General features: G+C 61.4%; 53 protein-coding genes and 1 pseudogene (1 of these 54 cut by a window edge). 16 read left to right on the forward strand and 38 right to left on the reverse strand.

Translation table 11 applies throughout. The annotated features are described in order from the left end of the window. The coding region (locus Q355_RS17005) for a transposase (RefSeq protein WP_027875880.1) at positions 1-299 on the forward strand (299 nt) is incomplete at its 5' end. Between the two features lie 44 nt (positions 300-343). Here Q355_RS17005 and Q355_RS0109315 read toward each other — a convergent pair. Together Q355_RS0109315 and Q355_RS0109320 are read right to left on the reverse strand one after the other, a co-directional pair. Further along, entirely contained in the window at positions 344-607 is a 264-nt protein-coding gene (locus Q355_RS0109315) for a thioredoxin domain-containing protein (RefSeq protein ID WP_027877557.1), read from the reverse strand. Continuing rightward, positions 607-2,133 (reverse strand): glycine--tRNA ligase, encoded by a 1,527-nt coding sequence (locus Q355_RS0109320; protein WP_027877558.1) that lies wholly within the window; start codon positions 2,131-2,133, stop codon positions 607-609. The genes Q355_RS0109315 and Q355_RS0109320 overlap by 1 nt, the downstream gene beginning before the upstream one ends. Positions 2,134-2,474: 341 nt before the next feature. Between Q355_RS0109320 and Q355_RS0109325 the strand changes: the two genes are divergently transcribed. Beyond that, positions 2,475-3,023: a Uma2 family endonuclease gene (locus Q355_RS0109325; protein ID WP_027877559.1), complete on the forward strand. Its 549-nt coding sequence runs from the start codon at positions 2,475-2,477 to the stop codon at positions 3,021-3,023. A gap of 264 nt (positions 3,024-3,287) precedes the next feature. Next, positions 3,288-5,498, forward strand: coding sequence for an ATP-dependent Clp protease ATP-binding subunit (locus Q355_RS0109330; protein WP_027877560.1), 2,211 nt, complete (start codon positions 3,288-3,290; stop codon positions 5,496-5,498). Positions 5,499-5,540: 42 nt separating this feature from the next. Here the strand turns inward: Q355_RS0109330 and Q355_RS0109335 are convergent, their stop codons facing one another. From Q355_RS0109335 to Q355_RS0109350, 4 genes are all read right to left on the reverse strand, one after another. After that, complete coding sequence (locus tag Q355_RS0109335; RefSeq protein ID WP_027877561.1) at positions 5,541-6,311, reverse strand: SDR family NAD(P)-dependent oxidoreductase; 771 nt, start codon at positions 6,309-6,311, stop codon at positions 5,541-5,543. A gap of 61 nt (positions 6,312-6,372) precedes the next feature. Continuing rightward, entirely contained in the window at positions 6,373-6,861 is a 489-nt protein-coding gene (locus Q355_RS0109340; protein ID WP_027877562.1) for a dihydrofolate reductase, read from the reverse strand. Position 6,862: 1 nt separating this feature from the next. Continuing rightward, positions 6,863-7,696, reverse strand: a complete 834-nt coding sequence (locus Q355_RS0109345) for a thymidylate synthase (protein WP_027877563.1) — start codon at positions 7,694-7,696, stop codon at positions 6,863-6,865. A gap of 13 nt (positions 7,697-7,709) precedes the next feature. Beyond that, positions 7,710-8,597 carry an FAD-dependent oxidoreductase gene (locus tag Q355_RS0109350; protein ID WP_027877564.1) on the reverse strand — a complete coding sequence of 296 codons (888 nt, stop codon included), beginning with the start codon at positions 8,595-8,597 and terminating at the stop codon, positions 7,710-7,712. A gap of 249 nt (positions 8,598-8,846) precedes the next feature. Here Q355_RS0109350 and Q355_RS0109355 point away from each other — a divergent pair, with 249 nt between their 5' ends. Beyond that, complete coding sequence (locus tag Q355_RS0109355; RefSeq protein ID WP_027877565.1) at positions 8,847-9,635, forward strand: alpha/beta fold hydrolase; 789 nt, start codon at positions 8,847-8,849, stop codon at positions 9,633-9,635. A gap of 256 nt (positions 9,636-9,891) precedes the next feature. Here Q355_RS0109355 and miaB read toward each other — a convergent pair whose 3' ends face one another. Both miaB and Q355_RS0109365 read right to left on the reverse strand, forming a co-directional pair. Further along, positions 9,892-11,214: a tRNA (N6-isopentenyl adenosine(37)-C2)-methylthiotransferase MiaB gene (gene miaB / locus Q355_RS0109360; protein WP_027877566.1), complete on the reverse strand. Its 1,323-nt coding sequence runs from the start codon at positions 11,212-11,214 to the stop codon at positions 9,892-9,894. 68 nt (positions 11,215-11,282) lie between these two features. Next, the gene (locus Q355_RS0109365; RefSeq protein ID WP_027877567.1) at positions 11,283-12,080 is read right to left on the reverse strand and encodes a phosphotransferase enzyme family protein; all 798 of its coding nucleotides are present in this window, start codon (positions 12,078-12,080) and stop codon (positions 11,283-11,285) included. A gap of 258 nt (positions 12,081-12,338) precedes the next feature. Between Q355_RS0109365 and leuC the strand changes: the two genes are divergently transcribed. The 8 genes from leuC to Q355_RS0109405 all read left to right on the forward strand — a co-directional run bounded on the left by leuC (position 12,339) and on the right by Q355_RS0109405 (position 19,254). Further along, entirely contained in the window at positions 12,339-13,760 is a 1,422-nt protein-coding gene (gene leuC / locus Q355_RS0109370; protein WP_027877568.1) for a 3-isopropylmalate dehydratase large subunit, read from the forward strand. A gap of 34 nt (positions 13,761-13,794) precedes the next feature. Beyond that, positions 13,795-14,364, forward strand: a complete 570-nt coding sequence (locus Q355_RS0109375; protein ID WP_027877569.1) for a Uma2 family endonuclease — start codon at positions 13,795-13,797, stop codon at positions 14,362-14,364. A gap of 18 nt (positions 14,365-14,382) precedes the next feature. After that, the gene (locus Q355_RS0109380) at positions 14,383-14,586 is read left to right on the forward strand and encodes a hypothetical protein (protein WP_245597543.1); all 204 of its coding nucleotides are present in this window, start codon (positions 14,383-14,385) and stop codon (positions 14,584-14,586) included. Beyond that, positions 14,587-15,192, forward strand: a complete 606-nt coding sequence (gene leuD / locus Q355_RS0109385; RefSeq protein WP_027877571.1) for a 3-isopropylmalate dehydratase small subunit — start codon at positions 14,587-14,589, stop codon at positions 15,190-15,192. Positions 15,193-15,233: 41 nt separating this feature from the next. Beyond that, positions 15,234-16,286, forward strand: coding sequence for a 3-isopropylmalate dehydrogenase (gene leuB, locus Q355_RS0109390; protein ID WP_027877572.1), 1,053 nt, complete (start codon positions 15,234-15,236; stop codon positions 16,284-16,286). 87 nt (positions 16,287-16,373) lie between these two features. Then, positions 16,374-17,123 carry an SDR family NAD(P)-dependent oxidoreductase gene (locus tag Q355_RS0109395; protein ID WP_027877573.1) on the forward strand — a complete coding sequence of 250 codons (750 nt, stop codon included), beginning with the start codon at positions 16,374-16,376 and terminating at the stop codon, positions 17,121-17,123. A 42-nt stretch (positions 17,124-17,165) separates the two neighbouring features. Then, entirely contained in the window at positions 17,166-18,827 is a 1,662-nt protein-coding gene (gene ilvD, locus Q355_RS0109400; protein WP_027877574.1) for a dihydroxy-acid dehydratase, read from the forward strand. A 4-nt stretch (positions 18,828-18,831) separates the two neighbouring features. Then, positions 18,832-19,254: a hypothetical protein gene (locus tag Q355_RS0109405; RefSeq protein ID WP_027877575.1), complete on the forward strand. Its 423-nt coding sequence runs from the start codon at positions 18,832-18,834 to the stop codon at positions 19,252-19,254. A 320-nt stretch (positions 19,255-19,574) separates the two neighbouring features. Here Q355_RS0109405 and Q355_RS0109410 read toward each other — a convergent pair whose 3' ends face one another. Beyond that, positions 19,575-20,612 (reverse strand): NAD(P)-dependent alcohol dehydrogenase, encoded by a 1,038-nt coding sequence (locus tag Q355_RS0109410; RefSeq protein WP_211247170.1) that lies wholly within the window; start codon positions 20,610-20,612, stop codon positions 19,575-19,577. 83 nt (positions 20,613-20,695) lie between these two features. Between Q355_RS0109410 and Q355_RS0109415 the strand changes: the two genes are divergently transcribed. The 3 genes from Q355_RS0109415 (at position 20,696) to Q355_RS0109425 (ending at position 23,886) form a co-directional block, all read left to right on the forward strand. Then, positions 20,696-21,379 carry a TetR/AcrR family transcriptional regulator C-terminal domain-containing protein gene (locus tag Q355_RS0109415; protein WP_036259166.1) on the forward strand — a complete coding sequence of 228 codons (684 nt, stop codon included), beginning with the start codon at positions 20,696-20,698 and terminating at the stop codon, positions 21,377-21,379. A gap of 61 nt (positions 21,380-21,440) precedes the next feature. Next, entirely contained in the window at positions 21,441-22,232 is a 792-nt protein-coding gene (locus Q355_RS0109420) for an RNA methyltransferase (RefSeq protein ID WP_027877578.1), read from the forward strand. Between the two features lie 64 nt (positions 22,233-22,296). Beyond that, entirely contained in the window at positions 22,297-23,886 is a 1,590-nt protein-coding gene (locus Q355_RS0109425) for a sensor histidine kinase (RefSeq protein ID WP_027877579.1), read from the forward strand. Positions 23,887-23,983: 97 nt separating this feature from the next. Here the strand turns inward: Q355_RS0109425 and Q355_RS0109430 are convergent, their stop codons facing one another. The 18 genes and pseudogenes from Q355_RS0109430 to Q355_RS0109515 all read right to left on the reverse strand — a co-directional run bounded on the left by Q355_RS0109430 (position 23,984) and on the right by Q355_RS0109515 (position 44,305). Continuing rightward, entirely contained in the window at positions 23,984-26,227 is a 2,244-nt protein-coding gene (locus Q355_RS0109430; RefSeq protein WP_027877580.1) for a proton-conducting transporter transmembrane domain-containing protein, read from the reverse strand. A 118-nt stretch (positions 26,228-26,345) separates the two neighbouring features. Then, a complete protein-coding gene (locus tag Q355_RS0109435; RefSeq protein ID WP_027877581.1) occupies positions 26,346-27,767 on the reverse strand; it encodes a complex I subunit 4 family protein in 1,422 nt (473 codons plus the stop codon). Further along, a complete protein-coding gene (nuoL, locus tag Q355_RS0109440) occupies positions 27,764-29,596 on the reverse strand; it encodes an NADH-quinone oxidoreductase subunit L (RefSeq protein ID WP_027877582.1) in 1,833 nt (610 codons plus the stop codon). Before nuoL ends, Q355_RS0109435 begins: the two co-directional genes overlap by 4 nt. A 3-nt stretch (positions 29,597-29,599) precedes the next feature. Then, entirely contained in the window at positions 29,600-29,890 is a 291-nt protein-coding gene (gene nuoK / locus Q355_RS0109445; protein ID WP_027877583.1) for an NADH-quinone oxidoreductase subunit NuoK, read from the reverse strand. Further along, positions 29,887-30,486: an NADH-quinone oxidoreductase subunit J family protein gene (locus Q355_RS0109450; protein ID WP_027877584.1), complete on the reverse strand. Its 600-nt coding sequence runs from the start codon at positions 30,484-30,486 to the stop codon at positions 29,887-29,889. The genes nuoK and Q355_RS0109450 overlap by 4 nt, the downstream gene beginning before the upstream one ends. 155 nt (positions 30,487-30,641) lie before the next feature. Next, positions 30,642-31,184, reverse strand: coding sequence for an NADH-quinone oxidoreductase subunit NuoI (nuoI, locus tag Q355_RS0109455; RefSeq protein WP_027877585.1), 543 nt, complete (start codon positions 31,182-31,184; stop codon positions 30,642-30,644). Between the two features lie 16 nt (positions 31,185-31,200). Continuing rightward, entirely contained in the window at positions 31,201-32,376 is a 1,176-nt protein-coding gene (gene nuoH, locus Q355_RS0109460) for an NADH-quinone oxidoreductase subunit NuoH (protein ID WP_051529371.1), read from the reverse strand. Positions 32,377-32,465: 89 nt separating this feature from the next. Continuing rightward, on the reverse strand, positions 32,466-34,832 hold the full coding sequence (locus Q355_RS0109465) for an NADH-quinone oxidoreductase subunit G (RefSeq protein WP_027877587.1): 2,367 nt from the start codon (positions 34,830-34,832) through the stop codon (positions 32,466-32,468). Positions 34,833-34,840: 8 nt separating this feature from the next. Continuing rightward, entirely contained in the window at positions 34,841-36,157 is a 1,317-nt protein-coding gene (gene nuoF / locus Q355_RS0109470; protein WP_027877588.1) for an NADH-quinone oxidoreductase subunit NuoF, read from the reverse strand. Further along, on the reverse strand, positions 36,154-36,717 hold the full coding sequence (gene nuoE, locus Q355_RS0109475; RefSeq protein ID WP_027877589.1) for an NADH-quinone oxidoreductase subunit NuoE: 564 nt from the start codon (positions 36,715-36,717) through the stop codon (positions 36,154-36,156). The genes nuoF and nuoE overlap by 4 nt, the downstream gene beginning before the upstream one ends. 72 nt (positions 36,718-36,789) lie before the next feature. Then, positions 36,790-38,037: an NADH dehydrogenase (quinone) subunit D gene (gene nuoD / locus Q355_RS0109480; RefSeq protein ID WP_051529372.1), complete on the reverse strand. Its 1,248-nt coding sequence runs from the start codon at positions 38,035-38,037 to the stop codon at positions 36,790-36,792. After that, a complete protein-coding gene (locus tag Q355_RS0109485; RefSeq protein WP_013014131.1) occupies positions 38,037-38,660 on the reverse strand; it encodes an NADH-quinone oxidoreductase subunit C in 624 nt (207 codons plus the stop codon). The genes nuoD and Q355_RS0109485 overlap by 1 nt, the downstream gene beginning before the upstream one ends. Before the next feature lie 16 nt (positions 38,661-38,676). Then, positions 38,677-39,216, reverse strand: coding sequence for a NuoB/complex I 20 kDa subunit family protein (locus Q355_RS0109490; protein ID WP_013014132.1), 540 nt, complete (start codon positions 39,214-39,216; stop codon positions 38,677-38,679). A gap of 32 nt (positions 39,217-39,248) precedes the next feature. After that, positions 39,249-39,608, reverse strand: a complete 360-nt coding sequence (locus Q355_RS0109495) for an NADH-quinone oxidoreductase subunit A (protein ID WP_027877591.1) — start codon at positions 39,606-39,608, stop codon at positions 39,249-39,251. A 264-nt stretch (positions 39,609-39,872) separates the two neighbouring features. Beyond that, a pseudogene (locus tag Q355_RS17305) lies at positions 39,873-39,978 on the reverse strand (transposase); the annotation flags it as partial. Between the two features lie 159 nt (positions 39,979-40,137). Beyond that, a complete protein-coding gene (locus Q355_RS0109505) occupies positions 40,138-42,702 on the reverse strand; it encodes a bifunctional diguanylate cyclase/phosphodiesterase (protein WP_051529373.1) in 2,565 nt (854 codons plus the stop codon). Positions 42,703-42,763: 61 nt separating this feature from the next. Then, the gene (locus Q355_RS0109510) at positions 42,764-43,903 is read right to left on the reverse strand and encodes a phenylacetate--CoA ligase family protein (protein WP_027877594.1); all 1,140 of its coding nucleotides are present in this window, start codon (positions 43,901-43,903) and stop codon (positions 42,764-42,766) included. Positions 43,904-44,002: 99 nt separating this feature from the next. Beyond that, the gene (locus Q355_RS0109515; RefSeq protein WP_027877595.1) at positions 44,003-44,305 is read right to left on the reverse strand and encodes a TFIIB-type zinc ribbon-containing protein; all 303 of its coding nucleotides are present in this window, start codon (positions 44,303-44,305) and stop codon (positions 44,003-44,005) included. 147 nt (positions 44,306-44,452) lie between these two features. On the opposite strand from Q355_RS0109515, the gene Q355_RS0109520 reads away from it, so the two are divergent. Next, positions 44,453-44,824 carry a hypothetical protein gene (locus Q355_RS0109520; protein ID WP_027877596.1) on the forward strand — a complete coding sequence of 124 codons (372 nt, stop codon included), beginning with the start codon at positions 44,453-44,455 and terminating at the stop codon, positions 44,822-44,824. A gap of 54 nt (positions 44,825-44,878) precedes the next feature. Here Q355_RS0109520 and Q355_RS0109525 read toward each other — a convergent pair whose 3' ends face one another. The 11 genes from Q355_RS0109525 to Q355_RS0109590 form a co-directional block, all read right to left on the reverse strand. Beyond that, positions 44,879-45,592 carry a PucR family transcriptional regulator gene (locus tag Q355_RS0109525; protein WP_027877597.1) on the reverse strand — a complete coding sequence of 238 codons (714 nt, stop codon included), beginning with the start codon at positions 45,590-45,592 and terminating at the stop codon, positions 44,879-44,881. A 23-nt stretch (positions 45,593-45,615) separates the two neighbouring features. After that, on the reverse strand, positions 45,616-46,854 hold the full coding sequence (locus Q355_RS0109530; protein ID WP_027877598.1) for a Zn-dependent hydrolase: 1,239 nt from the start codon (positions 46,852-46,854) through the stop codon (positions 45,616-45,618). A 102-nt stretch (positions 46,855-46,956) separates the two neighbouring features. Further along, a complete protein-coding gene (locus tag Q355_RS0109535; RefSeq protein WP_027877599.1) occupies positions 46,957-48,042 on the reverse strand; it encodes an ABC transporter substrate-binding protein in 1,086 nt (361 codons plus the stop codon). A 265-nt stretch (positions 48,043-48,307) separates the two neighbouring features. After that, positions 48,308-49,171 carry an ABC transporter permease gene (locus Q355_RS0109540; RefSeq protein ID WP_245597544.1) on the reverse strand — a complete coding sequence of 288 codons (864 nt, stop codon included), beginning with the start codon at positions 49,169-49,171 and terminating at the stop codon, positions 48,308-48,310. A gap of 98 nt (positions 49,172-49,269) precedes the next feature. After that, positions 49,270-50,190 (reverse strand): ABC transporter permease, encoded by a 921-nt coding sequence (locus Q355_RS15685; RefSeq protein ID WP_245597547.1) that lies wholly within the window; start codon positions 50,188-50,190, stop codon positions 49,270-49,272. Then, positions 50,190-51,014, reverse strand: coding sequence for an ABC transporter ATP-binding protein (locus tag Q355_RS0109550; protein WP_036259175.1), 825 nt, complete (start codon positions 51,012-51,014; stop codon positions 50,190-50,192). The genes Q355_RS15685 and Q355_RS0109550 overlap by 1 nt, the downstream gene beginning before the upstream one ends. An 8-nt stretch (positions 51,015-51,022) precedes the next feature. Beyond that, positions 51,023-51,667 (reverse strand): LysE family translocator, encoded by a 645-nt coding sequence (locus Q355_RS0109555; RefSeq protein WP_027877602.1) that lies wholly within the window; start codon positions 51,665-51,667, stop codon positions 51,023-51,025. Positions 51,668-51,877: 210 nt separating this feature from the next. After that, complete coding sequence (hydA, locus tag Q355_RS0109560) at positions 51,878-53,257, reverse strand: dihydropyrimidinase (RefSeq protein ID WP_027877603.1); 1,380 nt, start codon at positions 53,255-53,257, stop codon at positions 51,878-51,880. Between the two features lie 78 nt (positions 53,258-53,335). Beyond that, the gene (locus Q355_RS0109565; RefSeq protein WP_027877604.1) at positions 53,336-53,911 is read right to left on the reverse strand and encodes a Uma2 family endonuclease; all 576 of its coding nucleotides are present in this window, start codon (positions 53,909-53,911) and stop codon (positions 53,336-53,338) included. Between the two features lie 67 nt (positions 53,912-53,978). Then, positions 53,979-55,364 (reverse strand): NAD-dependent dihydropyrimidine dehydrogenase subunit PreA, encoded by a 1,386-nt coding sequence (gene preA, locus Q355_RS15690; RefSeq protein ID WP_036259177.1) that lies wholly within the window; start codon positions 55,362-55,364, stop codon positions 53,979-53,981. A 54-nt stretch (positions 55,365-55,418) separates the two neighbouring features. Then, positions 55,419-56,566, reverse strand: partial view of an NAD(P)-dependent oxidoreductase gene (locus Q355_RS0109590; RefSeq protein WP_036259179.1) — the 3' portion only. It continues 184 nt past the right edge of the window; the window shows 1,148 of its 1,332 coding nt (coding positions 185-1,332); the start codon falls outside the window, past its right edge; its stop codon occupies positions 55,419-55,421.

Genomic DNA, 56,566 nt, shown 5'->3' on the forward strand with positions numbered 1-56,566 from the left:
TCAGGCGAACTTTAGGCTGGACGGTGCAGGTCATGCAGCGACCCGATGCCAACTTTCGCGGTATCTGGTGGCCCGATGAAAAACCCATCCCTGATGACTTAGCCGAGGAGCTACTCAAGAAGACCCGAGGGCATCGTGGCTTTGTGGTCATCCCCAGGAGGTGGGTAGTGGAGCGCACCTTTGCCTGGCTAAGTTTCAATCGTAGGCTCAATCGGGACTACGAGTTCCTGCCCGAAACCTCAGAAACCTTTATCTACACGGCGATGATCCGACTTATGGTCAGAAGATTGGCTTCCTAGACGGTTTTAAGACAGTCTCTTAGGCACCGTTTGTGAATGGTTTACTACCCAACCGAGGCCAACCGCTCGAGCCGTTCCAGCAACGCTGCAAAGTCCTCTGCTGTTTGCAGCACCAGCACTTCATCTTCGACCGCTGCCGCAAAGCCCTGCTCACAATGCGATAGACACGTTGCAAACTCCACTTCTATCCCCTTGCCCTCCCCGCCAAAGTAGCCTATCCCCAGGCGCGATTGGAGCAGCTCGAGCCAGCCCGCAAAGTGCTTTTCGCCCTCCCGGGCCTGGCAGCCGGTACAGATAGCCAGGCGCATTAGCTTTTCAGACGCTCGAGCAGGTACTGCGGCAGTTCCTTCACCGCCACCCGCTCCTGCTGCATGGTGTCGCGGTCGCGCACCGTTACGGTGTCCTGCAGGGTGGTGCTGCCGTCCTGGCTTTTCCCGATGGTGTCGTAGTCTACCGTCACGCAGAAAGGCGTCCCCACCTCGTCGTGGCGGCGGTAGGCCTTGCCAATGTTGCCGGTGTCCTCGTAGAGCACCCGGCCAAAGCCCAGGGCCTGCAAATCGGCCTTGAGGCGGCGGGCATAGCGGGTGATCTCCTCTTTGTTTTTGGCCAGCGGAATCACCGCCACCTTGATGGGGGCCAGGTGCGGCTTTAGCTTCAGCACAATGCGTTCCTCGCCATTGTCCAGCGTCTCCCTGGTATAGGCCTCCGACAAAACCGCCAGCACCCCCCGGTCTACCCCCGCCGAGGGCTCGATTACGAAGGGCACGAACCACTCTTTGGTGTCGGGATCCTGCACCGCCAGTTTTGCGGTGGAGTCGTGGTTTTCCAGCACCCGGGCCTGGATCTTTAGCTCGGCCTGGCCCTTGGTGTGGCTGCCCAGGTCGTAGTCGGAGCGGTTGGCAATGCCCTCAATTTCCTCGAAGCCCAGGGTGGGAAAGTTGTACATCAGGTCGAAGGTGCGCTTGGAGTAGTGCGAGAGGTCTTCCTTGGGCACGTCCAGCACCCGAATCTGCTCGCGGGGGATGCCCTGGGCCTCCCACCAGGCCAGACGAGCCTCGAGCCAGCGCTGGTGCCACTCTTCATCGGTGCCGGGCTTGACGAAATACTCGATCTCCATCTGCTCGAACTCGCGCACCCGGAAGATGAAGTTGCGCGGGGTAATCTCGTTGCGGAAAGCCTTGCCAATCTGGGCCACCCCAAAGGGCAGGCGGCGGCTGGTGGCGTCTAGCACGTTCTTGAAATTAATGAAGATACCCTGGGCCGTTTCGGGGCGCAGGTAGCCGTAGGAATCTTCGTCGGCTACGGGGCCAATCTGGGTCTTGAACATCATGTTGAAAGGCCGCGGGGGTGTCCAGTCACCCGGCGCACCATCGGCAGGGTCGATCACCCGGGCGGTGTGCATGGCCAGGGCGGCCTTCTCGGGCTCGGCCAGCAGCCGCGCGACCAGGGCCGCCAGGTTGTCGCTATCGTGCAGGCCCATAGCCTGAAACAGGGCTTCCAGTACGCCTGGTTTTTGTTCTTTGAGCAGGTGATCCAGGCGGTAGCGTTTCTTGGAGATGCGGTTATCCACCAGAGGGTCAGAAAAAGTAGCCTCGTGGCCGGAGTAGAACAGCACCAGCCGATGGGTCAGGATGCTGGCATCCAGGCCTTCCATATCGTCGCGCTCGTAGACGTTGGCCCGCCACCAGGCCGCTTTGAGGTTGTTCTTGAGTTCGACCCCCAGGGGGCCATAGTCGTAGGTTCCCTGAAGACCCCCGTAGATATCCGACCCAGGGAAGATAAACCCCCGGCGCTTGCACAGGCTCACCAGTTCTTCCATCGTTTCGGCAGGCATACGTTTCCCTCCGTGTGTATTGACCCGTGCCGTACAACAAAAAGCCCCCGGCACGAATGCCTGGGGACGAAAGTTGAGGCTTCCGCGGTTCCACCCCAGTTCCTCGAGGGGCGATCCCCTTGGGTACAGAGGACTTATGCCCCTGTTCACCCGGAGTGCTCGAGGCCCTTTGAGCTGCGTTGAGGCTTGCTCCGCCGCCCTTCACCCGGTTCTTGGCTGCCTGGCTCACACCCTCCCAGGCTCGCTGGAGCGGAACGCCGGGTTACTCCTGCGGTTCAACGCTGGTTATAAGCGTAACACACAGGCCCTTTACCATCAAGGATTTTGCTATCCTGTAAGTGATGCCACGGCAGGAGCCCCCGGTAAAAATCGTCCACTCGCTTGAGGAGTTCCTCCACTTTGAGGCTGGTTCGAATGCTAAGCACGAGTACGTCCAGGGCCAAATTTTTTTGATGGCCGGTGGGACTCGCCGCCACAACCGCATCGCGGTTCGGCTGGGTAGCTTGATTGAGAACAAGGCTCAACAAACAAGCTGTCTGGTGGCAATTGCCGATACCATTGTCCAAGCCGGAGATGCCCTGTACTATCCCGACGTCATGGTCTATTGCCAACCCGAAGAGGACCTGCGCGTGGTCAAAAAGCCTTGCCTGATTGTGGAAGTCTTATCGGATCGCACAGCCGAAATAGACCGGGGTGAAAAGTGGCTCAACTACCAGACCATCCCGAGCCTGCAAATGTACGTTTTGCTCGAGCAGGACACCATCCGGGCCGAGGTGTTCCGGCGGGTGGAGGGGGGCTGGTTCTACGAGAGATTCGAGAGCGGTACATTAAAGCTGCCCTGCGTAGACCTGGAGATTGCGCTCGAGGACATCTATTCCCGTCTGGGGTAGCGCCCACAGGGGCTTTTCAGCCCTTCCTGTTCCCAACAGCGCAAGGCCGCAACAACCCGCCAGCGGGCTTGGTGCCCAAAGGTTCGATGCCCCTGAGGCATGATTTGCAGATGGGCTAATCTTTTCTTTAGACTCAGACTAAAGGTCAGCAACGCTTAGTAACGTGTGGCGCAAACACCCAGCGTAAGTCCGTCATACTGTAATATTGAGGTAGGAAGAAAGCGGCGCTATGAATGCTTGTACGACACACCAGGAGGTTCGCGCTTGAACAGGTACGACGACCGCGCCAGGTTGGTATTTCACTATGCCAGGGAGGAAGGGAGCCGACTGGGCCATAGCATGATTGGGCCCGAGCACCTGCTACTGGGCCTGATGCGCGAAGGGGGTACAGCCGCGCGCATCCTGATGGAGTATGGGGCCAGCCTCGAGGCCATGCGGCGCATGGTCGAGGAGCTGGTGGGGCGGGGTGAGGGCAGCCGCACCGGCGAGCCGCCCGCCATTACGCCCCGCGCCCGGCGGGTGATGGAGCTGGCCGGGGCCGAGGCCCGCAACATGTCCAGCCAGGTCATCGGCACCGAGCACATCTTGCTGGGCATCATCCGCGAGGGCGATGGTATCGCCTACCGCATCATGACCCACTACGCCAAGGATGTGGACACCATCCGCTGGCGGGTGCTGTCGCAGGCCGGTGAGCAAACCAAAGAGAAAACGGTCGCTACCCCATTCCTGGACGAATACGGCCGCGACCTGACCCGCGAAGCCCGCGAGGGCAAGCTCGATCCCGTTATTGGCCGGGCCGAGGAGATCAACCGGGTCATCCAGATTCTGGCCCGCCGCACCAAGAACAACCCCGTGCTGGTAGGCGACCCCGGCGTGGGCAAGACGGCAATTGTGGAAGGGCTGGCCCAGGCCATTGTGGAAGGCCGGGTGCCGCCGGTGCTGCGGGGGGCCCGCATCGTCTCGGTAGATCTGGCCGGGGTGGTGGCCGGCACCAAGTACCGGGGCGAGTTCGAGGAACGCCTGCGCCAGATTATCGAGGAGCTCAAAAACGCCAAAGTGGTGGCGTTTATTGACGAGCTGCACACCCTGATTGGGGCAGGCGGGGCCGAGGGCACCCTGGACGCCGCCAACATCCTCAAGCCCCCTTTAAGCCGGGGCGAGATTCAGGTCATCGGCGCCACCACCACCGGCGAGTACCACCGCTACATAGAAAAAGACGCCGCCCTCGAGCGCCGCTTCCAGCCGGTGATTGTGCTCGAGCCCAGCCCCGAGGAGACCCTGGAGATCCTGAAGGGCCTGCGCCCCCGCTACGAGGCCCACCACGGGGTGGTCATCCCCGACGAAATCCTGGGTCTGTCGGTCAAGATTGGGATTCGCAGCCTGCCGGGGCGCAACTTCCCCGATAAGGCCATCGACCTAATCGACGAGGCCGCCAGCCGGGTGCGCCTCAACGACTCCCTGGGTCTGCCGGTCGCGGTGGATGAAGACGGCACACCCCTGGTCGCCCGCGAGGACATCGAAAGCGTGGTGGACTCCTGGGGCGGCGTGTACGTAGACGACAAGGACGACAGCAAGCTGTTTGGCCTGGAGGAAGAGCTCAACAAGCGGGTCATCGGCCAGAAAGAAGCCGTCGAGGCCCTGGCTGCAGCCCTCCGGCGCAGCCGGGTGGGGCTGGGTGGGCGCACCCGCGTTGCGGCCAGCTTCCTGTTTGTGGGTTCCTCGGGCGTGGGCAAAACCCACCTGGCCAAGGCCTTAGCCGAGGTGCTCTTCGGCTCGGAGCGGGCGCTCATCCGCTTTGACATGAGCGAGTTCCAGGAGCCCCACTCCATCTCCAAGCTGATTGGGGCCCCGCCGGGCTATGTGGGCTACGAGCAGGGGGGCCGCCTGACCGAGGCGGTACGCCGCCAGCCTTTCAGCGTGGTGCTCCTGGACGAGATCGAGAAAGCCCACCCCGACATCTACAACACCTTCTTGCAGGTGCTCGACGAGGGCCGCCTCACCGATGGCCTGGGCCGCACGGTGGACTTCCGCCGGGTCATCTTGATCATGACCTCCAATACCGGCTTCAACGTGGGGCCAGCTATCGGCTTCACCAGCCGCGAGGTGGACACCGAGAGCCCCCTCAAGGCCATCTTTACACCGGAGTTCCTCGACCGCCTCGACGAGGTGATCCGCTTCCGCAACCTGAGCGAGTCCGAGCTGGTGCAGGTGGCGCAGATTATGCTCGAGGACATCGCCAAAGAGCTCGAGTCCCGCGAAAAAGTGGTTCGCTTCGACCCCTCGGTGGCCTCCTGGCTGGTCGGGCAGGCCCCCAAACAGGGCAGCACCCGCATCCTGCGCAATCTGATCCGCGAGAAAATCGAAGACCCCCTCTCGCTCGAGCTCCTCTCGCGCCCTGGCCGAACCCTCTTCGTCACCCTCAAAGACGGTGAAATCGCCTTCGAGGAAGAAGAGCTGAGCCTGGGCCTGGTATAAGGAAGCCCTAACCCGTACCTCCCCCATAGCGGGGAGGTTTTTTCAGCGCTTTTTGAGCCGCAGGCTTTCCCAGCTACCATCGGCCACCCAGCCCCCATCCACACTGAGGGTATGGCCGTTTACAAAAGCGCTCTGCTGCTCATCGGCCAGAAAAGCAATGGCCTGGGCAATATCATCGGGTCTGGCAAAACGCGCCATAGGAACTCGGTTTTCGATGTCGGCATCGGTATAGGCCCCGCTGCCCATGTCTTTCTCGTCCATCTCGGTTTTGACCCAGCCTGGGCAGACTGCGTTTACCCGCACCCCCCTACCGCCCCATTCCGCCGCCAGGGTACGGGTAAGGCCAATCAAGCCGTGCTTGCTGGCATTGTAGGCGACCCGATCCGCGATACCCAGAAGGCCCGCCACGCTCGCTACGTTCACAATGCTGCCCTTACCCTGCGCCAGCATAACCTTGCCAAACTCGCGGCACAGCAAAAAAGGGCCAAACAGGTTCACATCCATGACCCGCTTCCACTCGGCGCTCGAGGTGGCCTCGGCAGGTTTAATAAGGCTTATCCCGGCGTTGTTCACCAGCACATCCAGCCGCCCAAAGCGCTCCAAGACCCTGGTCACCATCTGGAGCACCTGGGCCTCGTCGGACACGTCGGCCACAGCTTGCAGCACCTCTGTTTGGGCGGGCAGGCTGGCAATGGTTTGCTGGAGGCCGTGCAGATCGTTCAAAACCAGGCTATAGCCGCGCTCGGCCAGCACCTGGGCAGTCCGCTTGCCAATGCCCTGGGCCGCCCCGGTAATCAGAGCAACTTTCGCCATAGGTTGATTATGGCACGAAGCACGAGGCCGGTAATCGCTATCGGTAGCGCACCCGACGCGCTTACCGAATGCGCTCGAGGTCCACAAAGCTGAAGGCAAAAAGGTGGCGTTCGTCGGCGGGGTGGAACTCCCGATGGGTTTCGCGCCACTCGGCCGGGTTCCACTCTGGGAAAAAAGTATCGGCATCGGGGATGGCGGTGTCCACCAGGGTCAGGTGCAGGTGGGTGGCCAGGGGCAAAAACAGGGCGTAGACCTCTCCCCCGCCAATCACCATAATCTCTTCATCCAATAGAAGCGCATCATCGAGAGAGTGGACAACTTCGACGCCTTCCGCCCCGAAGCTGGGGTCTTTAGTCAACACCACATTGCGGCGCTTGGGCAGCGGGCGACCGATGCTCTGGAAGGTTTTGCGGCCCATTAACACCGTCTTGCCCAGCGTGAGGGCCTTGAAATGCTTCAGATCGTCCGGCAGGTGCCAGGGCAGCGCCCCGGCCCGGCCAATAGCCCGGTTCTTGTCCATGGCCACTACCAGAGCAATCTTCTGGGCCATGCTAAACCGCTACCGGGGCGGAAATGCGCGGGTGGGGGTGGTAGCCCACAAGCTCGATGTCGTCGTAGGTGAAGGCGAATAAATCCCGCACGGCAGGGTTGAGCCGCACCGTGGGCAAAGGCCGGGGCTCGCGGGAAAGCTGCAAGCGGGCCTGTTCGAAGTGGTTGTGGTAGAGGTGGGCGTCGCCCAGGGTGTGAATGAACTCGCCCGGCTGCAAGCCCGTAACCTGGGCCACCATCAGGGTCAAGAGGGCGTAGGAGGCGATGTTGAAGGGCACCCCCAGAAAAATGTCGGCGCTGCGCTGGTAAAGCTGGCAGGAAAGCCGCCCCTGGGCCACATAAAACTGAAACAGGATGTGGCAGGGGGCCAGGGCCATCTTGGGCAGGTCGGCCACGTTCCAGGCACTCACCACCAGGCGGCGGGAGTCGGGGTTGCGTTTGATCTCCTCTACCACCCAGGCCAACTGGTCTATGGTCTGGCCGTCTGCGCCTTCCCAGCTTCGCCACTGCTTGCCGTATATGGGCCCCAGCTCGCCTTCTGGGTCGGCCCACTCGTCCCAGATGGTCACCCCGTTCTCGCGCAGATAGCGGATGTTGGTCTCGCCCCGCAAGAACCACAGAAGCTCGTAGACCACGCTTTTCCAGTGCACCTTCTTGGTAGTAACCAGCGGAAAGCCCTGGTCTGGTGCACGAGCGCCAGCGAGTCCTGAAAGGGATCGTCCCAGGTCGAAGCGCATCTGGTAGCCAAAAACCGAGCGGGTTCCCACCCCGGTACGGTCGGATTTGTCTACCCCGTGCTCGAGCACATGGCGCATCAGTTCGTGGTACTGCTTCATGGCGGATAGTGTATCAGGATTTGCCGCCAAGTCGTTTGAGGAGGCGCTGGGCGTACAGGGGGGCATAAAAATACGCCGCCGAGCCAAAGCCGGTGAGGGCAAAGCCGCCGGGAATCTCCTTGAGATAGTCCCTGTCCAGCCGGTAGCGCACCCCCGCCCAGGTGGAAGTAAAGGCAGGCCGGTAGCCCAGCAGCTTTTGCGCCTCGGCGAGCAGCCAGTCAATTTCATGGGACTGGGTCTGGTGGGGCCAATACCGGTCTTGATGGGGCAGGTAGCTGCCCCCCAGGCTGTGCCCGGCCACATACACCCCATACGAGCGGGCCTGCTTGAAGTGTTCCTGGGTCACGAGCACCGAGCCCGCCGTGAAGCGCCCACCCAGCCCCACCAGGTGCGCCCCGCTCGCACCACCAGCGTAGACCAGCACCTTGCTGGCTAGCCTGCGCCCATCCTCGAGCCACAGGGTATTTTCTTCAAGCCGCTTAACCTCGGCAAAAACGATGTTGAGCCCCTCGGCCAGGCGATGCAGCAGGGGGGTGGTCTCGAGCCAGCCCGCCGTTTCCAGGTAAAGCCCCTCCTCCAACCACTGGTGGGGAACCCGGCGGCCCTGTAGCTTTTCCCGCCAGACCGGCCTATCGCTTTCGGGCACAGGCCGCAAAATGCCCTGGCGCAGCGGTACAAAGGACGGATAAAAGTCCCAGATGGCGGCCAGGGCCTCCTCCGCCTCGGGCGCGACCGTTCCACGCTTGCCCCGCACCGGGTTCAACAGAGCATCCGGCACCCGGCTGGCCTCGCCCAGCGTGCGGGCCACCACCAGCACCTCTTTTCCCGATTCGCACAGCATCCGGGCGGTACACAGACCGGCGATGCCGGCCCCGACGATGATAATCTGGGCTCCCCTCACACCCTCAATTTTGACGCATGGAGCACCGCCTAGTCATCCAGGATGCCCTTGCCGTGGAACTTGATGAGCTCTAGAATGTAGTGGAAGCTATTGTCTTACTACTCATGTAAACCATCCACTCGGTTTGTGAACTTTTTTATACAGGTAGACGGTTGTATTGAATACCTTTGCAGTTTAGTCGGTAGCTGGACAGGTTGGCTTCCTCCCCGCCTCACCAGGGAGGTGAGCTGATGCGGAAAGGAGGCATCTGTGCAAACGATCACCTCCAGAGACGGTACCCTGATCGCGTTCTGGCGAGGTGGCAACGGGCCGCCACTCCTGCTGATCCACGGCGCAGCCGCGGATCATACGACTACTTGGAGATTCGTTCTACTAGAGCTCGAGCAGCGCTTCACAGTTTACGCTATGGATCGGCGTGGCCGCGGGGGCAGTGGGGATATACCCCCATATGAGCTTCAGCGTGAAGCCGAAGACATAGCCACAGTCGTTGATTCCATTGCCGAGCCCGTCAATGTAATCGGACACTCCTACGGCGGCCTCTGCGCGATTGAAGCCGCCTTGCTTACAGCAAATCTCCGCCGGCTGGTTCTCTACGAGGGGGTACCTCTCCGCGGAGCGGAGCTTTACACACCTGGCATCGTCGAGCGGCTCGAAGAATTGCTCAAGGCCGGAGACGTGGAGGGTATGTTGGTGGCCATGTATCACGATGTGGTCAAGATGCCGCCCGAGGAAATCGAGCTCTTGCGTTCCCAGCGAGACGCATGGGCTGTACGGCTAGGGAATGCGCCCACCATACCTCGTGAGATTAGGACGGAGCAGGGCTATACCTTCGAGCCCGAACGATTCAGGAGTATGCAGACGCCAACTCTTCTGATGGTAGGCAGCAACAGCCCGCACCGCGAGCTTGAGCACGCTAATGGTATAGCCGACACACTGCCGAACGCACAGGTGGTAATTCTGCCCGGGCAGCAGCATGTCGCCATGCACACGGCACCGGAGGTCTTTGTGAGTCAGGTTGTGCAATTTTTAGAAAAATGATTCGGCGGATTTTCTCAAACTTGCCTGTTGCAGCCCCAAGGCTTTCGAAGTAAGTTTGTTGAGTAGCGGGATTTACTGTGGGGCGGCTTGTTTATCGCGCTCTTCACAGACGTGGCCTCCCCTCCGGGAGGCCACTGTGCTGTGCAGGACACAGCCATCAAGTTGGTAAAGAGCTCAATGATTATGAAGAGTGCTTTAGAAGTCTCACGTGTGTACCGATTTCTTGATTGCAGATTGCTACCAACGCGCCGAACGCTTAAGCCATCAAGAGCGGGATGGTAGCGGGCGTTTGGGCCCCCACCACCTCACCCAAGAGCATGTGCGGGGTGGCCTGCTGCACCCGAACCAGGTACAGGCCGGGACGGGGGGCCTGGGCCGCGGGCACCAGGGTGGGGTGGTTGCCGCGGGTGTGGCCTTCGGCAAAGCTATCGTCTTTGGCTACCCCGCGCACCAGCACCTCTACGGTCTGGCCCACCCAGCGCTGGTTCTGCCGATAGCTCCAGTCCTTTTGCTTCTCAATCAGGCGCTGCAGCCGCTCGACCTTGACCTCGCGGGGCAGATCCTGGAAGTGCTTGTAGCTGGGGGTTCCGGGGCGGGGGGAGTAGATGAACATGTAGGCGCTGTCGTAGCGCACCTCGTCGTAGAGCGAAAGGGTCTCCTGGAAGTCTTCCTCGGTCTCGCCGGGGAAGCCCACGATGATGTCGGTGGAGAGCACCACGTCCGGCATGGCCTCTCGGATGGCCCGGATGCGGTCGAGGTACCATTCCCGCCGGTACTCCCGCCCCATGCGGCGCAGCACCCGGTTGGAACCCGACTGCACCGGCAGGTGGATGTAGCGGCACACCGCGGGGGTTTCGGCCATGGCGGCGATCACGTCGTCGGTGAAGTTGACCGGGTGGCTGGTGGTGAACTTTATGCGGGGAATCCCTACCTGGGCCACCAAGCGCAACAGCTCGGCGAAGCTGGGGAAGCCCGGCTGGTCTTTGCCGTAGGAGTTGACGTTCTGGCCCAGCAGGGTGACCTCGAGCACTCCGCTGGCCTTGAGCTGCTCCACCTCGCGCAGGATCAGGTCGGGGTGGCGGCTCACCTCAGGCCCGCGGGTGGTGGGTACGATGCAGTAGGTGCAGTGGTGGTTGCAGCCCCGGATGATGCTCACAAAGGCCGATAGGGCCCCTTGGGGGGCAGGGGGCAGGTGGTGGGTCAGCTCCTCGCGGAAGCTAAGATCCCAGAAGCGGCTTTTGGCTTCCAGGGCTTTACCGATTTCGGTCAGGGCGCCAGGACCCAGGAGTACGTCCACCTCGAACTTGCGGGCCATCTGCTGGCCCTCCTCGAGCTGGGCCAGGCAGCCCATCATGCCGACCAAGAGGGGGCGCTTCTCTTTTTCTTTACGCAGTTCGCCCAAGAGGGAGCGCACCTTTTCGACAGGCTTGCCCCGCACCGCACAGGTGTTGACCAGCACAAAGTCGGCTTCCCGCCAGGTGTCCACAAACTCCGCGCCCAGCGAGACCAGCTCGCTTCGCACGAGGTGGGTATCGTATTCGTTCATCTGGCAGCCGTAGGTGATGATGTTTGTTTTCATGCAGACCTCTGGGCCGACCGGAGGGATTCCGGGGCTCCGCAAGGTATCAGTGTAGCAAATGACAGGGGCTATGCCGAACGTTCCTGCAAACCTTCCTGAATCAGCCGCATCAGCCGGGGCTCCTCGTGGGGGATGTTCTCCCGCAGGCGCGCGGCGGCCACAATTGGCATCCAAGCGCGAAGCTGGGCCATGTCGAGCCCGGAAAAGTTTTGGTAGTGCTCGAGGTAGGTTTGGTAAAAATACTGACGCTGGTGCATAATCTCTTCGCGTGCAGGCAGGTCATGCGGAAGCTCGCTGTATAGCATCAGCAGGGTGGTTCGAGCGATGTCGGCCATAGGGTTGCCCCGCGTCACATTGGGCCAGTCCACCACAAACACACCCTGCTCCCCCAGCAGTACGTTTTCGGGGTGGAAGTCGCCGTGGCAGAGCACGCTTCCGTCGGGCAACTGCTCCAGGTGTTGCAGCAAAGCCTCCCGCTGAGCCTCTGGCAGCCGACAGGCCTGGATTCGCTGAATAAGGTGCAGCCGCTGGGAAGGCAGGTGTCCGGCAGCCTTGCTGTGCAGCTGGCGGTGCAAGGCCCCCAGCATCTGGGCAGCAAAGCGCAGTCGGTCGGGATTGGCCTGGATGTATTCGGTCAGGGGAACCCCCCGAATCCACTCGAGCACCAGCCCCCACCGCCCCTCGAACTCGAGCACATCCTCCACCCTGGGTGATGGCACTCCCAGAAGCCAGACCTGCTGGGTAAGGCGGGCTTCTAGCTCGGCATCCTCTTGCGAAAACTCCGGCCAGAACAGTTTGAGCACGTAGCCGTCGGCCCAGGCAAACACCTCGGCCTCGCGCCCCTGTCCCAGCCGCATCAGCAACATCAATTCACAGCATACCCATTTGCCCGCGCACCTCCAAACAGCAGAACCAAACAGTGGTCATATTTTGGTAGCTGGCTTTTGAGCCCTGGCCCAATCGCTTGACGTTTGGTATACCAAACTTTATACTTTGGGCGATGCCGACTCGGGTAAAGCAGCCCCTACTAAGCCCCGCTTCAGGGGTCTAGTTGCTGTACCGCACGACCCCAGGGCTAAAGCCGCTGGGGTTTTTTGAGGCGCACAAAAAAGGAGAGAGCTTCCATGGGCAAAAGTTTGTACGAGAAAGTTTGGGAGAGCCACGCCATTCGCACCCTGCCCAACGGGCAGACCCAGCTTTTCATTGACACCCACCTGATCCACGAGGTCACCAGCCCCCAGGCCTTCGGTATGCTGCGCGACCTGGGCCTCAAGGTGCGCTTCCCCGAGCGCACCTTTGCCACCGTAGACCACATCGTGCCCACCCACTCCCTGCTCGAGCCCTTCGAAGACCCACAAGCCGACGAGATGATCCGCCAGCTTCGCAAAAACGTGCAGGAGTTTGGCATCACCTTCTTCGACGTGAACTCGGGGCTGCAAGGCATCGTGCACGTAATTGGCCCCGAAAACGGCATCACCCAGCCCGGCATGACCATTGCCTGCGGCGACTCCCACACCTCAACCCACGGGGCTTTTGGAGCGATTGCCTTCGGCATTGGCACCACCCAGGTGCGCGATGTGCTGGCCACCCAGACCATGGCCGTCAGCAAGCTCAAGGTGCGGCGCATCAACGTAGAGGGCCAGCTTCGCCCAGGGGTCTACGCCAAGGACGTGATTCTGCACATTATCAAAGTGCTGGGCGTAAACGGGGGCATCGGCTATGCCTACGAGTATGGCGGCAGCGTATTCGATAACTTCAGCATGGAAGAGCGCATGACGGTCTGCAACATGAGCATCGAGGGCGGGGCCCGCATCGGCTATGTGAATCCCGACCAGACCACCTTCGACTACCTCAAAGGCCGCCTCTATGCCCCTAAGGGTGCGGCCTGGGACGAAGCGGTACAGCGCTGGAAGGCCCTGGCCTCCGACCCCGACGCCCACTACGACGACGTGGTCAACATCCGGGCCGAGGACATCGCCCCCACCGTAACCTGGGGCATCAACCCCGGCCAGGGCTGCGCCATCACCGAGCGGGTGCCCGACCCAGCCCTCTACCCCGAGACCGAGCGGGCCGCGCTGGAAGAGGCCCTCAAGCACATGAAACTGAAGCCGGGCCAGCCCATCAAGGGGGTCAAGGTGGACGTGGCCTTTTTGGGAAGCTGCACCAACGGGCGCATCTCTGACTTCCGCGAGGCCGCCAAATACCTCAAGGGCCGCAAGGTGGCCCCAGGGGTACGGGCCATTGCGGTGCCGGGTTCGCAGCAAGTGGCTAAGCAGTGCGAGGAGGAGGGCATCGCCGAAATCTTCCGCCAGGCCGGGTTTGAGTGGCGCGGCGCGGGCTGTTCGATGTGCCTGGCCATGAACCCCGACAAGCTGGTGGGGGACGAGCTGTGCGCCAGCAGCTCCAACCGCAACTTTAAAGGGCGTCAGGGCAGCGCCACCGGGCGCACCGTGTTGATGTCGCCGGTGATGGTGGTGGCGGCAGCGGTGACGGGCCGCATCAGCGATGCCCGGGAGGTGTTTGGCGAAGCCCTGGTGGGCACTTAGCGCCAGGGTGTTTGTTCGGTGCTAGGCTATTTATATGGTCTCAGATCTCAGTACCAAGAAGTGGAGTTTGCAGGAGTACCATCGCCTGGGCGAGGTCGGTCTGCTACAAGATGGGCGGTTTGAACTGATCAATGGAGAGATTGTCGAGATGAGTCCGGTGGGCATTCGCCACAAGGATTGTGTGAGCCGGCTGGTTCGGGTGTTGGGCAAACGCCTGGCAGAGACAGCCCAGCTCGAGAGCCAGCAGCCGCTGGTGGTGGGTGGTGATGAGCTGATGCCCGATGTTTTTTTGTTGCGACCGAGGCCGGATTATTACGAAGGCCAGCATTTCAGTGCAGAGGATGTGCTACTGCTCATCGAGGTGGCCGAGTCTTCGCTCAAAACCGATCAGGAGGTCAAGGTGCCTAAATACGCCCGGCAGGGTGTGCCCGAGGTCTGGGTAGCGGATCTAGGCGGCGAGCGGGTCTGGGTGTACCGCCATCCTGCTGGGGGTGCCTATACGCATATCCAGGCTTACGGGCGCGGCGAGCGCATCCAGCTTGAAAGCCTGGGTGGTGTAGAAATCGGGGTGGACGAGGTTCTGGGAAAACCCCTGTCGGCGTGAGGTTTGGTTGTGGGAACGATGCAGTTGGTACGAGGGGTGGCACTGGTGGCAGCCTCGGTGCTGCTGTCCATCGCTACGCTGGGGCTCTGGCTCGGCAACCTGCAAACCAACCCCCTCTTAAGTTGGATGGTTTTTGTGCTGGGGTTTGCCCTGTGCGCTGCGGCGGCCATCATCGGGGTCTGGAACATCCTGGGCTTTTTCAGAGATAAGGAGGGCAAGTAAATGGCTTTAGAACCAATCAAGCAGGTGCAGGGAAGGGCCGTACATATCCCCGGCAACGACATCGACACCGACCGCATCACGCCGGCACGGTACTTGAAGGTAGTCACTTTTGACGGGCTGGGCGAGGCGCTCTTTTACGACGAGCGCTTCAACCCCGACGGTTCAGAAAAACCCCACCCCTTGAATGACCCCCGCTTCAAAGGGGCCACCATCATGCTGGTGGGGGCCAACTTTGGCTGTGGCAGCAGCCGCGAGCACTCGCCCCAGGCCATCTATCGCGCTGGTTTCCGTGCTCTGGTGGGCGAGAGTTTTGCCGAGATTTTCTTTGGCAACGCTACGGCCCTTTCGATGCCTTGTGTCACTGCCCCAAAGGCTGATATCGAGCGGCTGGCGCAGGCCATCGAACAAGACCCCAGCCTCGAGGTCACCGTGGATGTAGAAAACCTCGAGGTGCGCTACGCCAACGTCTCTTTCAAGGTCAGTTTGCCCGCTACCGCACAAAAAGCCCTGGTAGAAGGCCGCTGGGATCCCATCGCCGACCTGCTGGAAGCGGGGGAGCTGATCGAACAAGCCGCGGCCCGGCTACCCAAAGCCACCCGTCAATAGTTTCCCTCTCCCAAGAGGAGAAGGGGCTAATAAGGAGAACCATGCCCAAAATTGCACTACTTCCCGGTGACGGCATCGGCCCCGAAGTAACCTATGCCGCCGTAGATGTTTTGAAGGCTGCCGACCAGGTCTACGGCTTGAACCTCGAGTTCGAGGCTTTTCCCTTTGGTGGCAACGCCATTGACGCCTATGGGGAGCCCTTTCCCGAGGTGACCCAGAAAGGCTGCCTGGCTGCCGACGCCATCCTGCTGGGGGCCATCGGCGGGCCTAAGTGGGACAACGTAGCCCGCCACCTGCGGGCCGAAACCGGCTTGCTGGCCTTGCGCAAAGCCCACGGCCTGTACGCCAACCTGCGTCCAGCTAAGGTGCTGCCCGGCCTCGAGCACCTCTCCCCCCTCAAGCCCGAGATCGCCCGAGGGGTGGATGTGCTGGTCATCCGCGAGCTGACCGGTGGGATTTACTTCGGCGAGCCGCGCGGCATGAGCGAGGCCGAGGGCTGGAACACCGAGCGCTACAGCAAACCTGAAGTGGAGCGCATCGCTAAAGTGGCCTTCGAAGCCGCCCGCAAACGGCGGGGCCAGGTGTGCAGCGTGGACAAGGCCAACGTGCTCGAGGTGGGCGAGTTCTGGCGCAAGACCGTGGACGAGGTGCACCAGCACTACCCCGACGTGGCCCTCGAGCACCAGTACGTGGACGCCATGGCCATGCACCTGGTCACCCGGCCCAGCCGCTTCGATGTGGTGGTAACGGGCAACATCTTTGGTGACATCCTCTCCGACCTGGCCAGCGTACTGCCCGGCTCGCTGGGCCTCCTGCCCTCGGCCAGCCTGGGCGAAAAAACCCCCCTGTTCGAACCCGTCCACGGCTCCGCCCCCGATATTGCTGGCAAGGGCATCGCCAACCCCACGGCGGCCATCCTTTCGGCGGCCATGTTGCTGACCCATGTGCTGGGCCGCCCCGAGGTGGCCCGGCAGGTCGAGGAAGCCGTTACGCTAGCCCTCTCCACCAACCCCACGCCCGACTTAGGCGGTACGGCCAGCACACAGACCTTCACCCAGCAGGTCGTCGAGGCGCTGCAAAAGGTAGCAGCCTGAAACCAGGCCCGGCGGGCGCTTAGCAACCACTACCTCTTTCCGCAATTGACCCTGGCGATTTGGGAGAATAAAGCGTATACAAGGAGTATGAAGCTAAAAGGACAGACCTTCATCATTACGGGAGCCAGCCGGGGCATTGGTGAAGCCTTGGCCCTCGAGCTGGCCAGAGCCGGGGCCAACCTGGTCATCGGGGCCCGCAACCCGAAGGCCCTCGAGTTCGTGCGGGACGAGGTACGCGGCCTGGGTGTGCGCTGCGAGTCGGTGGCGGGAAGCGCTGCCGATAGCGCCGTGGCCGAGGCGTTGGTACAGGAGGCCTTGCGACTGGGCAACTTTGTGGGCTTTATCCACAACGCCGGCGTTTTGAATGCGGGCCCACTGGCCTACGAGCTTATCGAGGTCCAGTACGACGAAGTCATGGAGTCCAACGTCAAGGGCGGCTACCAGCTGGCCCGCTTTGCCTACCCCCACCTGATAAAGCAGCCGGGCAGCGTCGCGGTCTTCCTGGGTTCCGGTGTGGCCGAGCACAACATACCCGGCATGGGCATCTATGCCATCGCCAAAGCTGCCGAGGAACACCTGGCCCGGCAACTGGCAATAGAAGCCCCCGAGGTTACCTGCTTCACCTACCGGCCCGGCATTGTAGAAACCGAGATGCAGCGGCAGCTTCGCGAGGCTCAGGGAAGCGCCAGCGAGACCCTGCGGCCCCTGTTCCGCGGATACCAGAGCCAGGGACGCATCCTCACCCCCGAGCAGTCGGCTAAGGCCCTGGTGCGCCTCCTCGAGGGCGACCCACGCAAATTTCACGGTAAGATAGCCACGGTTGCGGACAGCGCATAACAGACAAGCTTTTTCTCCATCGGTGATTGGCGAGGTTTTCCCATGCGTTCGGACATCATCAAAAAAGGCCCTCAACAAGCCCCCGCCCGGGCCATGCTGCGCGCGGTGGGCATCGGCGACGAAGAGTTCAAGATTCCCTGGGTGGGCATCGTAAACACCTGGACCGAAGGGATGCCCTGCAACTTCCACCTGCGCGACCTGGCCGCCGACCTTAAGATTGGGGCCAAAGAGGCCGGCTTCCAGACCTTCGAGTTTGGCGCCCCGGCCATCTCCGACGGCATCAGCATGGGTACGGTGGGCATGCGGGCCTCGCTGGTGAGCCGCGAGGTGATCGCCGATTCGATTGAACTCATCGCCCAGGGCTACCTCTACGACGGCATGATAGCGCTGGTGGCCTGCGACAAAACCAACCCCGGGGCCATGATGGGGGTCATCCGGGCCGACGTGCCCAGCCTGGTGCTGTATGGCGGCTCCATCGCGCCGGGCATCCTGCACGGCAAAAAGCAGACCGTGGTCTCGGTCTTCGAGGCGGTGGGACAGTATGCTGCCGGCCAGATCAGTGAAGAAGAGCTGGCCGAGGTCGAGCGCACCGCCATCCCCGGCCCCGGCGCCTGCGGTGGGCAATACACCGCCAATACCATGGCCATGGTTCTGGAGGTGATGGGCTTCTCCCCCATCGGCTACAACGCCATACCGGCCATCGTGCCCGAGAAGAAGGAAGCCGGGCGGCGGGCCATGCACATCCTGGCCGAGGCCATCCAAGCAGGCCGCACCCCCAAAAGCTTCCTAACCAAAAAGAGCTTTACCAACGCCATCGCGGCGGTAGCGGCCACCGGCGGCTCCACCAATGCGGTGCTGCACCTGCTGGCCGTGGCCAGAGAGGCCGGGATTAAGCTCACCCTGGAGGAGTTCGACAAAATCTCGCGCAAAACACCAGTAATTGCCGACATGCGCCCCTGGGGCCAGTACACCGCCTGGGAGCTGTGGGAAGCCGGGGGCATTCCGCTGGTGATCCGCCGCTTGATCGAGGGCGGGCTGATTGACGGCGACCAGATGACCATTACCGGCAAAACCCTCTGGCAGGAAACCAAAAACGCCAGAGAAACCAAAGGCCAGAAGGTGGTGGTCAAGGCCGAAAAAGCCTTCAAACCGGAGGGGGGTCTGCGGGTGCTAAAGGGCTCGCTGGCCCCAGACGGCGCGGTGCTCAAGCTGGCCGGAACCGAGACCAAAGTACACCGGGGGCCGGCCCGGGTCTTCGATGGCGAACAAAGCGCCATGAAGGCCGTGCTCAAGAAGCAGATCAAACCCGGCGACGTGGTGGTGATCCGCTACGAAGGCCCCAAAGGCGCACCCGGCATGCCCGAGATGCTCTCGGTCACCTCGGCCCTGGTGGGCGAAGGGCTGGGGCCTTATGTGGCCCTGGTCACCGACGAGCGCTTTAGCGGCGGCACCAAGGGCCTGATGATCGGGCACGTGGCCCCCGAGGCCCAGGTGGGCGGCCCTATTGCGCTGGTCAAGGAAGGCGACATCATCTCGATTGACTGCGACCGGGGCATCCTGAACCTGGAAGTCCCGGAAAAAGAACTCGCCAAACGGGCCAAAGCCTGGAAACCCCCCAAGCCCCACTACAAGAGCGGCCTGTTTGCCCGCTACGCCGAGCTGGTGAGCAGTGCGCGGGAGGGGGCGGTGCTCTTAAAGCCGTAGTGAGATGGGCGATAACAAAAAGACCCGCATCAAACTCGAGGGCTGGCTCGAGCATATTGCCATCCATGAGCGCAAAATCGCTGAAGAGCTGGCCAAGCCAGAGCCCAACATGGGGCTTGTAGTACACTTAGGAGTCGGAGATAAGAGCCGCCATGAAAATGGTTGTTCGATTGCAGAAGCGCCTTCCAGGAGGCAAGAAATGACCATTGTCCACAGCCTCGAGCAAATCAGGGCCAGCAATATAACCTTGCTCGAAGAACTCGGCGAGCATTCTGAGGCGTATTTGCAGATTTTGCGGGAGTGGAAGGCAAATCCTACGGTCGAACTCCGCGCCAAGCTCGAGGTGGCAGCTTCCATTCTCAAGAGCCATGCTGAAATTCTCGAGTCGAGCCTCGAGCTCGAGGATGAGCTAAGCGATGAAGAGTAGGCTCGAGGTTTTTACCGCCTAATGTAGAAGCCACCAGCGCTGCGCGATAAATCCGCGCAGCGCCCGTGTGCACTGCCCAGTTGGGTTTCCAGTTTTTATTGTGGCTAAAAGCATTTGTTTGCAGCACTCTCTTGCAGTACTGCTCTCGGTTTTGAATTACTTGGTCGTCTGTCCTCATTGGCCTTGAGCCCTTCTAAAGCCCCCAACGCCTCTGTCCGGCTTTCCGCACGGTACACCCGCTCGAGGCCATCGGCAAAGCGTCCGTCAACCCAGTCCACCGAGCCATGCAAGCGAACCCGCGCATGCAGGTACACCACCATTCAACCGTGGCTCACCGTGACCACCACACTCCCCCGCTTGCGGCCGGTCTCCACGTAGCGGTGGGCCTCGGTGATCTGCTCGAGGGCATAGCGACGGTCTATCACCGGCTGAAGGCGGCCTTCTTGGGCGAGCCTTGCCAGCGTCTGCACGTATTCGGCTCGTTCGCTGGTTGGCCCGGCGATCACCTTCTTGCCGCTGGTTGCCGATTCCCAGGGGGCCGAAAGCATCTGCCACAACGTAGCCAGCACCAGTAGCAGTCGTCCGCCCTTACGCAGCGAGTTCTTGCTACGGGCGAAGGGGGCTGTGCCCACGGTGTCCACGATCACGTCGTAGGTTTGGCCGCTGGCGCTAAAGTCTTCTTTGGTGTAGTCAATCACCTGCACCGCACCCAACAACCGCACCAACTCGGCGTTCGCCCCGCTGCACACGGCGGTTACTTCGGCCCCGAAGTGTCGGGCAAGTTGCACGGCGGCCACCCCCACCGCCCCCGAGGCCCCGTTGACCAGCACCTTGTCCCCGGCCTTCAGCCTGGCTCGTTGGTAGAAGTCCATCATGGTGGCGCCACCGAAAGGGAGAGCGACGGCATCCTCATAGCTCAGGCTGGGCGGAATCAGGGCCAGCGCCCCGCTCTCCGGCAAGCACTTGTACTGGGCATGGGCACCCATTCCGAGGCCGTCGATCCCGAACACCCGGTCACCGACCTTGAATCGTGTGACGTTTTTGCCGACCGCCTCGACCTCGCCGGCGAACTCGCTCCCCAGTACGGTCTGCCTCGGACGCACCACCCCCATAGCGAGGCGGATCATCAGCCCGAAGCCAGCGGGCACCTTGAGGCTGCGTACCCGGCAGTCGCCAGAAGTGACGGTGGTGGCATGAATCTTGACCCTTACTTCTTGATCCTTGGGGGTCGGCTTGGAGAGTTCTGTAAGTTTCAGAACTTCGGGCGGGCCGTATATCTCACGCACGACGGCCTTCATGGTGCTTGGTTGTGCCGAGCGCTCAGCGTTGAAGGTGTTCTGTTGGGCGGCTGTATTCATCTTTGGGCTCCCTACCTTACGTTGTAAGGCGATGGAACAAGGGTAGCCTTACATTGTAAGATTGTCAATAGAGGAGCTGCCCAATGTCCAAAAAAAGCCCCAAAGTGCAAAGCGCTAAGCCCCCGCCCAAGGCCAGGTTGAGCCGTGAGGCGGTGCTGCAGAAAGCCCTCGAGGTCGCCGACCGGGAGGGTATCGAGGCCCTTACCATGCGCCGCCTGGCCCGGGAGCTGGGCGTGGAAGCGATGTCGCTTTATTACCATTTCGCCAGCAAAGATAAGCTCTTGGATGCGATGATTGACCTGGTATTCGCCGAGATCGAGCTGCCCCCCCAGGGCGGTTGGAAAAGCCGGATGCGGGCTCGAGCCGCCTCTGCCAGGGCTGTCCTGCTGCGCCACCGCTGGGCGCTGGGGCTGATGGAGTCGCGCACCTCCCCCGGCCCCGCCACCCTGCACCACCACAACGCAGTGATCGAGTGCTTGCGCACCAATAGCTTTTCGGTCGCAGCAGCCGCCCACGCCTATTCGTTGTTGGATAGCTACGTGTATGGTTTTGTCTTGCAGCAGCTTAATCTGCCCTTCAACCGCTTCGAGGAAGCCGATCCCGCCACGGACAGCATCATGGCAGAGATGGCGGCGGGCAATTACCCCTACCTGGTCGAGATGGCCACCGAGCATGTCCTGAGGCCGGGCTACGACTACGGCGAAGAGTTTGAAATCGGCCTCGAGATTGTGCTGGATGGGCTCGAGCGCCTGCGCAGCGAAGCGTGAGCCATTGGCCGGGTCGTGGAGTCGGCTCGACGCAACCAGCAAAAGCCCTTAGGCTAGAGCGATGGACTGGCTCGACAACGTCCGCATTGTGCTGGTAGGCAGTCAGGAACCTATGAACGTGGGGGCGGCGGCCCGTGCGATGCAAAACTTTGGCGTATCGGATCTGTGGCTGGTAGCTCCAGAGCCACGGGTGCGGGAGGATCTGGCCCAACACCCCGGGGGTTCGATGGCCTACCGCCTGGCGGTGCACGCCGAAGAGGTGCTGGACAATATGAAGATTGTGGATAGCCTGCCCGAAGCGGTGGCCGATACCTGGTTGGTGGTGGGCACCACCGTGCGCGAACGAGAGATTTACACCGGCCCGGTGGTGGGGCCCAAACCGATGGCCGAGCGGATCGCCCAGGTGGCACCGCAGGGCAGGGTGGCGGTGGTGTTTGGGCGCGAGACCTCGGGCCTGACCACCGCCGAGATAGACCTTTCCCAGCTCATCGTGCGTATTCCCACCTCCTCCAAGCAGCCCAGTCTGAACCTGGCACAGGCCGTTTTGTTACTTTGCTACGAAATTTTCGGTGCTGCATCGGCCCCGCCTGCACCCAGCCAGACCGAACTAGCCAGCCAGGAAGCCCTGCAACAGCTCTTCGACGACCTACGGGAGTACATTTTGCGTATCGGATTTACCGACGAGAAGCGGCTGCCCTACGCAGTCAGACGGTTTCGACGGCTGCTGTACAAGGCCAACCTAACTCCTGGAGAGGTTCAGCTTCTACGTGGATTTTTGCACCAAAGCCGCTGGTACGCCCAGCACGGCAGGCGCAAAACCGACCTGGAAACGAATGCCACAAGTGACCCGTAGCTCCCCAGATGGCATCGGGGAACCCCGGTGTGGGGCCTGGGCATAGACCCTATAATTCTTGGGCATGGAACCCATCCCTAGCTTATATCGCCTCATCAAGCTGTACCGGCTCATCTTGCCGCTGGCGATTGCGCTGGTGGTGGTGCTTTTTGAGCTTTCCCTCGAGCCCTACCAGGGCCAGCCGGTAGCTTTCTGGCTGCGGATGGGCTTTTATGGCCTGGTGGGGCCGCTGGTTACCTGGATGACCCTGGAATGGATTGCTCAACAGGTGCAAGAACGTGAGCGGGCCCAGCGCGCTCTGGAGGTAGCCAACCAGCGGCTAAAGGCCATTGGCAACATCCTCAAGCGGGCCTCGGCTGCCGACAACCTCGAGCAGGCCCTGGCCTCGGTAGTGCAGGAGGTGGCCCAGGCCCTGGGCATGGAGGCCTCGCTGACCCTCGAGGGGGTGCGGGCCACCTCGCCCGGCTTCAAGGCGGGGTCGGGGCCTTTGTACGAGGTGCCGCTACCGGGCCTGGAAGGAAGGCTCGAGGTGGTTCTGCCCCGGCCCCTTTCGAGCGAGGAGCAGAATTTTCTGGAAGTGCTGGTGGCCGAAGTGGCCGGGGCGCTGGACTCAGTGCGCGCCCGCAGCCGCGATCTGCTCACCCTCTACGAGGTAGACCAGGCCCTCAGGGCCGAGGCCAATCTGGGCCGACTGCTGGAGCGCCTGATGGATCGCATCCTGGCCTGGGCCGGGGCCAGCGGGGGCGGGGTCTTGTTGCTGGACGAAGAGAACTTTTTGCAGCCGCAGGTGCTGCGCAACCTCGAGCTGCCCCTTTACGCCTTCATACCCGAAGAGCGCTGGAAAGAAGCCCTGGAAACACCGGTTTTTGTACGGGAAAACCTGCTGGCAGTGCCCCTGCGCGAGCAGTCGGCCATCGGACTGCTGTTGGTACAGGGCGAGGCCGAAAACCTGCGCCAGCGGCTGCCCTTTCTGCGCTTTCTGGCCGCCCAGGTCACCCTGGCCGTACGGAACGCCCAGGCCTACCTGCGGGCCGAGGAGCTGGCCCTCACCGAGGAACGCAACCGCATAGCCCGCGAGATCCACGACGGCATCGCCCAGGCCCTGGCGTTTATGGCCCTCAAGCTCGACCTTTCCGAGCGACTCCTGGCAACCGACCCAGAACGGGCCAAAGAAGAGCTGCAGCAGGTCAAAGAAACCCTGCGAAGCCAGATTCGTGAGGTTCGGCGCAGCATTTTTGCCCTAAGGCCCATCGACTTAGAGCGCTACGGATTTCTGGAGTCGGTACGGCGCTACGCTAGCGCTTTCGCCGAGCAAGCTGGCTTCCGGGTGCGCCTGAGTCTGCCGGAAAAAATCGAGCTATCCCAGGCTTCCGAGCTGGTTTTTTTCAGGGTGTTACAGGAAGCCCTGGCCAACGCCGCCAAGCACGGCAGGCCGGGGCTGGTGCAGGTCAGGCTCACACCGCTGGGCGAACGGGGCGGTGTGCTGGAGATCAGCGATAACGGAAAGGGCTTCCAGGCCGACGCCAGGGCTGGTGGAATGGGCGGGTTTGGCCTGACCCAGATGCGCGAGCGGGTGGAAGCGCGGGGCGGGCGCTTCGAGGTCGAGTCGGCGGAGAATAAAGGCACCACAGTACGGGCCGAGCTGCCTTTTTGATGGTGGCCCGCAGCAACAGTCGATGGCGCCGCCAAAAGCATCCGTAGGGGCGCACCATACGCCCCTACGACAACGCTGGCCTTTTGTACCTGGAGCGCTACTGCACCTTCAGGCTGATGGTGGTGAGCGGTGGCTCGCCCTCGGGCCGACCCGTCTCGCGCACCTCGTAGGTGACTTCGCCGGGGCCGGGGTCAGAGAGGTAGCTCCAGCCGCAGGCCGCGCTCAGGGCGATCTCTTTGCGGCCAACAATCCGCTCGCCTCGCTTTATCACAATGGTGTAGCTGCTGGCCGAACCCACCCCACCAAAGCGAAAGGGCCTCGAGACCGTTCCGCCAGCCTGCAGGTTTGATAAGGCAAAGCTTTGGTTGCAAACAGCCCCGGCCTGGGCCTCGGATACCTGCAAGGAGATGCGGGCGCCAGAAGCGGCCCCTTCGGCCCGCACCTCGTACACCCGCGCCCCACTGGCAGGGGGCGGCACATTCAGGCTCCACTGGCCGTTGGCATCGGCAGTGGCCCGGCCCAAGCTGGCCCCATCCTCAAAGATTTCGACCACCTGGCCGGGCCTGGCGGTGCCCTGCAGGGTAAAGCCTGTAGCAGCCACGGTAGCTCCGTCCAGCGGCGAGGCAAAAACGGGCTCCGCCGGTAGCGAAACCGTAACGCTGGTGCTGGCTTTGCTCATGGCTCCAGGCCGACGGGCCTCGTAGGTGTGCACCCCAGCGGTTAGAGCCGAGGCCGGGAGCGGGAAGCTCCAGCGCCCATCGGGGCCTACCGTGACAGTGCCGAGGGGGTTGCCGTTGTCGAAGAGCTCGAGGGTCTCTCCAGGTTTACCAGCGCCCTCCAGGTTGTAGCTTCCGGCCACCAGGGTCGCGCCAGCCGTAGGTGCCGCGATGGTAACAGCCGCTACCGCAGGAGCCAAACCTGTGCTAAAGGCCCGCAGGCCCAGTCCAGGCAAAACCGATAGCAGGCCAAGTAAGGCCATCGCCCCCACCAGCATCCCCAGCGCAGGCAGGCCTGTCCGCGCCGCCGGGGCCATCAGAGCCTGGCTGATGCCCAATGGGGCCGCCGCCACCGGAATGCCCGGCGCTTCGGAGCTGCCAAACTGAGCCAGGGCGGCTTCGGCCTCGCGGTCTTCAGCTTCTTGCACCGGCGTAGGCTTGCTAAAAATCAGGAAGAAGGTCTTGAGGTAGTAGTACGCCCCAATGGCCGAGGTGACGAGGGCCAGCACCACCAGTCCGTAGAACCCGGCCCTGGCCGCTTCCTGAAAAACCAGGTACTTGGCCCAGAACCCAGCCAACGGGGGCAGCCCCAGCACCGAGAGGATGCCAAGGCCCATCGCCCCACCCAGCAGCGGCTTGCGATACCAGAGTCCCCGCAAGCGTTCCAGCGGCACGTCCTGGTTGGAAAGCATCGAGAGCACCGCAAAAATGAGGCCCGTGGCCAGCCCGTAGGTCAGCAGGTAGAAGGGAATGGTAGCCTGTCCGGTCGGGCCAAAGAGCCCCAACCCGATGTAACCGGCGTTGGCGATGGAAGAATAGGCGAAAAGCCGCTTAGCTTCGGTCTGTGACAGGGCCCCCAGGTTCCCAAAGAGGGTGGAGAGGGCAATCAGCGCGGCCATCCCGATGCCCCAGACCTCGAGACCTTCGGGGGTGAAGATCCGCAGCATTGCCGCGAACGCTGCAGCCTTGACCGCTGTCGCCATGAAGAGCGTGACCACGGTAGGGCTCCCCTGGTACACATCGGGCGACCACCACTGGAAGGGCACCATGGCGACCTTGAAGGCAAAAGCTGCCATAATCAAGAACAGTCCTGCCAGATACAGCGGCCCAGAGCCCGTTGCCCCTGCCATAAAGCTGCCGGTAGCGCCAAAGTAGAGCGCAATCCCATAAAGAAATATGGCCGCACCCAACGCCCCCAGCAAGAAATATTTCAGGCCCGCCTCAAAGCCTTTCTCATCGCGCTGCCAGGTCGCCAGAACGTACAGGGGCAGCGAAAACACCTCCAGGGCGATCACCAAGACCACCAGGTTGGGACTGCTGGCCATGATGTGCATCCCGGCTACGGCGTAGAGCACCAGCAGCGGAAACTCAAACTTTTTGGCAGGCCCTAGCAGCAAGATCCACAAGCCCCCCAGAATAGCCACCAGGGTCAGGCCCCGCGCCAGGGTGTCCAAACGGTACAGCCCGCCAAAGGCTTCCAGGGTCTCTCCCCATCCCACCGCACAGAACAGGCCGGCCAGCCCCAGGCCCGCCACCGTGATCCAACGGTTGGCCTCCCTCGAGATCACAAAGGCCAGCAACGAGAGCACTGTGGCGAAGCCAGCCAGGATGTATAGGGTTAGCATGCGCCACCTCCTTGCATACGGTCAAAGCTCAGGCCTCGAGGGTAACCGTTCTTGGTGCCCCTCGGCTTTCGGCTTTCGGTTCTCGACCAACCCGCTCGATAGGCAACACAGCTGCACCTCATGACGCACCCCCGAACAACGCAGCAAAAGCCTTGCCCAAGGGCTCCAAATACACCGTGAAGAGTTTTGGATACAGTCCCATCAAAAGCAGCACCCCTACCGCTACGACAGCAAAGCCCCACTCACGGGTGTCCATATCGGGCACAGCCTGGGCCTGGGGGGTTTCCTGGAAAAGCTTCTGGTACGCCGTGAGGGCATAAGCCGCCGCTGCAATAACCGCCAGGAAGGCCAAAAAGGTAAGCCAGGGCGAAACCTGGTAAGCCCCCAGCAAAACCATCAGCTCACCGGGGAAGCCCGATAACCCCGGTAGCCCAATCATGGCCATCAGCAAGAACATCCCCAGCACATACAGCGCGGGGGTGTGCTTAGCCAGCCCGCGCACCGGCAGGACTTCCAGGCTGCCGGTTCGTTTATATACCAGACCCACAAACAAGAACATGGCCGAGCCATACACCATCGAAGCCCCCAGCAGGTAAAGGGCACCCACCGTACCTTCCATATTCCCGCTGAACAGCCCTAGGGCCGCTACGCCCATGTGCGAGACGCCCGCATAGGCCAGCAGGGTTTTCCAGTCGGGCGCACTGAAAGCCAACCAGGCCGCATAGAGCGCACCAAAAGCGGCCAGAAAAAGCAGCAGCCCCTGCCACTCCCGGAAGCCTTCCGGCATCAGCGGAATGGCCCACTTGAAGAGGGCGAACACCCCCACCTTGTACAGGGTGCCCATCGCGTCGGCCAGGCCCGAGGGGTGGTTTTGCTGGTGGAAGCTAGGCAGCCAGGCATGCAGCGGGAAAAGCGGGGTTTTGACCGCCAGCGCTATCAAAAAGCCCAGAAAAGCCAGCACTGCGGTTTGTCCGCTAAGAGGATGGGCCACCAGGTCGGAGTAGAGGAAGCTACCAGCCCCTCCCAAAAAGCGCACCGCAAAGATGGAGGCCAGCATGGGCAGCGAACCCATCAGGGTAAACAGCGCAAAGGTATAGATGGCCCGCAGCCGGTCGGGCCCCCCGTAAAACCACAGCATCAGGAGGGCGGGAATCAGGGTGGCCTCGAAGAAGGCGTAGAACAAAACCAGGTCTTGGGCCGCAAAGATGCCCAGCAAACCGGTTTGCATCATCAGGGCCAGGGCCAGAAAGCGCACCGGCACATCGGCCACCCAGACCCCCAGCAAAACCACCAGGCTTACCGCAAGCCAGAGTAACAAGCCTGCCCCGTCCAGCCCTACTGCGTAGTAAACCCCAGCCTCCGGCAGGAATGGGATCTGGCTGGCATAGGCCGCAGCCTCTCCCGCATAGCCCACAAACAGCACCACCGCAATAAGCAGGCTCACCGCCGCCGAGAGGGTGGCAAAGGCGCGCCCCAGGCCCGGCACCATAAACAGCAGCAAACCCGCCAGGAGGGGCAACCACAGTCCTACATGAATCATCGCAACACCCCCCAGCCCACCAACAGTACCAGGGCGATTATCATCCCGGCCATATAGAAGCGCAAAGCACCTGTCTGGAGTTTGGTTAGCACGCTTCCCAGCCCTCCAACCAGACCTCCAAGACTCATAAAGCCTGTCAGCAGACCTTTATCCCCGCCAAAAAGTAGCTCGGCCAGCCCTTTGGCCGGATTCACCAGCAGGGTGTTATACAGTGCATCCGCGTAGAAGCCCTGCAAAGCCGCCGCCTGGAAGCGCTCGTACCAGGCCGGCATCTTCTGCTGGAAGAAGCGGAAGCCCCACCACAAAGCGGCAATGGCCACCACCGCCGAGGTAACGATGAGCGCCCATTCGGTAAGCACGGGCAGCTTCTCGTGGGGAAAGTCTCCGATGGCCTTGGTGAGGAACGGCTCGATAAAGTTTTTGTAGTCAATCACATAAGGCAGCCCGATAAAACCCACGCCAATAGCCCCGCCCATCAGTATGTGGTTGGGCCAGAGCATCACCGCGGGGCTCTCGTGGGGGTGCTCCTTGCCCCGGTAATCGCCCCAGAAGACCAGCACATACCAGCGGATCGAGTAGAGCGCCGCCAGTACCGAAGCCAAGAGCATCAGGGCCCACAGCCAGGGGCCATACTCAAAGGAGTAGGCCAGAATTGCGTCCTTGGACCAGAAGCCCGCTAAGGGCACCAGGCCGCCCGAGGCAAAAGTAGCCACCAGGCCGTGCAGGTGCGTAGCCGGCAGGTACTTACGCATTCCTCCCATTTTTCGTACGTCCTGCTCGCCGCCTAGGGCGTGAATCACCGAACCGGAGGTCATGAACATCAGGGCTTTGAAGAAGGCGTGGGTCACGATGTGGAAGATGGCCACCCAGTAGGCCCCCACCCCCACCGCCACAAACATGAAGCCAAGCTGCGAGAGGGTGGTGTAGGCCACGATGCGCTTGATGTCCCACTGGCCCAGCGAGCAGAGCGCCCCATAGAGGGCGGTAAGCAAACCGATGGCCACAATCAGGCCCGACAAGAAGGCATCGCCGTGCAGCATAAAGGCGTGACGAACCAACAGGTAGACCCCCGCCGTGACCATGGTGGCCGCGTGGATCAGGGCCGATACCGGGGTGGGGCCGGCCATGGCGTCCGGCAACCAGACCATCAGCGGCACCTGGGCGCTCTTGCCGATAGCCCCAATCAGCAGGAAGAAGCCGGCCAGGGTGAGGGTGGTAAAGCTATAACCGCCAGCCTCTACCTTCTCGACCAGCTCGGAGATCGAGAGGGTGCCGAACATGCTCCACAAGAGGCCCATGGCCAGCAAAAAGCCCAGGTCACCGATACGGTTGACGATGAAAGCCTTGCGGGCTGAGTCGGCGTTGACGCGCTCCTGATACCAGAAGCCGATTAGCAGGTAGGAGGCCAGGCCCACCCCCTCCCAGCCGATGAACACCACCGGCAGGCTGTCGCCCAGGATGAGCACCAGCATGGCCGCGATGAAGAGGTTGAAATAGCTAAAGAAGCGGCTGTAGCCAGGGTCGCCGTGCATGTAGCCGATGGCCCAGACGTGAATCAGGAAGCCCACCCCAGTCACCACCATCAACATGACGCCCGAAAGGTTGTCGAGGTTGAGGCCGAAGGGGATTCCCGGTAGCCAGTCGGGAAGGGCCCATCGGGCTCCGCCTTGCAGCAGCAAAACCAGGCCCAATAAGAAGCTCCCCAGCACCAGAATTGAGGCCAGCCAGCCAGCAGACGGCTCACCGATTCGTTTACCAAACAGCCCAAGAATCACAAACCCCAGCACGGGAAGTGCGATGGTCAGGGGTAGAAGAAGGGTTTCTTGCACGTTTTACCCCCTAAGTTGCCGCAGCTCATCTACGCTGGTGGTCTCGCGGCGACGGAAGATGGCCACAATCAGGCCCAGGCCCACCGCTACCTCGGCAGCAGCAATGGCGATGATAAACAGCACCACCACCTGGGCATCCAGGCTTCCAATCATTTTGGAGAAGCTGATCAGGGAGAGCGCTGCGGCATTCAACATTAGCTCGATGGACAAAAACATCAGAATAGCGGTGCGCCGGGTAAGCGCGCCGTAAGCCCCAATCGAAAACAGCAAGGCGGAAGCTATAAGCCAGATCATCGCTTCACCACCGCCCTCTCATCTTTCTGTTCGGCAGTCGGGGGATTGGGCTTTGGGTTCTGCCGAGGGTGGGCTGGGTGGCTGGTTGCAGAAACAATTCGCTCCGGCTCGATCAGCACCACCGCCGCCACGGTAGCCACCAGCAGCAAAAAACCCACCACCAAAAGGGCATACAGCCACTTGTCGGGGTCATAGAGCAGGGGCCCCAGGGCCTGGGGCAGACCGCCACCCAGCGCAGGCGCATTTGCGGGCGGCTGAAACCGGGTTACGGCAAAAATCAAGACGCCTGCCAGGCCCAGCGCACCAAACCCGGCCACCCAGGGCAACCGGGGCAGCAGGTCCTGGCCCACATTGGCACTTGCCGCCGAGAGCAGCATAATCACGAACAAAAACAGCACCACGATGGCCCCGGCGTAGACGATGATCTGGATCATAGCCACGAAGCGGGCCTCGAGCGCCACGTACACGCCCGCCACTACCAAGAAATTGGCAATTAGCGCCAGGGCTGCGTGGACGGCATTTTGTAGGCGCACTACCGCAATGGCGCTACCAGCCAGCAACACCAGCGCGAGGATTTCCCAAAAACCGACACTCATTGATTCCTCCAAGGGAGCCTCGAGTCTAAAGTTATACGTCCAGGGTCAAGCATAATCTTGGAGATTTTAACCCCAAACAGGGGTTGCGAAGCACCCGCAACCGGCTTTGAATTCATTCCGCCTCGAGGCTCGAGCCTAGACACGAAGCCCTCTACTCACTTTTTCGGCCTGGGTGGATGCACACCCTCGAGCTCGGGCCGCACGTATGGTACGGAGTAACCTCGCTTGATCGGCTTGCCGGTGTAGGCCGCCTCGCGGCGCTGGGGCTTAGTACCCTCCACCTCGACCAGCATGTCCTCCTTACCATAAACAAAGTCGGAGTAACGGTAGTCGGCCATCTCGAAGTCGTAGCCCATTACCACTGCACCAGTGGGGCAGGCTTCCTCGCACAGGCCACAGAAGATGCAGCGCAGCATGTTAATCTCGTACACCCTGGCATAGCGCTCGCCGGCGCTCACCGGGTTGTTGGGGTCGTTCTCGGCAGCCTCCACATAGATGGCATAGGCCGGACAGGCTGCCGCACACAGCGAACAGCCGATGCACTTTTCCAGGCCGTTGGGGTGCCGGGTCAGCACATGCCGCCCGTGGAAGCGGGGCTTGAGGGGCACCGGGGCGTCCGGATACGGAATCGTAACCGGTTTAGAAAACAGCGCTTTCAGGGTTATACCCATGCTCTGCGCAAGTGCAGCAATACTCACAGCTTCGCTCCTTTCTCTAGTCACCCGCACCCACGCCGGGCATGGCCCTGGGCTTGGGTTTGGCGGTCAGAATCACATAGGCCGAAAAAAGCACCAGACTCAACAAGGAGAGCCAGCCCAGCACGGCCACCGGCCACTGCAAGGCCACCACCATGGCCGACAACAAAAACCAGGCCAGCGCCAGCGGGAACAAGCGGCCCCAGCTAAAGACCATCAGCTGGTCGTAGCGCAGGCGGAACAGCGTACCCCGCACCCAGATAAAGAAGAACAAGAACAGCGCAATTTTGACAAACATCCACAGGTAGGGCAGGGCAAAAAGACCGCCGATGATGGGGATTTGCTCCATAAAGCCGGGCATCCGCCAGCCGCCCAAAAAGATGGTGGGAATCAGGGCCGCAGCAGTGATGAGGTGGATGTACTCGGCCATCTGGAACAAGGCCCACTTGATGGAGCTGTACTCGGTGTTGTAGCCCCCCACCAGCTCCTGCTCGGCCTCGGGCAGGTCGAAGGGGGTGCGGGCCGCTTCAGCCATGCTGGTCAGGAGGAAGATGGCAAAAGCGGGGAGCATGTACAGAATCAGCCAGCCGTTTTCGTACTGCCAGTTCACAATCTGCTGGAGGTTCAGCGACCCCACCAGCACCACCGGGGCAACCAGGCTGATGCCCAGGGCCAGCTCGTAGGAGATCAGCGAGGCCGAGGAGCGCAGCGAGCCCAGCAGGGAGTACTTTGAGTTGGAGGCCCAGCCCGCCAGAAAGATGCCGTAGATGGCCATCTCGGAAACCGCAAACACATACAGGATGCCCACATCCAGGTTGATGACCCAGGGGTCGTAACCAAAGAAAGCGTCCTTGGGGCCAAAGGGGATCAGGCCAAAGGTGAGCACGGCAAAGGTAACCGAGATCATGGGAGCTAGGACAAAAATCACCCTATCCGCTCTGGCTACGATCAGGTCTTCCTTGAAAATGGACTTGATGGCATCGGCCAAGGGCTGGAGCAGACCATCCGGCCCCACCCGGTTGGGCCCCTGGCGAATCTGGATACGGGCCAGCAGCCGCCGCTCAATCAGGGTCATGTAGGCAAAGGCCGTCAGCAGGCCAAAAATCACCAGGAAGGCCTTGATGCCTACCATCCATAGGGGGTCGGTGGCATCGGCATCGGCAGGGGCCGCTTGGGCCGCCAGGGCAGTACCCATGACAAACGTTGCGCTACTCAAAATTAGCTTTTGAACCGATGATCTGAGTCGCCCTGGGCTTTCGACTCTGGGCTTGGGGCATTCGTCCTTCATGCTTCACCTCCGACCAATACCCTAGCCTCAACCTTGCGACCCGCCCAGGCTCCCAGTGCAGGCAGGTACATCGCGCCCTCGGGGAGGCCAGGCACCACCTTGACCTCGAGCTTCTCTATGCCCATCGGCGTTTCCAGCTCAACCAGGTAACCTTGAGCCAAGCCATTGGCCTTGGCAGTCTCCGGGCTCATCTCCAGCTTGACCTCCACCGTTTTGGCCACTGCACCTACGAGCTGCTCCCGCCGCCACATGGTCGGGCGCAGGTACAACGACCCTATAGTCACATCCGCATCGGAGGCAGCCCAGCCGGTTGATTTTTGCGTCCAGCGCTCTAACACAGGCGGGAGTTTGTGTTTATCGACCAGCAGCCTGGTGGCCTGACGCACCAGCCGAACCGGAGTCTTGACCCCTGCGGCCTCGGCAATCAGGCCCAGCGCCGCCACTGCACCATCGGCCTCGCCATTGTTGATTCCCGCGGGCTCGAGCGGCAACACCCGGCCCTCGAGGTTCACGGTGTGGCCGCGCTTCTCGTAAGCGGTCTGGCCCGGCAAAACCACATCGGCGTATTTCTCGGCCAGCGGATGGCGGTGGGTCAGGTGCAGAATGCGGAAGGAGGCCGCTTTGAGCTGCTTTTCGCTGGGCAGGTAGGCATAGTAAACCACCCTGGGCCCCGCCTCGCTCCAACCTGCGCCGCCCTTGCCAGGAAACAGCCCCAGCGCTTCCAGCCCCCGCGCGTTGGCCGCAGGGGTCATGCACATCACCCGAGCACCCGTGCGCTCGGCAAGCTGCTTGGCTTCTTTGGCCGCCTGGGGCTGGTTAAGCACCCCCGCGCCCAGCACCAGCACCACCCGCGAACTGGCCGCCAGGCGCGCCTTGACCCAGGCCACCGGCTCGCTCAGACCAGCGGGCGCTTCGGCCTGATCCAGCAGGGCCGCCAGCAGGGCCGCTTCCATCCCCGGGGCGTGTACGGCGCTGGCCCCAGCCCACCTGGCCGTGCTGCTGGGATAGGTGCTGAAGAGGGCCAGCTTATGGGTCAGGCGGGGCATCCGCTCCTTGATGTTGAGGTCGGCAAAGGGGGTACCGTGCGCGAGCTTGGCAGCGGGTTTGAGGCCACGGCTGTACTCCGAAAGTCGCAGGTGCAGGGTGGGGGCCTCTTCCTCCGGCTGGCCCAGCACCAACACAAACTCGGCGTCCAGGAGCTCATCGAAGCTGGCCGGGGCAAACACCCCAACGGGGTGGGCGGTACGGCCCTGGAAGTCGCGGTGCGGCGTGCTCAGGGCCTGGGTCAGCTCGAGGGCCGCCAGGCCCTCCTCCAGGGTGCTGTTGCCCGCCAGGTAGATGCCCATATCCGCCCCGGCGATACCCTCCAGACCTTTGCGGATGGCCTCCAGGGCCTCCTCCCAGGTGGCTTCCACCAGTTTGCCGTCCTTGCGCACCAAGGGCGTGCGCACCCGGTTTTCGTTGACCCATTCGTGGCCGAAGCGGGCCGCATCGGAGATCCAGACCTCGTTCACTTCCCGGCGCTCGGCCGCCCGGATGCGCTCGAGCAACCCGCTACGGGTATCCACCACAATTGCCGCCCCGCTGGCGTCGTCCATCGAGGTGGTCTCGGTGGAGTCGTACTCCCAGTTGCGGGCGCGGAAGCGTGCGGTCTGGTCGAGCAGGGCCCCCACCGGGCAGATGTCCACGATGTTGCCGCTAAAGTTGGAGGGTAGCCCCTTCTCCTCGCTGTTGATGAAGGTATGCACCCCCCGCTCGATGAAGTCGAGCACCTCCTCGCCCGGAATCTCCTCAAAGTAGCGCACACAGCGCTTGCAGTGGATGCAGCGCTCCCGGTCGAGCACGATGAAAGGCGAGAGGGGGTGGTGCTTGTCCACCTGGCGCCGGGTCATCTCGAAGCGGGTGTACATGGGCAGCTCCATGGGGTCGGGCTGGTAGAACTTCTCCACCAGGCCGTACTCGTAGCTGCGATCCTGTAGCTCACAGGCCCCGCCCTTGTCGCAGGTGGGGCAGTCGAGCGGGTGGTTGAGCAGGGTCAGCTCCACCATGCCCGACTGGGCGTGCTTCACCTCGTCGGAGAGGGTGTCCACCACCATCCCGTCGGTTACCGCGGTGATGCAGGCCGCCGCCAGCTTGGGCATCCAGAAAATTTTGGGCTGCCCATCCTCCATGATGAAGTTGCCGTCCGGCCCTTTGCGCGGGCTGCCGGTCCTAACCAGGCACATCCGGCAGGCCCCGATGGGCGACAGGTGCTTCTCAGCGCAGAACAGCGGCACATCGTAGCCAGCGTGGAAGATGGCATCCATCACCGAGGTGCCGTTCGGTACCTCTATGGTTCTGTCGTTAATGGTTACCTTGGCCATTCCCTACCTCACCCCCAGCGGCTCCCCAGGCGCTCGACCGGCCTGCCCTGTTCTACAGCTTCCACAAACTGGTGGCGGAAGTGCTTGAGGCTGCCACGCACCGGCCAGCAGGCCGCATCGGCCAGCGCACAGAAGCTGCGGCCCTCGATCTGGTCGAGCATGCTCTCCAAAAGCTCCACATCGCCTTTCTGGCCCTGTCCGGTTCCGATCTTCTCGAACAGGCTCACCATCCAGCCCGAAACCCCCTCGCGGCAGGGGGTGCATTTGCCGCAGGACTCGTGGCCGTAGAAGCGGGTTATGTTCCACATAGCATCCACCATGCTCATGCTGGCCGGGATGCCGATCACCCCCCCGGTGCCCAGCAGCGAGCCCTTGGCGCTGATGGACTCGTAGTCCATGGGGGTATCGAGGATTTCGTCGTTCCAGGGCAAAGGCGGGCAGGAAGAGCCCCCCGGAATAATGGCCTGGATGGGCTCGGTGGGGCCCCCGGCCCAGTCGAAGAGCAGCTCGCGGAAGGTGGTGCCCAGGGGCAGCTCGTACACGCCGGGGCGCTTGAAGGGGCCCGAGACCTGGAAGAGCTTGTGGCCCTTGGACTTTTCGGTGCCCATGCTGGCGAACCAGTCGGCCCCGCGCTCGATGATGTGCACCACCGAGCAGAGCGACTCCACGTTGTTGATGGTGGTGGGCATCCCCCACAGGCCGGCCTGGGCCGGGAAGGGGGGCTTCATGCGGGGGTTGGCCCGCAGGCCCTCGAGGGAGTTCATCAGGGCGGTCTCCTCACCGCAGATGTAGGCCCCGGCCCCCCGGTGCACATACAGGTCGAAGCTAAAGCCGGTGCCCATCACATTCTGACCCAGGTAACCCGCCGCATAGGCCTCGCGAATCGCCGCGATAAGCCGGTCGTAGGCCCGGCGGTACTCGCCGCGGATGTAGATGTAGCCCTTGCTGGCCTGGATCGCCACCCCCGCAATCATCATGCCCTCGATGAGCTGGTGGGGGTCATCCTCCATCAGGTAGCGGTCTTTGAAGGAGCCCGGCTCCGACTCGTCGGCGTTGCAGACGATGTAGTGCTGCTTGCCGGTGTTTTTGGGCATGAAGCTCCATTTGAGCCCGGTGGGGAAACCCGCCCCTCCCCGCCCACGCAGGCCAGACTTCTTGACCTCCTCAATGACCCAGTCCTGGCCCTGGGCGATGGCCTTCTTGATGGCCTGATAGCCGCCGTGGGAAAGGTAATAGGCAAGCGTCCAGGAGTTGGGCTGGCCCACGTGTTTGTATAAGGTCTTTTCGAAGCGGGGGTCTTTGCCGCTCACGATGGGCCCGTTCATGCGCCCACCTCCTCCCCGCGCACATGCACCTCGTGCCCCACCTTACCCGGCAGCGCGATCTCCTCGAGCCGCCGACCTTCCCGCAAACCCTGCAACAGCGCATGCAGACGGGCTTTGGTTACGCACTCCACGTAGGGCTCGTCGTTGACCTGCACCACCGGGGCGGTGTGGCAGGAACCCAGGCACTCCACCTTCTGGATGCTAAAAAGGCCATCGGGGGTTACTTCTCCCCGCAAAATGCCCAGCTCCTGCACCAGTTCGTCCCATAGCTCATCGGCCCCCCCAATGGCACAGGAGAGGGTGGCACAGACCTGGAGGTGGTACTTGCCGGTGGGCAGAGCCTGGTAGTAGCTATAAAAGCTCATCACACCCGCCACCTCGGTAGCGGTGATACCTAGGATTTGGGCAATCTCTTCCTGACGCTCAGGGGAGATCCAGCCCTCCTCCTGCTGTATCCGCCGCAGCATGGGCATGATGGCCGCCCGTCGCCCCTGGGGCGTATCAGGGTACTGTGCGAATACCTCACGTAGCCAGTCTTGTTTATCGTCGAAAAATCCCATATGCCTCCGCAAACATTCAAAAGCCTGGGGGGGGACAGCTTGTCCCTGAACGCCAGGCCTCCGTTACATAACTCATCGGTCTACGTCCCCCATCACCGGGTCTAAAGAAGCAATCACCGCCACCATGTCGGCCATCTGGACGCCTTTGCAGGCATAGGGCAGGCTTTGCAGATTAACAAAGCTGGGCGCGCGCACCTTGACCCGGTAGGGCATCGAACCACCATCGGAAACGATGTAGTAGCCCAGCTCACCCCGGGCGCTCTCGGTAGGCACGTACACCTCGCCCGGGGCGGGGTGGAAGCCTTCGGTCACCAGCTTGAAGTGATAGATGACCGCCTCCATCGAGGTTTCCAGCAAGTGGCGCGGCGGCAGCGAAATTTGCGGGTTGGGGTCGCGGATGGGGCCGGGCCCGATGGCCTCGAGCCGCTCGACGGCCTGCCGAATAATCTTGACCGACTCGCGCATCTCGAGGAGGCGAATCACCATCCGGTCGAAGATGTCGCCCCCCGTGAGCACCGGTACGTCGAAGTGGTAGGTTTCGTAGCCGGCGTAAGGGTAAGCCTTACGCACATCGTAGTTAACCCCCGAGGCCCGCAGGCTGCCCCCGGTAAGGGAAAGGTTGATGGCCACCTCGGGGGGGATCACCGCCACACCGCGGGCGCGCTCGTAAAAGATGGGGCTTTCCCGGAACAAAGCCTCGTACTCGTCGATCCGGGCCGGCATCTGCGCGATGAACTTCTTCACCTCGCCCAGAAACTCCGGCGGCAGGTCTTCCTTGAGGCCGCCAATCCGGATGTAGTTATGGTGGAAGCGCTGCCCCGAGACCCATTCGAAGAGGTCGAGCACCGCCTCGCGCTCGCGGAAGGCGTAGAAGAACGGCGTCAGCGCACCAAAGTCCAGCAGGCCCGTCCCCAGGAAGACCAGGTGCGAGGCGATGCGGGACAGCTCGTTGAGCATCACCCGGATGGCCTGGGCCCTGGGGGGCACCTGGGCCCCCACCAGCTTTTCCACGCTCAGGGCGTAGGCCAGGTCGTGGCTAAAGCTGTGCAGGTAGTCCATGCGGGGGGTGTAGGTGATGCACTGCGTGTAGGTGCGGTGCTCCATGTTCTTCTCGAAGCCGGTGTGAAGGTAGCCGATGTGGGGGGTCAGGCGCAGAATCTGCTCCCCTGAGAGATCCACCACCACCCGCAGCACCCCGTGGGTTGAGGGGTGCTGGGGCCCCACGTTGAGGGTCATGACCTCGGATTTCAGCTCCGGCGCATCGGCGATATCGTAGGCCTCCACCGAGGGGCTGTGTAGCTTTTGCGGGTCGCGCACCATCAGTTGCCTCCCTTCACAACCTTCTGCACCTCAGCGGCCACATCCTGGTAACCCTTGCGGGTACCCCCCCGCCAGCCGGTCATGCCGCCTTTATCGCCGGACAGGCCGGCCCGGAAAGCGTCGGGATCAATGAAGCGGCCCTCCTTGAACAAAGTGGGGGTCTCGCCCAGGGGGAAGTCCTTGCGCAGGGGGTGGCCTTCCAGGTCTTCGGGGGTCAGGATTTTGCGCAGGTCGGGGTGGCCCTCGAAGCGGATGCCCAGCAGGTCGAAGACCTCGCGCTCGAGGTAGTCAGCCCCCATCCATAGATCGGTCAGACTGGGCAGGCTGGGGTTGGCCTCGGGCACATACACCCGGATGAAGACCCGGCTGCCATCGCCCCCCTGGTAGCCCGGCAACGAAACCAGCTCATAAACCACGCAGAAACGCTCCGGTTTGGGTTGGGGGTATTTCAGGTAGTCAATGCCCACCACGTCGGCCAGGTAGTTCCAACCCTGGCTTTTGAGCTGGGTCAGCAAGGCCTTGAACTCGCCGCGGGGCACCACCACCCAGGTGTTGCCGTGGGCCTCCTCGATGGCCCAACCGTTGGCTTGAGCCTGTTTTTTTAGCTCGGTCAGCTTTTGCATGTCCACCTCGAGCGCCCTAGCGCTTCCAGGCCTCCACCTTGGGCAGCTTGCGACCCTGGTCGTCGCGGGCCTTGCCCTGGATTTTTTTCTGAAGCTGCATCACCGCATAGATGAGGGCCTCGGGCCGGGGCGGGCAGCCCGGCACAAACACATCCACCGGCACCACGCTGTCCACGTTCTGCACGATGGCGTAGTTATTGAACATCCCCCCCGAGGAAGCGCAGGCCCCCATCGAGATGACCCATTTGGGGTCGGGCATCTGGTCGTAGACCCGGCGCATCACCGGGGCCATTTTCTTGGAGAGCCGCCCGGCCACGATCATCACATCGGCCTGACGGGGTGAGGCCCGGAAGACCTCGGAGCCAAAACGGGATAGGTCGTTGCGGGCGTCGGTCGAGGCCATCATTTCGATGGCACAGCAGGCCAGGCCAAAGGTCGCCGGCCACAGGCTGTTCGAGCGCCCCCAGGCAATGAGCTTCTCGAGGGTGGTAAACAAAACCCCCTCGTTTTCCAGTTCCTGCACGTCTTTTGTAAATAAGTCTGCAATGGTTGCCATTCAAAACCCCCTTTGTCTTCGGGCTGGGCCCACTAGTGCCATTTCATCACGCCCTTGTACCACTCGTACAAAAACCCCACGAACAACAAAAGCGTGAAGGCCAGCAGGCCGAAAAAGCCCACCACACCCACGGTACCGGCGCTCACCGCGTAGGGCCACAAAAAGGCCACCTCCACATCGAAGATGATGAACAGCATCGCCACCGCGTAGAAGTGCACCGGGAAGCGCTTGACCTCCCCGGCGGGGTCGTTGCCCGATTCATAGGGCATCAGCTTGAATCGCCCACCTTTTTTGGGGCCCAGAACTGCCCCTACCACGGTTGCCAGAACGGCAATGCCGACTGCAACAGCCAGGTACACCAGCAGAGCCTGATACTCACTTATAGGTGACATGCGCCTCCTCTTGATGGGTGGCCGAGCTTGTGCCGGTCTTCACGAGCTTTGGGAAACCCTACCGGCTGCCCGGCCTACTTGTCGCCAACATCTTACACTTCTACCTTCTCGACGCAATATCGTTCCAAGGAAAATGTTATTTGGGAATGAGCTCCAACATTGTAGTTACCCCTACCGGAACAGAAAAAACCAGCCTTTTATTCCTTCACGGGCCACCTCATAACCCTGCCCCGTCGTCCGTAGGGTGGTGTCGTCACCATCCCAAAGAATGCCCCAGCCAAGAAAGAGCCCTTGCTCATTCATCACCGCCATCAGGACGTAGCCCGCAAAGCCACCCAGGGGGCCTACCCAACGCGGGCTCGGGGAGGTCAAAAGTGTAAATCAGCCGGGGTAGCTTTCTGGTATTTTTGGGTTAGAGAAAGCCATTCGCCTCGAGGGATTTGAGTTCATCCACTTGCACATGCCCAGCCGGGCAGATCAAGAAGCATACGAAGGAACAAGTGGCTTTTGGCGATGGAAGTCAGGAACCTTAAAGCGAATCCGGTCGGCCCAGGATGTAGCCCTGTCCCAGGGAAAAGCCCAGGTACTGCAAATAGTTCAGGGCAGCTTCATGTTCGATACCTTCGGCAATCGCAGCCAGATTCAAGGCCTGGGCCAGGGCCAAAACCGCGGCCACCAGTCGGGCAGCAGAGCTTGTGGGGTTCGGAGGGGTGCTTAGGGCATTGGTAAAGGCCTGACCCAGCTTGAGTCCGTCCACCGGAAGATTGGCCAGACGTTCCAAGCTGGAGTAGCCGCTACCGAAGTCATCGAGGTAAACCCGCACGCCGAGTCTCTTTAGGAAACCTATGGTCTGGCTGGCATCTCTTCCTCGCCCATCTGGGATGAGGGAACTCTCCGTGATTTCCAGGATGAGGGCATCTGGAGGACAGTTGGTCTCTTCCAACACATTAACCACCAGTTCGGCATAGTTGGGCTGAAGGAGCTCTTGCGGGCTCACATTTACATGCACCGGCAGGCCGTGACGGTTCCTGTCCATACAGGCCCGACGCAGCACCCAGTTGCCCAGCCTGGGCATCAGGTGGTGCCGTTCTGCCAGGGGGATGAACTCGGAAGGAGGTGCTTTGGGCCAGCGCAGGAGGGCTTCCAGGGCCTCGGTTTTTCTCGTTTTGAGGTTTACAATGGGCTGGTACAGCAACGTCAGGTTCTTGTTGGACTCCAGATCCGATTGAAGGGCCTCCAGGAGCTCCATCTCCCGGCGCAAGGCATCCTGAAGCTGGGTTTCATAGAAGGCAAGGCGGTTTTTCCCCTCGGCCTTGGCGCGATAAAGGGCCATGTCGGCCCGCTGTAGAAACTCCCCTGGGGACAGTCCAGCTTCTCCCATGGCAATACCAATGGAGGTGGTGATACGGTACGTTCGCTCCCCTAGAGGTAGAGGAAGGCGGGCCACCTCGAGCAGCCGTTCGCCCACCTTGATAACCTCTTCCACCGTTTCTATTCCAGTGAGCAAAACCAGGAACTCATCGCCCCCTTGTCGGGCCACAATATCTCGAGGCCGAAGGGCAGCCTGGAGCCGGGTAGCGATTCCTCGGATTACCTCGTCTCCCGCCGCGTGGCCTTCCAGGTCGTTCACCAGCTTGAGCCCATCTAAGTCCAGGTAGAGCACTGTGGGGCGGGCTTCATGCTGCAAGGCTTGCGCCAGCTTCTCCATGAAAAATAAGCGGTTGGGCAGCCCGGTGAGGGCATCGTGGTACGCCAGGTGCTGCAACCTGCCCTCCAGCTCCATTCTCCTCAGGAGAAGACCCAACTGGCTGGCAAAAGCCTGGGCCAGTTCCACATCCAGGGGTGCAAAAGCGTCGCTTCGTTCGAAGTTATCGAGGTACAGAATGGCCTTGCGCTGCCCGGTCAGGTAGACCGGAACCGAAAGGATGGCCTGAATTTCCCGCACCCGCCCTGCCTCCTCCATCACCTGGCGCTGTTTGGCATCCAGGCGCCGGTTGTAGCGCTGCAGGTCTTCTTGTGTGAAGATATGGGCCTTCTTATGCTCGGTGAGGGAAATGGCATCCCCTGGCTGGAGGCGGATCTGGCGGAGCGCTGCCAGGTCGTACCCCCTGGCGGTCACAAAGTGGTAGTAGCCGTCTTCCATCAAGATGACAACGCTCCCTGCCTGGGCACTGGGTACGGTGTTCAGCGCGGCGTCGAGGATGAGGCTAAAAATAGAGTCGGAAAACCCCTCGGTCATGAGGGTCTCGTAGACCCGCAGGAGATTTTGGCGAAAGGTGCTCCAGCGCATCTCTCTTTCCTGGGCCTCGAGGCGATCTCGAATGTCCACACCCAGGGCCAGAATCTCCAGTGTTTCGCTGCCGGGACCGGGCACCGCCATAAAGGTCCATTCTGTCGGGTTAGCATCAAGGGTTGTGGCCGTAAGCGGCTGTCCTGGTTTTTCTAATGCGGCCTCAATAGGAAGAGAAAGGCCTTGGGGAAATGCCTTCTGCAAAGCAGGGTTGGCCCAGAGCAGCACCCCTGCAACACCCAGGCGGGCTACATAGAAAGGAGATAGGCTCAGAAGACGCTCTAACCAGCGATGGCGCTCAAAGAGATCCAAGGTTCGGGCCAACACCTCAGCTACACCTCGCAGGAAGGCGGCCTCCTCAGGGGTAAAGCTTCGCTCTTGCTGACAGTCATCCACCCCCAGGAAGCCCCAAAGGCCTTCCTCCACCCAGATGGGCACCACCAGAAGGCTCTGAATATCCTGGGCTTCAAGAAGGGGCCTTTCCGCTTCAGGAAAAGAGTACACGGTTCCAGCGATGGCCTGGTTCTGCAGGAATGCTTCCAGCCAGCGGGTGTACCCGGCTTCCTTCATGGGCAGATTTTGCAGTGCGGGATTCTGAATCTGGGGAGCCGTATCGGAAGCCGCCCACTCGGCCACTTGCGAGGCATACCAGGTGCCGTCCTGTTCCTTCAGACGAAAGATATAGGAGCGTTGGGTCTTCAAAGCCTCCGCCAGGGCCTGCAAAGTCTCGGGAAGACCGGAAAGCCCTTGTCGCAGCAGGGGCAAAAAGGTTTGGGGAATGCCATCAAAAGAAGCCTGTTGCATAGGGTAATGTCTTTGGTAGAAAGCCCCCTGAGGGTGGGGGGCTTGGGATTGGAGGCTCCTGTCAGTACCGCTTGTCCACCAGGGGCGGCCCTTCCAGGGCGGGGTCGGCCTGGATATCGTCGAGGCGGATGCCGGTGGCCTGTTGCAGGGCCGGGCCAAGCTGGGGCGGGACGGCCTCGGCCTTGATGCGCAAGGTTAGCTTGTCGGTTCCACCCTCCTTGGTTTCGACCACCAGCTGGGCACCGCCCCTGGGGTCTATACCAAAGGCCATCAGCATGGGTGCGAGTTCGGTGGGGTAGAGTTTGACCCCCTTGACCTTGACCATCAAATCGGTGCGCCCGATCACCCCTCTGGGCAGGCACAGCCTGCCCTCTGTGCGGGATACCACCGCCAGGTCGCCTGTGCGGAAACGAACCATGGGCATCAGGGTACGCGACAGAGAAGTCACCACCAGCTCACCCTTTTCACCCTCCGGGGTGGGCTGAAGCGTCTCGGGGTCAAGCACCTCGATGATGGCCATCTCGGGAATTTCCCACATTCCGTTCTTTTCCAGGCTCTCCCCTGCTACCACGCCCAGCTCGGAAGTGCCGTAGGCATCTACAGCGATGCCTCCTATGGCCTGCTCGAGCTTCTCGCGGTAACCCGGCACCGAGGTAAAGGGTTCGCCACCCGCCATCAGTAGCTCGAAGCGGCCTCCCGCCTGGGCAATCTTCATCGCAAAGCTGGGGTTGCAGACCAGGATCTCGAAACCATACTGCTGCTGTAGCTGAACGATGCGCTCGGCCTCGCCCGGGCCATGCGGCAGCACCATGGCGCCAGCCCGCTGCAGGGCCTCGTGGAACAGCCACCCCCCGGCAAAAACGTGGTAGCCAAAAGCCACCAGCGCTTTCTTCCCAGCCACCCCCAGGCGGCGCATCTGGGCTGCCAGGGCCTCCGCCTGGTACTGCACGTCGTCGGCCGAGAGGTACTCGGGCATCCAGCCAATGGCCGGGCTGGGGGTCAGGTGCATCAGGGCAGCCCCCTGGGGCGGCCTGGGGTTCGCCTGGATGTAGGCCAGCCACTCCTGCCGGGTGGTAAGGGGTAGGCTGGCAAGCTGCTCTGGGGTTACACCAGAGGCGTTCACTGTGCTGAGTTTTTGCGCGTAGACAGGGTGTTTTTGCGCGGCGGCAATGACGGTGCGAAGGCGTTGGACTCGATCCATACTGCTCCTTTCTGCTTTTCTTAGGCGATTATACGGCCTACTGCCGCGCTTGTACTTCTGTTGAAGCGGGCTGGGCCCTGATCGCAAGGTCTTGGGGGCTCAATCGAACAGGTCGAAGAGTTTAGACAGCTTGCTTTTTTTCTTTCCGCGGCGCTTGTAGGCCTCGTCGTCATCGGTGTCGTAGGGGCTACGCGGTTGGGCTGGCGGCGCGTACTGTCGGCGGTAGCTATCAAGCTCGGCCTCGTATTCCTGCTCGTACTGCCGCACCTGGCCCAAAAGCTTTTCCAGCTCTCCGCCGTCGAGCCAGACCCCCCGGCACCTGGGGCAAACATCTATGTGCACACCGTTGCGCTGTATCTCGTTCATACCTGTTTCGCAGTTGGGGCAGATTAAAAGCGGCATATGCTCCTCCACATACCAGCATGCAACAAAAGCGGGTTCGAAAACAGCCAGCCATCACGACAGTTACAACAGCGCGGTCTTCAATGGTGTCGTGGGTGGTTCGATTATCACCGGGTACGCTCCGGAAGGGCCCTATACTCCAGGGCAATGAGCACTTTAATCGCGCCCCTGCTGATCACTTTTGCTTTGAGTGGAATGGCTTTCTTCGCCCACCGCGCCATGAAGCAGATGCACCGCCGCTTGCTCGAGTCCGAGCTTGGGGGACGCAGCTACAACGAGCTGAGCGTGCACCAGCAACATTTCATCAACGAGGTGGTCAACCACAAATTTCAGCAGTCCCTTGGAGGCAGGCTTGCCACCTTCGTGCTGCTTTATGCGTACCCTACGATCTACATTGGCGAAAGGATATTCGGGCGCACCCAATTTAGTGCCATTGAGGTTTTTGGCATTTCCTCCCTGTTCTATTTTGTGGCTCTGGCGCTGGTCGATATGGTATCCAGGGCTGTGACCATGGGCTGAATGCCAGGCCAGCCTCAGCGGAATGCCCCAAGATTTTGTTTCGGTGGCAAGAATTTAGCCCTGCCGCTTAAGAAGCTCCAGCGCAAGCCAGAGCCCAAACCGCTTTTCCGGGCTTTCAAGCTCGCCCAGCATGCCCCGGAGTTGCTCGAGGCGGTAGTAAATGCTCTGCCTGCGCACACCCAGCTTGCGGGCTGCTTTGGCAATGTTGAACTGCGCCAAAAGCAGGGCCTCGAGGGTAGCCAGTAAGGTGCTTTTGGGGCGGCTGGGCAGGCGCAACAGCGTCCCGAGCTGGCGCTCTAAAAAACGCTGACCCAGCCCAGCCTCGATAAGGGCATCCAGGAGCGACTCCAGCAGGGGCTCGTCCTCACTGACGGCGGGGCGCAGGATTCGCTCGTGGGCAGCCCGGGTCAGCTCGGCAAAGCGCACCTCGCTGCGAAAAACCAGGATGGGAAACTGCAGCATCCGGGCGGTCTGAAGCATCTCGGCGGGTACTTCTTTTAGCCACTGCACCAGCTCGAGCCCCAGCCCACCCACCCCGGCCTCGGCCAGCGAGCGCACATAGGCCACGCGGGCTTCGGGGCTAGTGCGGGCCAGCTCGAGGCCTGTGGAAAGCAAAAGCTCGCCCCCCGAGAGCAGCCTGGCGGCGTCCAGCACCTCCGCCACGTGTACCCAGGTAATCTGCCCATCGAGCCTGGCCTGACCCGAAAGCAGTTCGGCCCCTCTGAAAGCGGGGAGCCCCAGGATTTGACGAAGCGTGGGAAGGCTCATCGGCTCAAACCTGGCCCGGGCCGCTACCGACCCAGTATCCAGCGCATGGTTTTGTCGGCCAGCCGATCCAGGGCCTGCACCGAGAGCTCGAGGTGCTCTTCTTTGGTGTCCTCGATTTTGTTGTGGCTAATGCCGTGCAGGCTTTGCACAAACATCATGACCGTAGGAATACCCGCCCTGGCTACCTCGGCGGCGTCGTGCAGCGGCCCTGAGGGCAGGCGGTGCGAGACCCCGGCCACCTCGCGGATGGCCTCATCGCAAAACTCGATCAGCTCGGGGTGGAACAAAATGGGCTCGATGCGCCAGATGGTCTGCCAGTCCGGCGCGGGCAGCCCACCTTCGCGGGCAAAACGCTGGCTGGCCTTTTCTGCTTCAAACTTAAGCCGGGCCAAAGCTTCGGCATCGAGGTGGCGCTGGTCGAGGGTGATGGTGCACTCGGCCACCACACTGGTTACGATACCCGGCCTGGTTACACAGCTCCCGATGGTCGAGACCCCGCCATTGCGGTCGGTGATGTTGTAGATTTCGGGGGCCATCTTAGCCGCGGCCAGAAAGGCATCTTTGCGTTTGTGCATGGGGGTCGAACCGGAGTGGGCAGCCTGACCACGGAAGGTGATGGCGTGACGCTCCACCCCAAACGTACCCAGCACCACCCCTAAAGGCAGACCCATGTCCAGGAGTACCGGGCCCTGCTCGATGTGCAGCTCGAGGTAGGCCGCCGCATTTTTCTGTTCGAGCTGGGCCTCGAGCATCCGGGAGAGCTCCACCCCACAGCGTCGCAGGGCATCTTCCAGGCGAATGCCGTCCTTATCGGTGCGGTCTTTTTCCAGTTCGGGCTCCAGGGTGCCCGAGAAGGCCGAGGAGCCCAGCAGGCTGCGGCCAAAGCGGGCCCCCTCCTCGTCGGCCCAGTCTACCAACCGCACCGTAACGGGGGGCTTTCCCTGGTATTCCTTGGCAATCCGGCGCAGCACCTCGAGGCCCGCCAGCACATTCAGACAGCCGTCCAGCCAGCCTCCGCCCGGCACCGAGTCCAGGTGGCCCCCAATCAAGAGGGCCTTCTCGCTTTGGCCTTGTAGCGTAACCCAGTTGTTGCCCGCGGCGTCGTAGTGCTGCTCCACAGGCAGGTCTGCCAGCTTGCTGTTAAACCATTCGCGCGCTTTGAGCCAGGTATCGCTCCAGGCCACCCGCCAGGCCCCGTTTTCATCGGCGGTGAGTTCGCGCAGTTCCTTGAGTTCGGCCACGGTTCGTTTGGGGTTAAGCATGGTTCCCTCCAAAAAGCATTCTGTTTCGACCACCTGGTGTGAAATAGGGGGCGACGCATTGGCCGCCCCCCAGCTCAGATTGCTTTCACGCTTTAGTGCAGGTTATTTCCAGTCTCGAGCGCGCTTGCCGGTAGCGGCTTCCCAGGGGCCATAGTCCACCGTGGCCGCTGGGGGGTCTTTGGTCAGAATACCCTGCTCGCGCAAGAGCTGCACCGAAGCCTGATAATCGGCAGGCACCAGGAAGCCAGCCCAGCCTTTGGTGGTGGCCCCAGCGTTGTAGAGCTTGGCGATTTCGGCCATCTGCCAGGTCTGGTGGCCTTTAGCATCCGCACGGCTGCCGGAGCCCTTGCAGGTGTTGCCACATACTGGCAGCACGTACTTTTCTACCGTCTCGGCCTGGTTGGCTACCGCCCAGTTCCAGCCCTGAATGGAGGCCCGAATCAGGCGGGCTGCCACCTGGCGACCGGTGAGGCCCGAACCTTTAAAGTTGCGGTCGTTCAGCACCCGCTCGGTAGTAAAAATCAGGTCTTCCAGCAGGTTGATGCCCAGGTCGGCCAGCTTGAAGACATCTACCTTGGTCTCGTCGTAGCCCAGCCCGGCAATCTGGTTAACTTCGTTATAGATCATGGCCGAAACCAGCTGCACTTTGTCGGGGAACACCAGGGCAGGGTCGAAGGGGTAGCTCACCGCAGTTACATCGGGGTTGGTAACCCGCGGGTCGAGCGAGCTGGTCAGGCCACATTTGCGGAACAGAGCCACTGCGGGGTACTCGTTACCGGAGGGCCAGACTCCTACGCTCTTTCCTTTGAGGTCTTTACAAAGGTCCTTGATGCCGGTGGACTTCAGCGCAACCAGGGTAAAGCCCGAACGCTGGAAAATCTGGGCCAGGTGCACTACAGGAATACCGCGCTCACGGGCAGTTAGCAGGTCGGCAATCCAGGTTGTGCCAAAGTCGGCTGCACCAGACTGCACCACCTGAATGGGCGATTGATCACCCGCAGGCAGCAGGTTAACGTCGAGGCCCTGAGCCCGGAAAAAGCCCCGCTCTTTAGCCACAAAGAAACCAGCAAACTGCGCCTGAGGAAACCACTTAAGCTGCAGGTTCACCTTGACCAGGTTTTGCTGTGCGCTTGCAAGCGACGCCAGCACGAAGACTGCCAGTACCCAAAAGACCGACCACTTCTTCATCCTTGCCCTCCTTTTTGTGCCAGAACGACTTCAGAAGGTAGCCTACTTCAACCTATAACCCTCTTGTCAAGCAATATCTTTATCTTTATTATCTTTCCTCACCTCCTAACCAGCTAACAACGCATGTTTCGTGGCCATGTTGTTTTTCCTCATCAGCCACTAGCTGCCTGCAAGTTGTGCGCCACCCAAGCCTGCTTTACCACTCGAGATGCGGGTTTCGCCGCGAAGCGGGGTGACCGAAGGTGCGAGCCTGGCGTAAGGGCCGTCAGCGAAACGATACATGCCACCCCGTGAACTTGCGCTCGAGCCAGGCCACCAGTCCATACCAGGCGATGCCGATAATCGAGGCCACAATAATGGCCGACCACACGATGTCGAAACCGAAGCGACCCGCTTCGATCTGGATGCGAAAACCCAGGCCCTGCCCGTTGGCTCCAAAGAACTCACCCACAATGGCCCCAATCATGGCCAGGGTTGTACCCAGCTTGAGGGCGTTGAATATGAAGGGTAGTGCGTTGGGCAGTCGAAGCCAGCGGTACTGCTGCACCTCACTGGCCGCATATGAGCGCATCAGATCCAGCGAGAGCGGGTTGACCTCGGTCAGACCTCGAAAGGCATTCACCACCATAGGAAAAAACACCGTAATGGCTACGATGACGGCCTTGGAGGGCCAGTCGATTCCAATCATCTTGACCAGCACCGGGGCCAGGGCCACAATCGGGATGCTGCTAAAGACCGTGGCATAGGGCAAAAGACCGCGCTCGAGGAAGACGTAGCGGCTCACCAGCAAAGCCGTGAGCAAACCCAGGCTGCAACCGACCAGGTAGCCCACCATAGCCTCCAGCACCACGGTCTGGTAAGCGTCTCGCAAAAGCACGTCCCGCACCTCCAGCAGGGTCGAGAGCACCCGGCTAGGGGTAGGAATCAAGCCCGTAGGAACCTGATAGGCCCGCAACAGGGCCTCGGCAGCCACCACCACCGCGAGAAGCGTGAGGGCGGCTGGCGTGAAGCCAATAACCGGGTTGGTGATGTTTACAAACTGCTGGGCCACCCTGGCAATGCCCCACACCACCAGCAAGAAGCCCAACCCAATCAGGAGCTTCTGGGCACCGGAAGCCGGTTCGGACATGTCCCACCAGGCTGCGATGAACCAGAGCAACAACCCAAACCCAAGCCCCAGCAATAGCCACCCCGACCCGTATCTGGCAGCAGGCCCGTATAACGAGCTCACGAACGCACCTCCCCCCGCGTAGCCAGCCGGGTCTCTTTTGTGGGCACAGCCACCACCTGGCTCGAGCGTCGCCAAGGCGTAAGCAGGCGCTCGAGCCAGTTCACCAAAGCCACCAGCAAAATGCCCAGCACCGCCGAAGAAAGCATGATCACCCACATCGCCACCACATCCGAGGCCCTCGAGTTCTCCGCCAGCATCTTGCCGATGCCCTGAAAGCTGATGGTGGAGATTTCAGCCACAATGGCCCCGATCAAAGCCGCCGTCATGGCCACCTTGAAGGCGGTAAACAAATAGGGCACCGAGGCCGGAAAGCGCAGCTTGAGGTAGGTCTGCCAGTTGTTGGCGTTATAGGTTTTCATCAGGTCGAGGGCCAGGGGGTCGGGGCTTTTGAGCCCCTTGGCCACCCCGATGGTGATGGGGAAAAAAGCGATATAAGCCGCAATGATGGCCTTGGGCAGCCAGCCCTGCACCCCATACTGCCCCAGCAAGACCACCAGCATGGGCGCAATGGCGATGATGGGCACGGTTTGCGAGGCCACAATCCAGGGCAGCAAGGCCCGCTCGAAGGCCCTCGAGGCCACCATCCCGATGGCAAAGAAGAAGCCCACCAGCGTCGCCAGCAGCAAGCCCACCAGCGTCTCGAAGGCAGTCACGGCCGCATTGATGGGTATGGCATTGGGCGAGTTGAGGGGAAACATCAGGTTGGCAAAACCGTTCCAAAGCTGCTGCGGCGAAGGCAGCACCGGGCTTCTGAGCTGGGTCGCACACTCGAAAGCGGTCTTGCAGGGCAGGGCTGCGCCTGTATCCAAAGCCCGCTGGGCTGCCGGGATATTGGCCAGGTACATGATGGGCCAGTACAGCGCTACCACCACCAGCGCCACCACCAGCATCGGCACCAGGTTGGGCGAGAGGCGCATCACTCGGTCACCTCGTAGCCGTGGCCTTTGCGCAGGGCTTCGCGCACCTCGGTGGCCAGCTCGAAAAAGCGGGCGGTCTCGCGGGTCTCGAAGGTACGGGGCTGGGGCAGGTCTACCGGTATGACGGTCTCGATTTTTCCGGGGCGGGGGGTCATGACCACAATGCGGGTTGAGAGAAACACCGCCTCGGGGATGGAGTGGGTCACGAAAATCACGGTTTTGCCCGTCTCCCGCCACAAGCGCAAAAGCTCCAAGTTCAGGTTCTCGCGGGTAATCTCGTCCAGGGCCCCAAAAGGCTCGTCCATGAACAAAAGCTGGGGGTCGATGGCCAACGCCCGCGCGATGGAGACCCGCTGTTGCATCCCGCCCGAAAGCTGCCAGGGGTAGTGCCGGGCGAACTTCTCCAGTCCCACCAGCGTCAGCATCTGTTCGGCCCTGGCCTTGCGCTCAGGCGGCGGAAAGTTCATCACCTCCAAAGGCAGCATCACGTTCGAGAGCACCGTGCGCCACTCCATCAGGGTAGGGGCTTGAAAAACATAGCCATAGGCCCGGCTTTTCCGCGCTTCCTCGGGAGTTTTACCCCCGATGCGGATGGTGCCCGCAGAAGGCTTTATCAGGTCGGCCAGCAAGCGCAACAAGGTGGTCTTGCCGCAACCCGACGGCCCAATCAGGCTGATGAACTCGCCCGGGGCAATCTCGAGGTTGGCGTCTTTGAGCGCCACCGTTCCGTTCTGAAACACCATCGAGACCCCCTGCACCGATACAATTGCGCCAGGGTTGGAACCTTTAGCGGATAGCTCTGAAGCGGTATTGGCTTGCATCATGTTCGTTCCTATTTGTGCCGGTTGCCGGTCAGGGCTGCGGTCAGGCCCAGCCCGATATAGATGCCCCCGGTGACGAGCCGCTGCCCCTGGGCAAAGCGCGGCTCACGGGCTTTGCGACGCAGCCAGCCCCCGAGTGAGCTGGACAAAAAGGCGTAGGCCCCATCGCTAAGGGTTGCCAGAGCAATAAACACTACCCCCAACAATAAAAACTGCAACCAGGCCGCACCCCGGGCCGGGTCCACAAACTGCGGCAGGAAGGCAAAAAAGAACAGGGCGGTCTTGGGGTTGAGGACATTGACCACGAACCCTTGCAGAAAAATTTGCCGCAAGGGCTGGCGTGCTGCCGCACCGAGCTCGAGGGGCTCCCTGGAAAACCACGTCCGCAGGCCCAAGTACACCAGATAGGCCGCACCCGCATACTTAACCAGACTGAACGCCAGGGCGCTGGAAAGCAAAATGGCCGAAAGGCCCAGGCTGGCCATCAGCACGTGCACCATACCCCCACACTGGATGCCCAGAACGCTGGCCACACCCGCCGCAGATCCCTGAGCGGCGCTGCGTGTAACGATATAGAGCACCGCCGGCCCCGGAATCAGGAGCAAGGCCAGGCTGGCCAAGGCAAACACAAGCAGTTGGTCTGGGGGTATTAGCATCTCGATCTACCTCTTAGTGGGATTTTACTGGGGTTTGCATAAATATTCATTCAGCGCCTATCTCCTCCTAAAGTCCCTTTGCGCCAGTACCAAGAGGAGTCCGCCAACCACCGCAAAAAGCGCCCATGCCGAACTGCCCCCAAGCGCCAGGATTGCAGCTATCCACAGGCAGATCCCACCCAGCAAATTCAAAACCCATCTCGGCTTCATCTAAAAGTACATGGGCTCGCGCCGCAGGAACTTACCCCGCCCTTTCTCGCCGACAAACTGCCCGTCCCGCACCGCCACCTTGCCGCGCACCGTTACCACGCTGGGCCTGCCGTCAATCTCGAAGCCTTCAAAGCCGTTGTAGTCGTTGTTAACGTGCTGGGTCTTGACCGAGATGGTGCCGCGGTAGTGGGGGTCGTAGACCACCAGGTCGGCATCGCTGCCCACCGCGATGGTGCCTTTGCGGGGGAAGAGCCCAAACAGCTTGGCAGCCTTGGTGCTGGCGGCATCCACGAAGCGGTGTATGTCCAGATGGCCCCGGCTCACACCATAGGTGTAGAGCAGGTTCACTCGGTCTTCGATGGCCGGGATGCCGTTGGGGATGGCAGTAAAGGCATCTTTGCCCATTAGCTTCTGCTCGGTGTCGAAGGGGCAGTGGTCGGTGCCCACGGTGTCAATGAAGCCCTGGGCCAGCGCGTCCCACAGCGCTTTTTGGTTGCGCTTATCGCGCAGCGGGGGCGACATGATGTACTTCATGGCCTCTACCCCACCCCGCTCGGCGTAGGTTTTGTCGAGCAAGAAGTGCGGAATCACCGATTCGATAAAGATGGGCACCCCCCTCGATTTAGCGGCCATGGCCGCATCCAGGGCCGGCTTGCAGGAGAGGTGCACCACATAGCCGGTAGCCCCGGTGTTCTCGAGGAAGGTGGCAAAGCGCGCCGTACCTTCGGCCTCCACCGACTCAGGCCGGCTGGGCTCGTGCCACTCGGGGCCGGTTTTGCCCTCGGACAGTAGCTTTTGCTGCAGCTGCCCCACCAGCTCGGCGTTCTCGCAATGGGCTGTCACGATGACTCCCAGTTCCTTGGCCAGCCGCAAGGTCTGGTACATCTCCCCATCGTCGACGCCGAAGAAGTTTTTGTAGGAGAGGAAGATTTTGAAGGAGCTGATGCCGTCGGCCACGATCTCCCGTAGCTGCCCCTCGGTTTTATCGTCGAACTTGGAGACCGCCATGTGGAAGGTGTAGTCGCAGTAACTGTTGCCCTCGGCCTTGCTCTTCCAGAGTTGATAGCCCTCGAGCGCATCGTCGTTGCGGCTGGGGCAGCACATTTCAATGTAGGTGGTGGTGCCCCCCATCAAGGCCGCCTTGGAGCCGGTCTCGTGGGTGTCCTTGGCAAAGGTGGCCATAAAAGGCAGGTAGATGTGCACGTGGGGGTCAATGAAGCCCGGAAACACGTATTTTCCGGTAGCGTCAATCACTTCTGTGCCGGGCGGAACTTCTAGGTTCTGCCCGATGCGGCTAATGGTTTCGCCCTCGGCGTAGATATCGGCCTTATACCGGCTGTCTGCGGTAACAATTTCACCGTTTTTGATGAGCAGTCCCATACGCACCTCCGTAGATGTAATCGTCCTGGGGAACCAGGTCTTTAGCCATAACGTGCTCGAGGCCCCCCAAGGCCGGCCCTACTCAAACACCCCGCGATAGATTTGGGGCAGCGTGATCTGCCCATCCAAACAAGGCAGCGGGATGTTGCCGTCCCCGGTGAGGTCTTGATGGTTCCAGTGCCCCGCCTCGTCGCGGTACCAGTGCCGCACAAACAGGGTGTCCTGATCGACCACCAGATAGGTGCGAAGGCTGGGGAGACGGGTGTACTCCAGATACTTTTCGCGCAAGTCCACGCTTGCGGTAGATGGCGACAGCACCTCGACCAGAATGCAGGGCTCGGTTTCGTAGTATTCGTCAGGTAGCAACTTGTCGCACACCACCATCACGTCTGGATAGTAAAAGGCCTGCTCGGTGTCGTAGCTGCCCTCCCGGCCCACCCGCAGCTTCATGCCCTCAAGGTAGACCCGGCATGGCCTGCCCTGGGCCATCTGCCAGCACAGGGCGTGAATGTTCCCCGCGACGCGGTTGTGGCGGCTGCTCCCGCCCGCCATCGCATACACCTGGCCCCCCACGTACTCCCGGCGAACCGGGGAGACCTGCTCACTGCTAAGGTACTCCGCAACGCTCATGGGTTTGGCAACCGGCTTGACCATAGACCTAGTGTAACTTCTCCAGGACAGGATTTACCTTGACGTTTTGCCGTTATACGTTCGGCATCTCTTAGTGAATCTCAATCCCCATCTCTTCCCGATACCGCTTCATGGCCTCCCAGTCGGTACCTACCTCGGGCCGGGCCTGGGTGAGTTGGTCCCAGGTGATGGAGGGGCGCCCCGAGGGCAGCTCGACCATCTCGATGCAGCCATCCACCGGGCAGACGTTGTAGCAAAGGCGGCAGCCCACGCAGTCGTCCTCGCGCACCACCGGCTGGGGGCGGGTGCTCACCGCCTCGTGTTTGCCGTTGGAGTGAACATCGTAGCGGTAAGGCGGTACCACCTGGCCGCTAGCATCTACCAGATCAATGCACTGGTGGGCCGTATCGTTGCAGGCCACATAGCAAAGGTTGCAGCGGATGCATTTGTCGGGGTCGATGCGGGCCACCGCCCGGAAGGAGAGGTCGAAGTCCTTGAAGTCGGAAATACGGTGAAGGCTTTTGCCCACCACATCGGAGATAGTCTTGAAGCCTTTGGCATCCATCCAGGCATTGAGCCCGTCGGTCAGGTCTTCGATGATGCGAAAACCATAGTGCATCACGGCGGTGCACACCTGAAGGCTGGTCGCACCCAGCAACAAAAACTCTGCCGCATCTCGCCAGGTTGAGATACCGCCCATACCGCTGATAGGCACACCAGACTGCTTCACCACCGGATCTACGCCCAGAGAAGACAGCATGTTCAGCGCGATAGGCTTAACGGCGGGCCCCGCGTAGCCACCATGACCACCCTTACCCCCGATGCTTGGGGTGATCTCGAGGGTGTCCAGATCTATCCCGATGATAGAGTTGATGGTGTTAATGAGCGAAAGCCCGTTGGCCCCCGCCGCCAGGGCCGCCCGCGCCGGTGGCACCACCGAGGCCACGTTGGGGGTGAGCTTTACGATTACCGGAATCTTAGCGACATCCATCACCCACCGGGTAATCTGCTGGCAGTACTCGGGCACCTGCCCCACGGCGCTGCCCATGCCCCGCTCGCTCATGCCGTGGGGGCAGCCGTAGTTGAGCTCGATGCCGTCGGCGCCGGTGTCTTCGATCTTGAGGATGATGTCCCGCCAAGCCTCGGGGGTAGACTCCACCATGGCCGAAACAATCACCGCCCGGTCGGGCCAGTGGCGCTTCACATCCCGTATCTCCCGCAGGTTGACCTCCAGCGGCCGGTCGGAAATTAGCTCTACGTTGTTAATGGCCAGCATCTTCTGGCCCCCATAGTGCCAGGCCCCATAACGGTTAGACACGTTGAGCACGGGGGCCCCGATGGTTTTCCAGACCGCCCCGCCCCAACCGTACTCGAAGGCCCGGTGCACCTGGGCCCCGGAGTTGGTGGGGGGGGCCGAGGCCAACCAGAAGGGGTTGGGCGACTTGATGCCAGCAAAGTTGATACTGAGGTCTGCCATAAAACTCCTTCACTTGCTTTAGCCCCTTCTCCACTTGTGGGAGAAGGAGTTTAATCAATCGTCTGCTGCCACGCCAGCACTTGGGACGAGCTTGCGGTGTATCGCACGGGCTGCCAGCTTGCCGTCCTGCACGGCCATCACAGTGGAAGCCGAGCCTTTGGCGCGGATGCAGTCGCCACCTGCGTAAACTCCCGGCAGGCTGGTCTGGTAGTCCTGGTCTACCTTGATAAAGCCTTTCTCGGTCTCGAGGTCTAAGAGCTTTGCCACCGCAGGCTTTTCCTGGCCAATGGCCTTCACCACCTGGTCACAAGGCAGCACAAACTCAGAACCTGGCACTGGCACTGGAGCAGGCCGGCCCGTAGCGTCTGGCGCGCCCAGCTGCATCCGCACGCACCTCAAGCCGGTTACTTTGCCGTCCTGAACCAGCACCTCTACCGGCTGGGTAAGGAAGCGAAACTCAATTCCTTCTTTTTTAGCAAACTCAAACTCATGGGGATAAGCAGTCATCTCCTTTTGCGTACGGCGATAGACCATCGTAACGCGCTCAGCCCCCAGGCGCTTGGCGATGGTGGCACAGTCCACAGCGGTATTGCCTGCTCCTATCACCACCACCTCACGCCCCACCTGCAAAGCCCCTGGGTTCATCTTGGAGGTCTCGATATAGCCAAGGCCATCTACAATAAACTCCTCACCAGGAATGCCCAGCGGGGGCACTGCGCCCAGACCCACGCTCAGGAAAACCGCATCAAAGTTGTTGCGAACCTCTTCCCAGCTGAGGTTTTGCCCCAGCTCCATCTGGGTTTTTATCTCGACCCCAAGGCGTTTGACCATCTCGGCCTCGGCCAGGGCCACTTCCACCGGTTCGCGCAGTACAATAATGCCGTACGTTGAAAGGCCATTGGGGAGTTCACGCTTCTCAAACACCGTTACGCTGTGGCCAAGTTTGGCAAGCTCTCCAGCGCAGGTCAGGCCTGCTGGCCCAGCCCCAATTACTGCAACCTTTTTACCGGTAGGCACACCGGGCTTAAACACATCAATGCCCCGCTGGTAAACGTAGTCGGTGGCGTAGCGCTGCAACCGCCCGATCATGATCGGTTTATGCTCGGCCCCCAGTACACAAGCCCCCTCGCATAGCTCTTCTACTGGACAAACCCGTGCACACGTAGCGCCCATCAGGTTGGACTCCAGAATCGTCCGAGCCG

Origin of the sequence: Meiothermus cerbereus DSM 11376, from assembly GCF_000620065.1 — a bacterium.
GTDB classification, from domain to species: Bacteria; Deinococcota; Deinococci; order Deinococcales; family Thermaceae; genus Meiothermus; species Meiothermus cerbereus.

Coding starts and splice junctions, on each gene's coding strand:
- nuoE (WP_027877589.1), bottom strand. CDS start 36,717: ATGGGATTTTTCGACGATAAACAAGACTGGCTACGTGAGGTATTCGCA.
- Q355_RS0109410 (WP_211247170.1), bottom strand. CDS start 20,612: ATGAATACAGCCGCCCAACAGAACACCTTCAACGCTGAGCGCTCGGCA.
- Q355_RS0109505 (WP_051529373.1), bottom strand. CDS start 42,702: ATGCAACAGGCTTCTTTTGATGGCATTCCCCAAACCTTTTTGCCCCTG.
- preA (WP_036259177.1), bottom strand. CDS start 55,364: ATGGCAGACCTCAGTATCAACTTTGCTGGCATCAAGTCGCCCAACCCC.
- Q355_RS0109550 (WP_036259175.1), bottom strand. CDS start 51,014: ATGATGCAAGCCAATACCGCTTCAGAGCTATCCGCTAAAGGTTCCAAC.
- Q355_RS0109540 (WP_245597544.1), bottom strand. CDS start 49,171: ATGTCCGAACCGGCTTCCGGTGCCCAGAAGCTCCTGATTGGGTTGGGC.
- Q355_RS0109525 (WP_027877597.1), bottom strand. CDS start 45,592: ATGAGCCTTCCCACGCTTCGTCAAATCCTGGGGCTCCCCGCTTTCAGA.
- Q355_RS0109415 (WP_036259166.1), top strand. CDS start 20,696: ATGTCCAAAAAAAGCCCCAAAGTGCAAAGCGCTAAGCCCCCGCCCAAG.
- Q355_RS0109325 (WP_027877559.1), top strand. CDS start 2,475: ATGCCACGGCAGGAGCCCCCGGTAAAAATCGTCCACTCGCTTGAGGAG.
- miaB (WP_027877566.1), bottom strand. CDS start 11,214: ATGAAAACAAACATCATCACCTACGGCTGCCAGATGAACGAATACGAT.
- leuC (WP_027877568.1), top strand. CDS start 12,339: ATGGGCAAAAGTTTGTACGAGAAAGTTTGGGAGAGCCACGCCATTCGC.
- Q355_RS0109315 (WP_027877557.1), bottom strand. CDS start 607: ATGCGCCTGGCTATCTGTACCGGCTGCCAGGCCCGGGAGGGCGAAAAG.
- Q355_RS0109380 (WP_245597543.1), top strand. CDS start 14,383: ATGCAGTTGGTACGAGGGGTGGCACTGGTGGCAGCCTCGGTGCTGCTG.
- Q355_RS0109395 (WP_027877573.1), top strand. CDS start 16,374: ATGAAGCTAAAAGGACAGACCTTCATCATTACGGGAGCCAGCCGGGGC.
- ilvD (WP_027877574.1), top strand. CDS start 17,166: ATGCGTTCGGACATCATCAAAAAAGGCCCTCAACAAGCCCCCGCCCGG.
- Q355_RS0109375 (WP_027877569.1), top strand. CDS start 13,795: ATGGTCTCAGATCTCAGTACCAAGAAGTGGAGTTTGCAGGAGTACCAT.
- Q355_RS0109335 (WP_027877561.1), bottom strand. CDS start 6,311: ATGGCGAAAGTTGCTCTGATTACCGGGGCGGCCCAGGGCATTGGCAAG.
- Q355_RS0109520 (WP_027877596.1), top strand. CDS start 44,453: ATGAGCACTTTAATCGCGCCCCTGCTGATCACTTTTGCTTTGAGTGGA.
- Q355_RS0109450 (WP_027877584.1), bottom strand. CDS start 30,486: ATGAGTGTCGGTTTTTGGGAAATCCTCGCGCTGGTGTTGCTGGCTGGT.
- Q355_RS0109320 (WP_027877558.1), bottom strand. CDS start 2,133: ATGCCTGCCGAAACGATGGAAGAACTGGTGAGCCTGTGCAAGCGCCGG.
- hydA (WP_027877603.1), bottom strand. CDS start 53,257: ATGGGACTGCTCATCAAAAACGGTGAAATTGTTACCGCAGACAGCCGG.
- Q355_RS0109515 (WP_027877595.1), bottom strand. CDS start 44,305: ATGCCGCTTTTAATCTGCCCCAACTGCGAAACAGGTATGAACGAGATA.
- Q355_RS0109425 (WP_027877579.1), top strand. CDS start 22,297: ATGGAACCCATCCCTAGCTTATATCGCCTCATCAAGCTGTACCGGCTC.
- Q355_RS0109420 (WP_027877578.1), top strand. CDS start 21,441: ATGGACTGGCTCGACAACGTCCGCATTGTGCTGGTAGGCAGTCAGGAA.
- Q355_RS0109345 (WP_027877563.1), bottom strand. CDS start 7,696: ATGAAGCAGTACCACGAACTGATGCGCCATGTGCTCGAGCACGGGGTA.
- Q355_RS0109365 (WP_027877567.1), bottom strand. CDS start 12,080: ATGTTGCTGATGCGGCTGGGACAGGGGCGCGAGGCCGAGGTGTTTGCC.
- Q355_RS0109530 (WP_027877598.1), bottom strand. CDS start 46,854: ATGCTTAACCCCAAACGAACCGTGGCCGAACTCAAGGAACTGCGCGAA.
- Q355_RS0109555 (WP_027877602.1), bottom strand. CDS start 51,667: ATGCTAATACCCCCAGACCAACTGCTTGTGTTTGCCTTGGCCAGCCTG.
- Q355_RS0109565 (WP_027877604.1), bottom strand. CDS start 53,911: ATGGTCAAGCCGGTTGCCAAACCCATGAGCGTTGCGGAGTACCTTAGC.
- Q355_RS0109535 (WP_027877599.1), bottom strand. CDS start 48,042: ATGAAGAAGTGGTCGGTCTTTTGGGTACTGGCAGTCTTCGTGCTGGCG.
- Q355_RS0109340 (WP_027877562.1), bottom strand. CDS start 6,861: ATGGCCCAGAAGATTGCTCTGGTAGTGGCCATGGACAAGAACCGGGCT.
- nuoD (WP_051529372.1), bottom strand. CDS start 38,037: ATGGTGCGCGACCCGCAAAAGCTACACAGCCCCTCGGTGGAGGCCTAC.
- Q355_RS0109485 (WP_013014131.1), bottom strand. CDS start 38,660: ATGCAAAAGCTGACCGAGCTAAAAAAACAGGCTCAAGCCAACGGTTGG.
- nuoK (WP_027877583.1), bottom strand. CDS start 29,890: ATGATCTGGCTTATAGCTTCCGCCTTGCTGTTTTCGATTGGGGCTTAC.
- Q355_RS0109405 (WP_027877575.1), top strand. CDS start 18,832: ATGGGCGATAACAAAAAGACCCGCATCAAACTCGAGGGCTGGCTCGAG.
- Q355_RS0109510 (WP_027877594.1), bottom strand. CDS start 43,903: ATGGATCGAGTCCAACGCCTTCGCACCGTCATTGCCGCCGCGCAAAAA.
- Q355_RS15685 (WP_245597547.1), bottom strand. CDS start 50,190: ATGCGCCTCTCGCCCAACCTGGTGCCGATGCTGGTGGTGGCGCTGGTG.
- nuoF (WP_027877588.1), bottom strand. CDS start 36,157: ATGAACGGGCCCATCGTGAGCGGCAAAGACCCCCGCTTCGAAAAGACC.
- Q355_RS0109430 (WP_027877580.1), bottom strand. CDS start 26,227: ATGCTAACCCTATACATCCTGGCTGGCTTCGCCACAGTGCTCTCGTTG.
- Q355_RS0109435 (WP_027877581.1), bottom strand. CDS start 27,767: ATGATTCATGTAGGACTGTGGTTGCCCCTCCTGGCGGGTTTGCTGCTG.
- Q355_RS0109465 (WP_027877587.1), bottom strand. CDS start 34,832: ATGGCCAAGGTAACCATTAACGACAGAACCATAGAGGTACCGAACGGC.
- Q355_RS0109495 (WP_027877591.1), bottom strand. CDS start 39,608: ATGTCACCTATAAGTGAGTATCAGGCTCTGCTGGTGTACCTGGCTGTT.
- leuB (WP_027877572.1), top strand. CDS start 15,234: ATGCCCAAAATTGCACTACTTCCCGGTGACGGCATCGGCCCCGAAGTA.
- leuD (WP_027877571.1), top strand. CDS start 14,587: ATGGCTTTAGAACCAATCAAGCAGGTGCAGGGAAGGGCCGTACATATC.
- nuoH (WP_051529371.1), bottom strand. CDS start 32,376: ATGGGTACTGCCCTGGCGGCCCAAGCGGCCCCTGCCGATGCCGATGCC.
- Q355_RS0109490 (WP_013014132.1), bottom strand. CDS start 39,216: ATGGCAACCATTGCAGACTTATTTACAAAAGACGTGCAGGAACTGGAA.